Annotated in this window: 60 protein-coding genes (2 of these 60 running past the window's edge); 24 read left to right on the top strand and 36 right to left on the bottom strand. The window is 67.5% G+C overall.

The window, feature by feature from the left end; translation table 11 throughout:
• Together P9K36_RS02705 and P9K36_RS02700 are read right to left on the bottom strand one after the other, a co-directional pair.
• Positions 1-140, bottom strand: the beginning of a protein-coding gene (locus P9K36_RS02705; protein ID WP_347568047.1) for a PHB depolymerase family esterase. The gene continues 775 nt to the left of window position 1, outside the view; only the first 140 of its 915 coding nucleotides appear in the window; it begins with the start codon at positions 138-140; its stop codon lies off the left edge, out of view.
• A 45-nt stretch (positions 141-185) separates the two neighbouring features.
• Positions 186-539: a hypothetical protein gene (locus P9K36_RS02700; RefSeq protein WP_278306533.1), complete on the bottom strand. Its 354-nt coding sequence runs from the start codon at positions 537-539 to the stop codon at positions 186-188.
• Positions 540-1256: 717 nt separating this feature from the next.
• On the opposite strand from P9K36_RS02700, the gene P9K36_RS02695 reads away from it, so the two are divergent.
• A complete protein-coding gene (locus P9K36_RS02695) occupies positions 1257-1895 on the top strand; it encodes a BA14K family protein (protein WP_278306532.1) in 639 nt (212 codons plus the stop codon).
• 410 nt (positions 1896-2305) lie between these two features.
• Here the strand turns inward: P9K36_RS02695 and P9K36_RS02690 are convergent, their stop codons facing one another.
• Positions 2306-2602, bottom strand: coding sequence for a hypothetical protein (locus P9K36_RS02690; protein WP_278306531.1), 297 nt, complete (start codon positions 2600-2602; stop codon positions 2306-2308).
• Between the two features lie 335 nt (positions 2603-2937).
• Here P9K36_RS02690 and P9K36_RS02685 point away from each other — a divergent pair, with 335 nt between their 5' ends.
• Complete coding sequence (locus P9K36_RS02685; RefSeq protein ID WP_124263045.1) at positions 2938-3204, top strand: hypothetical protein; 267 nt, start codon at positions 2938-2940, stop codon at positions 3202-3204.
• 215 nt (positions 3205-3419) lie between these two features.
• Positions 3420-3776 carry a hypothetical protein gene (locus tag P9K36_RS02680; protein WP_043755333.1) on the top strand — a complete coding sequence of 119 codons (357 nt, stop codon included), beginning with the start codon at positions 3420-3422 and terminating at the stop codon, positions 3774-3776.
• Between the two features lie 349 nt (positions 3777-4125).
• Here the strand turns inward: P9K36_RS02680 and P9K36_RS02675 are convergent, their stop codons facing one another.
• The gene (locus P9K36_RS02675) at positions 4126-4872 is read right to left on the bottom strand and encodes a Crp/Fnr family transcriptional regulator (protein WP_043385463.1); all 747 of its coding nucleotides are present in this window, start codon (positions 4870-4872) and stop codon (positions 4126-4128) included.
• 317 nt (positions 4873-5189) lie between these two features.
• The gene (locus P9K36_RS02670) at positions 5190-7520 is read right to left on the bottom strand and encodes an FdhF/YdeP family oxidoreductase (protein WP_278306530.1); all 2331 of its coding nucleotides are present in this window, start codon (positions 7518-7520) and stop codon (positions 5190-5192) included.
• Between the two features lie 140 nt (positions 7521-7660).
• On the opposite strand from P9K36_RS02670, the gene P9K36_RS02665 reads away from it, so the two are divergent.
• Positions 7661-7888: a hypothetical protein gene (locus P9K36_RS02665; RefSeq protein ID WP_278306529.1), complete on the top strand. Its 228-nt coding sequence runs from the start codon at positions 7661-7663 to the stop codon at positions 7886-7888.
• Positions 7889-7941: 53 nt separating this feature from the next.
• On the opposite strand, the gene P9K36_RS02660 is transcribed toward P9K36_RS02665, so the two are convergent.
• Positions 7942-8616: an HAD family hydrolase gene (locus P9K36_RS02660; protein ID WP_274925905.1), complete on the bottom strand. Its 675-nt coding sequence runs from the start codon at positions 8614-8616 to the stop codon at positions 7942-7944.
• A 14-nt stretch (positions 8617-8630) separates the two neighbouring features.
• Positions 8631-9602, bottom strand: a complete 972-nt coding sequence (locus tag P9K36_RS02655) for an alpha/beta hydrolase (RefSeq protein ID WP_278306528.1) — start codon at positions 9600-9602, stop codon at positions 8631-8633.
• A gap of 327 nt (positions 9603-9929) precedes the next feature.
• Here P9K36_RS02655 and P9K36_RS02650 point away from each other — a divergent pair, with 327 nt between their 5' ends.
• Entirely contained in the window at positions 9930-11108 is a 1179-nt protein-coding gene (locus P9K36_RS02650; RefSeq protein WP_278306526.1) for a zinc-dependent alcohol dehydrogenase, read from the top strand.
• Between the two features lie 130 nt (positions 11109-11238).
• Here the strand turns inward: P9K36_RS02650 and P9K36_RS02645 are convergent, their stop codons facing one another.
• Entirely contained in the window at positions 11239-11421 is a 183-nt protein-coding gene (locus tag P9K36_RS02645; protein ID WP_278306525.1) for a hypothetical protein, read from the bottom strand.
• Positions 11422-11624: 203 nt separating this feature from the next.
• On the opposite strand from P9K36_RS02645, the gene P9K36_RS02640 reads away from it, so the two are divergent.
• The 5 genes from P9K36_RS02640 to P9K36_RS02620 all read left to right on the top strand — a co-directional run bounded on the left by P9K36_RS02640 (position 11625) and on the right by P9K36_RS02620 (position 14494).
• Positions 11625-11918, top strand: coding sequence for a hypothetical protein (locus P9K36_RS02640; protein WP_278306523.1), 294 nt, complete (start codon positions 11625-11627; stop codon positions 11916-11918).
• On the top strand, positions 11915-12637 hold the full coding sequence (locus tag P9K36_RS02635) for a hypothetical protein (RefSeq protein WP_278306522.1): 723 nt from the start codon (positions 11915-11917) through the stop codon (positions 12635-12637). The genes P9K36_RS02640 and P9K36_RS02635 overlap by 4 nt, the downstream gene beginning before the upstream one ends.
• A 4-nt stretch (positions 12638-12641) precedes the next feature.
• Entirely contained in the window at positions 12642-13007 is a 366-nt protein-coding gene (locus P9K36_RS02630) for a hypothetical protein (protein WP_274925908.1), read from the top strand.
• A 450-nt stretch (positions 13008-13457) separates the two neighbouring features.
• Positions 13458-14222 (top strand): Crp/Fnr family transcriptional regulator, encoded by a 765-nt coding sequence (locus P9K36_RS02625; protein ID WP_111474284.1) that lies wholly within the window; start codon positions 13458-13460, stop codon positions 14220-14222.
• 2 nt (positions 14223-14224) lie between these two features.
• The gene (locus tag P9K36_RS02620) at positions 14225-14494 is read left to right on the top strand and encodes a hypothetical protein (protein ID WP_043755316.1); all 270 of its coding nucleotides are present in this window, start codon (positions 14225-14227) and stop codon (positions 14492-14494) included.
• Positions 14495-14838: 344 nt separating this feature from the next.
• Here the strand turns inward: P9K36_RS02620 and P9K36_RS02615 are convergent, their stop codons facing one another.
• From P9K36_RS02615 to P9K36_RS02595, 5 genes are all read right to left on the bottom strand, one after another.
• Complete coding sequence (locus P9K36_RS02615; protein WP_236961616.1) at positions 14839-15327, bottom strand: hypothetical protein; 489 nt, start codon at positions 15325-15327, stop codon at positions 14839-14841.
• A 65-nt stretch (positions 15328-15392) separates the two neighbouring features.
• Complete coding sequence (locus P9K36_RS02610; RefSeq protein WP_043755314.1) at positions 15393-16379, bottom strand: hypothetical protein; 987 nt, start codon at positions 16377-16379, stop codon at positions 15393-15395.
• A gap of 52 nt (positions 16380-16431) precedes the next feature.
• On the bottom strand, positions 16432-16692 hold the full coding sequence (locus P9K36_RS02605; RefSeq protein ID WP_043351821.1) for a GlsB/YeaQ/YmgE family stress response membrane protein: 261 nt from the start codon (positions 16690-16692) through the stop codon (positions 16432-16434).
• Positions 16693-17952: 1260 nt separating this feature from the next.
• A complete protein-coding gene (locus tag P9K36_RS02600) occupies positions 17953-18705 on the bottom strand; it encodes a Crp/Fnr family transcriptional regulator (RefSeq protein ID WP_306307440.1) in 753 nt (250 codons plus the stop codon).
• A gap of 457 nt (positions 18706-19162) precedes the next feature.
• Positions 19163-19513, bottom strand: coding sequence for a hypothetical protein (locus tag P9K36_RS02595; RefSeq protein ID WP_124263046.1), 351 nt, complete (start codon positions 19511-19513; stop codon positions 19163-19165).
• Between the two features lie 207 nt (positions 19514-19720).
• Here P9K36_RS02595 and P9K36_RS02590 point away from each other — a divergent pair, with 207 nt between their 5' ends.
• A complete protein-coding gene (locus tag P9K36_RS02590) occupies positions 19721-21211 on the top strand; it encodes a TolC family protein (protein WP_100793890.1) in 1491 nt (496 codons plus the stop codon).
• Here the strand turns inward: P9K36_RS02590 and P9K36_RS02585 are convergent.
• The 4 genes from P9K36_RS02585 to P9K36_RS02570 form a co-directional block, all read right to left on the bottom strand.
• Positions 21150-23258, bottom strand: a complete 2109-nt coding sequence (locus P9K36_RS02585) for a peptidase domain-containing ABC transporter (protein WP_236961620.1) — start codon at positions 23256-23258, stop codon at positions 21150-21152. The two genes, P9K36_RS02590 and P9K36_RS02585, sit on opposite strands and share 62 nt — an antisense overlap.
• A gap of 55 nt (positions 23259-23313) precedes the next feature.
• Entirely contained in the window at positions 23314-24579 is a 1266-nt protein-coding gene (locus P9K36_RS02580; protein WP_158498432.1) for an HlyD family efflux transporter periplasmic adaptor subunit, read from the bottom strand.
• On the bottom strand, positions 24576-25493 hold the full coding sequence (locus P9K36_RS02575) for a hypothetical protein (protein ID WP_043755312.1): 918 nt from the start codon (positions 25491-25493) through the stop codon (positions 24576-24578). The genes P9K36_RS02580 and P9K36_RS02575 overlap by 4 nt, the downstream gene beginning before the upstream one ends.
• A 118-nt stretch (positions 25494-25611) precedes the next feature.
• Positions 25612-25755 (bottom strand): hypothetical protein, encoded by a 144-nt coding sequence (locus tag P9K36_RS02570; RefSeq protein ID WP_158498431.1) that lies wholly within the window; start codon positions 25753-25755, stop codon positions 25612-25614.
• 707 nt (positions 25756-26462) lie between these two features.
• On the opposite strand from P9K36_RS02570, the gene nhaA reads away from it, so the two are divergent.
• The 3 genes from nhaA to P9K36_RS02555 all read left to right on the top strand — a co-directional run bounded on the left by nhaA (position 26463) and on the right by P9K36_RS02555 (position 28701).
• Entirely contained in the window at positions 26463-27650 is a 1188-nt protein-coding gene (gene nhaA / locus P9K36_RS02565; RefSeq protein WP_043755310.1) for a Na+/H+ antiporter NhaA, read from the top strand.
• 77 nt (positions 27651-27727) lie between these two features.
• The gene (locus tag P9K36_RS02560; protein ID WP_164706322.1) at positions 27728-27904 is read left to right on the top strand and encodes a hypothetical protein; all 177 of its coding nucleotides are present in this window, start codon (positions 27728-27730) and stop codon (positions 27902-27904) included.
• 26 nt (positions 27905-27930) lie between these two features.
• Positions 27931-28701 (top strand): potassium channel family protein, encoded by a 771-nt coding sequence (locus tag P9K36_RS02555; RefSeq protein ID WP_043351828.1) that lies wholly within the window; start codon positions 27931-27933, stop codon positions 28699-28701.
• Between the two features lie 36 nt (positions 28702-28737).
• On the opposite strand, the gene P9K36_RS02550 is transcribed toward P9K36_RS02555, so the two are convergent.
• Positions 28738-29598 carry a LysR substrate-binding domain-containing protein gene (locus P9K36_RS02550; protein ID WP_278306521.1) on the bottom strand — a complete coding sequence of 287 codons (861 nt, stop codon included), beginning with the start codon at positions 29596-29598 and terminating at the stop codon, positions 28738-28740.
• Positions 29599-29969: 371 nt separating this feature from the next.
• Between P9K36_RS02550 and P9K36_RS02545 the strand changes: the two genes are divergently transcribed.
• The 3 genes from P9K36_RS02545 to P9K36_RS02535 all read left to right on the top strand — a co-directional run bounded on the left by P9K36_RS02545 (position 29970) and on the right by P9K36_RS02535 (position 33314).
• A complete protein-coding gene (locus P9K36_RS02545; RefSeq protein ID WP_043386221.1) occupies positions 29970-30251 on the top strand; it encodes a hypothetical protein in 282 nt (93 codons plus the stop codon).
• A 389-nt stretch (positions 30252-30640) separates the two neighbouring features.
• Entirely contained in the window at positions 30641-32308 is a 1668-nt protein-coding gene (locus P9K36_RS02540; protein ID WP_236962146.1) for an ABC transporter ATP-binding protein, read from the top strand.
• Entirely contained in the window at positions 32292-33314 is a 1023-nt protein-coding gene (locus P9K36_RS02535) for an HlyD family efflux transporter periplasmic adaptor subunit (protein ID WP_278306520.1), read from the top strand. The genes P9K36_RS02540 and P9K36_RS02535 overlap by 17 nt, the downstream gene beginning before the upstream one ends.
• A gap of 312 nt (positions 33315-33626) precedes the next feature.
• Here P9K36_RS02535 and P9K36_RS02530 read toward each other — a convergent pair whose 3' ends face one another.
• The 3 genes from P9K36_RS02530 to P9K36_RS02520 all read right to left on the bottom strand — a co-directional run bounded on the left by P9K36_RS02530 (position 33627) and on the right by P9K36_RS02520 (position 36423).
• Entirely contained in the window at positions 33627-34631 is a 1005-nt protein-coding gene (locus P9K36_RS02530) for a putative sulfate exporter family transporter (protein ID WP_236961622.1), read from the bottom strand.
• 89 nt (positions 34632-34720) lie between these two features.
• Entirely contained in the window at positions 34721-35071 is a 351-nt protein-coding gene (locus P9K36_RS02525) for a hypothetical protein (protein ID WP_043755301.1), read from the bottom strand.
• Between the two features lie 44 nt (positions 35072-35115).
• On the bottom strand, positions 35116-36423 hold the full coding sequence (locus P9K36_RS02520; RefSeq protein ID WP_043755299.1) for an MFS transporter: 1308 nt from the start codon (positions 36421-36423) through the stop codon (positions 35116-35118).
• A gap of 280 nt (positions 36424-36703) precedes the next feature.
• Here P9K36_RS02520 and P9K36_RS02515 point away from each other — a divergent pair, with 280 nt between their 5' ends.
• Genes P9K36_RS02515 through P9K36_RS02490 form a run of 6 tightly spaced genes read left to right on the top strand, consistent with a single transcriptional unit; the run spans position 36704 to position 42521 of the window.
• Positions 36704-37519 carry an IclR family transcriptional regulator gene (locus tag P9K36_RS02515; protein WP_043386232.1) on the top strand — a complete coding sequence of 272 codons (816 nt, stop codon included), beginning with the start codon at positions 36704-36706 and terminating at the stop codon, positions 37517-37519.
• 15 nt (positions 37520-37534) lie between these two features.
• Positions 37535-38692, top strand: coding sequence for a CoA transferase (locus P9K36_RS02510; protein WP_043755297.1), 1158 nt, complete (start codon positions 37535-37537; stop codon positions 38690-38692).
• A 10-nt stretch (positions 38693-38702) separates the two neighbouring features.
• Complete coding sequence (locus P9K36_RS02505) at positions 38703-39419, top strand: enoyl-CoA hydratase/isomerase family protein (protein WP_043755295.1); 717 nt, start codon at positions 38703-38705, stop codon at positions 39417-39419.
• 25 nt (positions 39420-39444) lie between these two features.
• Positions 39445-40272 (top strand): CoA transferase, encoded by an 828-nt coding sequence (locus P9K36_RS02500; protein WP_111473122.1) that lies wholly within the window; start codon positions 39445-39447, stop codon positions 40270-40272.
• On the top strand, positions 40265-41020 hold the full coding sequence (locus tag P9K36_RS02495) for a CoA-transferase (RefSeq protein WP_043346590.1): 756 nt from the start codon (positions 40265-40267) through the stop codon (positions 41018-41020). The genes P9K36_RS02500 and P9K36_RS02495 overlap by 8 nt, the downstream gene beginning before the upstream one ends.
• Positions 41021-41057: 37 nt before the next feature.
• Positions 41058-42521, top strand: coding sequence for a class I adenylate-forming enzyme family protein (locus tag P9K36_RS02490; RefSeq protein WP_043755291.1), 1464 nt, complete (start codon positions 41058-41060; stop codon positions 42519-42521).
• Between the two features lie 117 nt (positions 42522-42638).
• Here P9K36_RS02490 and P9K36_RS02485 read toward each other — a convergent pair whose 3' ends face one another.
• From P9K36_RS02485 to P9K36_RS02470, 4 genes are all read right to left on the bottom strand, one after another.
• The gene (locus P9K36_RS02485; RefSeq protein WP_205782315.1) at positions 42639-43832 is read right to left on the bottom strand and encodes a YbfB/YjiJ family MFS transporter; all 1194 of its coding nucleotides are present in this window, start codon (positions 43830-43832) and stop codon (positions 42639-42641) included.
• 19 nt (positions 43833-43851) lie between these two features.
• Positions 43852-45006 (bottom strand): LLM class flavin-dependent oxidoreductase, encoded by a 1155-nt coding sequence (locus P9K36_RS02480; RefSeq protein WP_043346595.1) that lies wholly within the window; start codon positions 45004-45006, stop codon positions 43852-43854.
• A gap of 29 nt (positions 45007-45035) precedes the next feature.
• Positions 45036-46424, bottom strand: coding sequence for an MFS transporter (locus P9K36_RS02475; RefSeq protein WP_100793888.1), 1389 nt, complete (start codon positions 46422-46424; stop codon positions 45036-45038).
• A gap of 139 nt (positions 46425-46563) precedes the next feature.
• A complete protein-coding gene (locus tag P9K36_RS02470; RefSeq protein WP_043346606.1) occupies positions 46564-47067 on the bottom strand; it encodes a flavin reductase family protein in 504 nt (167 codons plus the stop codon).
• Positions 47068-47406: 339 nt separating this feature from the next.
• Between P9K36_RS02470 and P9K36_RS02465 the strand changes: the two genes are divergently transcribed.
• Positions 47407-48300 carry a LysR family transcriptional regulator gene (locus P9K36_RS02465; RefSeq protein WP_278306519.1) on the top strand — a complete coding sequence of 298 codons (894 nt, stop codon included), beginning with the start codon at positions 47407-47409 and terminating at the stop codon, positions 48298-48300.
• Between the two features lie 438 nt (positions 48301-48738).
• Here the strand turns inward: P9K36_RS02465 and P9K36_RS02460 are convergent, their stop codons facing one another.
• The 11 genes from P9K36_RS02460 to P9K36_RS02410 all read right to left on the bottom strand — a co-directional run.
• Positions 48739-48894, bottom strand: coding sequence for a hypothetical protein (locus P9K36_RS02460; protein WP_164706323.1), 156 nt, complete (start codon positions 48892-48894; stop codon positions 48739-48741).
• A gap of 252 nt (positions 48895-49146) precedes the next feature.
• The gene (locus P9K36_RS02455) at positions 49147-49404 is read right to left on the bottom strand and encodes a hypothetical protein (protein ID WP_051044646.1); all 258 of its coding nucleotides are present in this window, start codon (positions 49402-49404) and stop codon (positions 49147-49149) included.
• A gap of 92 nt (positions 49405-49496) precedes the next feature.
• Entirely contained in the window at positions 49497-49733 is a 237-nt protein-coding gene (locus P9K36_RS02450) for a hypothetical protein (RefSeq protein ID WP_051044647.1), read from the bottom strand.
• Between the two features lie 576 nt (positions 49734-50309).
• Positions 50310-50507: a hypothetical protein gene (locus tag P9K36_RS02445; RefSeq protein ID WP_043346614.1), complete on the bottom strand. Its 198-nt coding sequence runs from the start codon at positions 50505-50507 to the stop codon at positions 50310-50312.
• Positions 50508-50548: 41 nt separating this feature from the next.
• Entirely contained in the window at positions 50549-50911 is a 363-nt protein-coding gene (locus P9K36_RS02440; protein WP_043755289.1) for a DUF6481 family protein, read from the bottom strand.
• 105 nt (positions 50912-51016) lie between these two features.
• Positions 51017-51226 (bottom strand): cold-shock protein, encoded by a 210-nt coding sequence (locus P9K36_RS02435; protein WP_043346616.1) that lies wholly within the window; start codon positions 51224-51226, stop codon positions 51017-51019.
• A 333-nt stretch (positions 51227-51559) separates the two neighbouring features.
• On the bottom strand, positions 51560-51928 hold the full coding sequence (locus P9K36_RS02430) for a hypothetical protein (RefSeq protein WP_278306518.1): 369 nt from the start codon (positions 51926-51928) through the stop codon (positions 51560-51562).
• 167 nt (positions 51929-52095) lie between these two features.
• Complete coding sequence (locus P9K36_RS02425; protein WP_278306517.1) at positions 52096-52338, bottom strand: hypothetical protein; 243 nt, start codon at positions 52336-52338, stop codon at positions 52096-52098.
• Between the two features lie 604 nt (positions 52339-52942).
• Complete coding sequence (locus tag P9K36_RS02420) at positions 52943-53179, bottom strand: hypothetical protein (protein WP_043346619.1); 237 nt, start codon at positions 53177-53179, stop codon at positions 52943-52945.
• Positions 53180-53325: 146 nt separating this feature from the next.
• Complete coding sequence (locus P9K36_RS02415; RefSeq protein WP_278306516.1) at positions 53326-54681, bottom strand: sigma-54 dependent transcriptional regulator; 1356 nt, start codon at positions 54679-54681, stop codon at positions 53326-53328.
• Positions 54678-55456, bottom strand: partial view of an ATP-binding protein gene (locus P9K36_RS02410; protein ID WP_278306515.1) — the end only. The gene runs 1291 nt beyond the window's last position; only the last 779 of its 2070 coding nucleotides appear in the window; its start codon lies beyond the right edge, outside the window; its stop codon occupies positions 54678-54680. The genes P9K36_RS02415 and P9K36_RS02410 overlap by 4 nt, the downstream gene beginning before the upstream one ends.

The raw sequence follows: 55456 nt of genomic DNA, 5'->3' as shown, positions 1-55456 counted from the left end.
GTCCCTGCATATCCGGACGGAACGAACAGGTCGTAGGCCCGGCTTCCGGCGGCGTTGCCGAACCGGCGCGCCAGCGCGCGCGGCCGGTCGATGGCCAGCCCCGACGGGCGTGTCAGGGCTGTCCCAAGGGACTGACTCATTGGGGTGCTCTCGTGGGTGGCTGAACCTGCGGCAATCGGGTCGGACTACGACAACGTACCGATCATGCCCTTCACGGCGCGCCTGGGGTTCTCGCAGGCCCCCCTGTCGCCGCGCCGATCTGCGTCGGCGTCGTGGACGAGGAGGCTGCTGGCGTGCCCGACGCCCTCGGCCGTCGAGACCCGGGCGGGATCGTTCGGGGCATCGCGGGTAGCCTGCATGCCCCCGGCTGATCGGGTCCGAAGGGTGAGTCCTGCTTGCAGGCCGATCGCCTGGACGGCACCGGCGCGATCGAGACGCTGTTCGATGGTACCGATTCGCTCGGCGCCGCACGATGCCAGCGCCGGCAAAGGCGCGAAGGCGGCGGTCAGGATGGTGAGGGTGGCCAGGACGAGGCGCATCGGCGAACGGACTTTCCAAGGGTCGGCAGCATCCGGGATCAGGCCGGTGAGCGCATAATCCGATGCCGTCCCTCACCGATCGATGCGAGGGTAGCATCGAGACAATCCTCGCCGCGTCGTCTTGTTGCCGTGCGGCACGAAACGCGGGACAGGCCTGCGTCTGAGGGTGTAAGCAGCCAAAAATTTAGCCTTTGGATCACGTTATTATCGGCAGTTCTGAGGAACAGATCGAAGATTGTCCAGATCATGGTCGAGTGCGCGTTCGATGAGCTTTTTTCTGCGCCGTATGACGGATTTGAATTATCGTAGTTCCATCATTTGATGGTAAGTTATGTCGATAGCAGCATCGTAATTCAGTGGTTGCTTCTGCGATCGGCCGGTTCAGGGTCGGCTTCGCCCCGGGGGCATAGCCATCACCCGCGTCCCGGCCTCGGCTCGCAAGCCTCGACACATGGAACGTCCTCTGTTGCGCGCGTTGGACGAGGTCGCGGAGACAGGGCGGGCGACCTGAGGCATTCGGACGACGCGCCCGTCACATGACATTCGCTGCAGACGGATCCGCCGTGCGGCGAGAGCCCGGCGCCGTGCCGAAAGATGGTTTCGGCTTGCCGTATTAATATTTCTCATCTGAATATGGACATAATGTAGCATGACCTATTTGCCCGACGGCGCGTTGTCGGATCGGAAGAAATATTTATCTTCGATTGGCAGGGCACGATGAAACAGACAATCCTGACGGCCGCCGTCGTCCTCGGGACGCTGGTGATACTTCCGGCGAGCGCCGATGCGCGCGGCGGCTTCGGTGGGGGCGGGTTCCACGGCGGCGGCTTCGGAGGCGGTGGGTTCCACGGGGGCGGGTTCGGCGGTGGCGGCTTCCGGGGTGGCGTAGCAGGTCGCGGCTTCGGAGGCGGGCTCGGCGGCAATCGCTTCGGTGGCGGCGCTCTCGCGGGTGGCGGCTTCGGTGGACGCGGGGGCCTCGGGGGCGGCGGGATCCGCGGAACAGGCTTCGCTGGCAACAGAGGGTTCGGCGGGCGGGGCTACGGCCGACGCGGCTATGGCGTTGGCTATGGCGGCCTGGGGCTGGGCGTCGGTCTCGGCCTCGCTGGCGCTGGATTGGGCTATGGTTACGGCGGATTCGACGACGGATATTATGGCGGGGACTACGCGCCTGCCGGTTACGGCGGTTACGGGGGTGGCTATGCCCCAGCCGGATACGGGCAGGGTTACGGTGCCGTCGAGATGGAGGTGGCACCTGCCGGCGACTCAGTCAGCTACTGCGTTCAGCGTTTCCGGTCGTACGACCGTCGGAGCGGCACGTATCTGGGCAACGATGGTCAGCGCCATTCCTGCCCGTAACGATCTGCGCGGCCTCTGACGGGACCGCGGCACGACAGGCCCCCAGCCGCACGGCTGCGGGGCCATCTGCCCCACCGGGTTCCCGCTGCGGTCAGGTGAGAGAGCGGGTCACGCGCCCTTCGTGACGAAGGTCTTGCCGACCAGCCGGACGTGTCGCCCGACTCTGCCTCTGCAAGGAACGGGCAGCGTTCACGCTCACTGTCGCAGTCCGCTGCCGATCTCCCGTTGCGGCGTCTGAACGCCCCCGCCCGAGCTCCCGCCTTCGGGCGGCGCCGATCGTATGGCGAAGCGCGGACAGGCAATGCTCAATACTGCGGGCTTCCGACCGCTGGCCAGGGCCGTCCGCGGAAGCCATCCGTGTCCCGCCGCCATCAGGGCGGCTGCTCACCCGTCGCGGTATCCCAGACGGTTCAGGCGTGCCGGAGAGCGTATGAACGATCTGCCGGGCGCTTCCGCACCGGTCGACGCTTCAGCGCATCCGGCGTGAGGTCGCTCGCGTCTCCGAGCAGTCGTCGGCCGGAGGTGATCTCCTGGAGGGTCTGGCGATCGGCGCCCGTTGTCCACGCGGCCTGTTCCAGGTGCTGCAACCGAGCGATCATATCCACATGGCCTGCGGTCGCGTGATCGAGTTGTTTTGTCACCAAGTCTGTCACCAGGCGCTGTAGGATGCTCAATTCGTTCTGATCAAGCTGAGGAATGGTGTTCACGTCGCGGCTCCTTGGGGTTCGGCGATGCAACATGGCTCACGGCCCCAGGTCGATGCTTCAACATAAATTGGATTGGATCGTCTTTTTGATCTGTCTTTTGATAGAAATCAGCAATACAGAGCCGAAATTTACCGAAAAACGAAAGCCTCCGCGGTGCGGAACCTCGCGGCATGGGAGAGCTTCATCAAGGGCGGGAAGTCGCACGGTCGGCCCGCTGCAGTCCCCGGCAAAAGAGTCCGCGGACTCGTCAACCCTGCCGCCTCTACCGGATCTGTCCGCCCGCCGTTCGGATGGGGCGGCCGCTGCCGGTGCTTCCTGAATCGATAGGATCTCCCATGAAGCGACTGCTCCTCGCGATCGCGGCCATGACCGCGGCAGGACCGGCTTTGGCGCAAGACTCGTCTTATCGCGATCCTGGGGCGACGGGATCCATCATCTCGAATCAGCCCAACAATACGGGTGGCGGGGACGATTTCACGGAATCTCCAGGTGGGACCGGCGTAGACGCGTTCAGCAGCAGTTCGGCCGCGGGCGGCAACGCCAGCCGACCCGAGGTTGGTGCGCCCAACAGCAGCGGCGGCTCCAGCGGCAGCGGCGGCTAGACGGTTCGCTGCCGAAGAGGGCCGCTGATCCAGCGCCAGTGAGCACGTCAGATCAAGACCTGGGGCTGTTCCTGCAAGCAACGCGACTAGGAGCAGCCCTGGCCTGCCGCGGTCAAAGCCTCAGTTCCGTGCACCAACATACGGTGAAGTCATCGGAACTCACGCATGGGCGTGGCCCATGAAGCAAACAGAGCTTTTCCCGAGAGGCGAGTGTCATGCTGTTTCGATCCGAGACCCCGCCGCCGCCCGGCAACCTGCGCGTGTCGGAGCCGGGCGCCTCCGACCAGCCGACCACGGCGATGCTGAAAGCCGATATCGACAGCGGCGCCACGGGGGACAAGATCGCCGTCTACGACCCGGGCCTGTCGTCGCTCGGGACCGATGACGAGGCGGCCGGCTCCGCACCGTCGCATCAGCGTATCGCGCTGGCGCGCGAGACCGAGGCGGCGTCCGCGAAGGTCAGGCGCGCCGCACGGTCGCCCAGCCTGGACGCCTGGATCGTGCTGGGGTTCAGCGGGTTCATCGGTGCGATCGGGATCGTGCTGAGTGCCGCCATCTGGCTGGGACACTGAGTCCGCGGGCGCGATCCATCGGACCAACGCGGCACGACCATCCTGAACCAGACCTTGTATGTCTTGCGCCGGCGGTGCGGAATGGCTCCCCTGAAGGATCCGGGCTTGGTCGCGCCAGGCCACGCGCGCCGACGGCTGCGCGATCCGAGATGCGGTGCCACCACGGTCGGCGAATTCAGGCCGGGCGGACCTATCCACCGGTCTCGGAGTCGCCGTCCGAAGTTCCGGCGCGGTCCGCGCGGTCTCTTGAACTGCGTGCGGGACCATGCGAGCGAAAACCGTCAGCGACGGGGTGCCGGCCTCGAGATCGTGGCTCCTCGCGGCGGCCCGCACCGGCGCGGACGGGGCCTCATCCGACCGCCCGATTCTCAAGCTGCAGGTATGTAGAGTCGAACTCGGAGACCCGCAGAAGCTCGTCCCATGCCTCGATCACCAGTGCGTTGCTGCGGAGCGTGATCAGGGTCTGACCGCGCATCTCCTTCAACACACGGTTGATGTGCACGGGTGTCAGTCCGAGTGCGTCGGCGAGATCGGTCTGGGTCATCGGAAGCGGGCAGCGGAAATTGCCTGCCAGGCCCACCGCCTGCAGCTTCAGGTACAGCTCGCAGAACAGGTGCGCGACGTGCTCGAAGGCCGAGCGGCGGCCCATGCTGACGAGCCATTCGCGGAAGATGCCCGAATCGATCAGCGTGTCGCGCCAGAAGACCGCCGCGAGCCCGGGGTGGCGCGCTGTCAGTTCCCGCAGGCTCTCGTGGGGGATGAAGGCAACGAGGGCCTTGGTCAGAGTGGCGAGGCTGTGATCCATCGTGCGGACGTGCAGGCTTTGCAGATCCGGGATGTCGCCCGGAATGTGGAACGACATGATCTGCCGCTTACCCTGACGGAGGAGCTTGTACCGGCAGGCCCATCCTTCGAGGACGAGGCAGCAATGCGTGGGCTGGTCGCCATCGCGTACGATGTCTTGCCGGGCGTTGAGATGGTGGATCCGCACCGGCAGGCCCTGGATGGCCTGACGTTCGGTGTCGGAAAGGGTGGCGATGCTCTCCAGCTTGCGGATGAGCATGCCCAGGGCATGCTGGTCGGGCGCTGATCTCATATCGTTCCACCATGGCATTGCAGGCGGAAGCGCGCGGCTCTCCCAGTCACCAGAGCCTGTACCAAATCGGCTGATGATAATCGCGAGACTAAACCAATGTCAGTCTCGTGTTCTGTCATAAGACAGATTCGCGAGTTGATTGATCATCGGTACCGCGCGGTTTCTGCCGGTCGACGCGGCTGCCGCTCGGCGACGACCCACACGGCTGGCCTCTGACCGGCTGACCGAGGAGATCGGACCTGGAGGCGGGTCATGACCGGAGCCGCCGGCCTCGAGGCTTGCGCTGAAGCGGGGCTCAGACCCGGCCCGGCGTCCGTTCAGCCTTCGGCGTATTCCAGCAGGGGAGCGATCACCCGGTCGCCGTCGGACCGGATCGTGACGGGGATGCCCTTGGCGGCCGGCGTCTTGCTGCCGATGGCATAGTGCCAGATCGGCATCAGGACGTTGCATTCCGGGTAGTAGCCGCCGATGCAGCCAATCGGGATGTCGTAGGCCACCACCAGCAGGCCCGAGAGCGCCCGGTCGACGCCGTCGTCCGCCACGGTCCGCAGCGTCACCGCCTGGCCGACCTTCAGGCCCAGGCGATCGATATCCGAGCGGTTCATCAGCACCACCTTCCGGGTGTTCTTGATGCCCCGGAAGCGGTCGTCGTAGCCGTAGACCGTGGTGTTGAACTGGTCGTTGCTGCGCAAGGTCATCAGACGCAGGGAATCGTGCCCGACCTCGGGCATGTCGGCATCCTCGTCGAGGCCGGTCGGCGTGACGAAATTGGCCCGGCCCGTCTCCGTGTGCCAGTCCCGGCGCTTGGCCGGCAGGTCCCGCTGGAAGCCGCCCGGCTCCCACATGCGCCGCTCGTAGTCCCAGAAGGACTCCGGCAGCGTCTCGCCGATCTCCTTCCGGATCTCCGCGTAGTCGGTCCTGTAATCCTCCCAGCGGACCCGCGGGTTGGGCTCGAGCACCCGCTGCGCCAGTTCGCAGATCAGCCGGATCTCGCTGATCAGGTGCGGCGAGGCCGGGCGCCGCAGGCCGCGGTTGCCGTGCACGCAGGCCGAGGTGTCTTCCATGGACAGGACCTGCTGGCCCTTCGTGGTCTCGTCGATCTCCAGGCGGCCGATCACCGGCAGGATGTAGCTGACCGCGCCCGGCAGCAGGGCGCTGCGGTTGAGCTTGGTGATCACGTTGACGGTCAGCCGCAGCCGCCGCCAGGCCGGCTCCATCTGGCCGTGGTCGGGAATGGCGCGGACGAAGTTGCCGCCCAGCATGACGAAGGCCCGAACCTCGCCCCTGAGGATCGCCTCGCAGGCCTCCACGGTGTTGTAGCCGGCCTCCCGCGGCGGCTCGAAGCCGAACTGCGCGCCGAGCCGGTCCAGGGGGAACAGCTCGGGCTTCTCGGTGATGCCCACCGTGCGCTGGCCCTGCACGTTGGAATGGCCGCGCACCGGGCAGATGCCGGAGCCGCTGCGGCCGATATTGCCGCGCATCAGCAGCAGGTTGACCAGCATCTGCACGGTCTCGACTCCGGCCTGGTGCTGGGTCAGGCCCATCCCGTAGACCGCGACGGTCGCCTTCGCCGCGCCGTAAACCTTCGCGGTCGCCTCCATGTCGGCCCGGTGCAGTCCGGAGCGGCGCTCCAGCGCGTCCCAGTCCTGGCCGCGCAACCAGTCGGCGAAGGTCTCGAAGCCGTGGGTGTGCTCCCGGATGAAGGCCTCGTCGAGTATCGCCGGGCCGCCGGCCGCCAGCGAAGCGTCGTGCGCGTCCAGCACGGATTTGCAGATTCCCGCCAAAGCCGCGAGGTCGCCACCCGCCTTGACCTGATGGTACTGCGAGCTGATCAGGGTCTCCGTGCGGCTCAGCATCTCGGCGGGCGATTGCGGGTTCAGGAACCGCTCCAGCCCGCGCTCGCGCAGCGGGTTGTAGGTGATGATCGGTACGCCGCGCTGGCTGGCCTCCTGCAGCGGGTGGAGCATGCGGGGCGAGTTGCTCCCCGGGTTCTGGCCGAAGAACAGGATGCAGTCGGACTTTGCGAAGTCGTCCAGCGAGACGGTGCCGATGCCCTGGCCGATGCTGACCGGCAGCGCCACCGAGGTCGTCTCGTGGCACATGTTGGACGAGTCCGGCAGGTTGTTGTTGCCGTAGAGCCGGGCGAAGAGCTGGTAGAGGTAACTGCCCTCGTTCGAGAGGCGGCCCGAGCTGTAGAAGACGGTGCCGGTCTTCCGGTCCTCCACGGCCAGGAGTTCGCGGGCGATCTCCTCGATGGCGTGGCCCCAGGAGACCGGCACGTACCTGTCGGTCGCCGCATCGTAGCGCAGCGGATGGGTGAGGCGGCCGGTCTGCTCGAGCTCGTACTCGTCCCAGTCCAGCAGCTCGGTGACCGTGTGCTTGGCGAAGAAGTCCGGCGTGCAGCGGTGGGCGGTGAGTTCCCAGGCCATGGCTTTCACGCCGTTCTCGCAGAACTCGAACGGCAGCGGGTTCGCGGGCTTCACCCAGGCGCAGCTGTTGCACTGGTAGCCGTCGACCTTGTTGTGGCGGGTCAGCGCGATCGGCCCGCTCGCCAGCACGCCTTCCTGCCGGAGGATGTTGCCGACCGAGCGCGCCGAGCCCCATCCGCCGGAGGGAAGGCGGTAGGGCCTGAATACGGGCTTGTCCAAGGGCAGAACTCCTGGCCTGAAAAACTTTGGGAAACACCGGCGCTCGGGACGCGTTTACATTTCAACACGCCGACGTATTAAATTGTTCGCGAAAATAGTGTTCTTTAACGGAGGTTCGTTTGACCGTCACGAGAGATTACATGCTCAACAAGTCCGAGGGGCCTTCGGAAGCGAAGCTGTTCTTTGACACCAGGGCGGTGCCGCTGGCGGCCAATCTCGCCGGCAGCCTCGAAGTCGCTCTGGAGCGCGCCTCCGTCCGCAGCGGCATCCGGCCCTCGCTGATCCTGGCGGCCTGCCTGGGCGCCGGCGTCCTGGGGGTGCTCGGTCTCGTCCGCAACGCGAGGACGGCGCAAAAACGCGTCCACTGACTCCCCTGCGCCGGGGCGCCGGATCCGCTTGCGACCCAGATGTCCGCCCCGGATCAGCGACGTCCGCCGACCTCGTCCAGATGGTCCAGCAGATCGGCCGGATCCTCGTAGACGCGTACGGCCCCGGACCGCTCAAGCTCCTCGGTGCCGTAGCCGCCCGAGAGCAGGCCGACGCCGAGACCCCGGCAGCGGCGTGCGGCCAGCATGTCCCAGATCGAATCGCCGACGATCACCGCCGTCTCGATCGGCTTGCCCAGGCGGTCGGCGGCCGCCAGAAACAGGTCTGGGTCGGGCTTGGCGTATTTGACCATGTCGCGCGTCACGACCGGGACCCGGTCGGGATCGACGCCCAGCGCATCGAGATTGACCCGGGCCGTCTCCATCCGGCCGCTCGTGGCGATCGCCCAGGGGATCCCGGCCGCCGTCAGGGTATCGAGCAATGCCTTCGCCCCGGGGAGCGGCCGGATCTGCCCCGAGAGCCGTCCGTAGGCTTCTGCATGCAGCCGGCCCAGCTTGGCGACATGCGCGTCGCTGATTTCCCGCCCCGTCTCCCGCAGGAGCTGGTTCGTGAACAGGCCGCCGCTCATGCCGATCTTCCGGTGGATGCGCCAGACCGAGAGGGAAATCCCCTCCGCGTCGAGCGCCTGATTCCACGCGAGGACGTGCTGGTAGACGCTGTCGACGAGCGTGCCGTCGAGGTCGAACAGGAAGCAGGTTTCGATCCGCATGGCTGCGTGCTCCCTCAGGCCGCCGGACGGATCCGCTCCGACGCGCGCTCTACGGCCGCGACGACACGCTCGGGTGCGAGATGATGGATCATGTGGCCCATGCCGGGCACGATCACGAGCTCGCTGCCGGGCACGTCGTGGTGGAGCCGCCGCGACTGGCGGCCGACATCGGCGATCTGGTCGTCCCCACCGGTGATGATCACGACGGGCAGGTCCAGATCCCCGTAATGCGCCTGCAGCTCGACCGTGACGGGCGTCATCATCGCGGCATCCTCCGCTGAGGCACGCAACTGCAGCGGGCGCAGCATCATGGCCGTCGGAAAGCTGCGCGCGAAGCGCTCGGGGATGGCGGCTGGGGCGAACAGCCCCTTGATCATGGCCGGCATCATGAGGCGTCCTGCGAGCGGCGAGACCGTGTGGCGCAGCAGGTCGCCGATGCCGGGGATCGCCACCGGCGAAGCCAGGATCACGTCGGCGCGCAGCGTCGGATAGTAGTAGCCCGAGGCCAGCACGAGGCTGCGCACGAGCCGCGGTGCCTGGAGCGCGAGAGCGATCGCGACCAACGTGCCCCAGGAATGGCCGAGGACGACGGCCTGCGTGACGCCGAGCTGTTGGAGCGCCTTCTGGAAGAGCGTGGCGTGGGCGCGGGGCGTCCAGAAGCCGCGCGGCCGGTCGCTGTAGCCGTAGCCGGGGCGATCGAACACGATGACCCGGTGGCGCTTGGCGAGGTCGTCGACGATGCCGCTGACCAGGAAGTCCTGGATCAGGGTGCCGTTGCCGTGGATGAGCACCAGCGGCTCGCCCTGTCCGCGCTCCAGGTAGTGGAGGCGGACACCATCGACGGTCAGGAACGAGCCGACGGGTGGCGTCTCCCGTTCCGCCCGGCGTGTCATCGTCGCCGCGTAGAGCGCGGACGCGCCCAGGGCCGCGGCCGATCCAAGCAGCGCCGGAACGAGCCATGTGCGGGAGTCGGTGCGTCGCGTCATGCTGTGAGCCTTATGGGTGAGAGGACGTGCGCCGCGATCAGCGGGATCGATCGGAAGCGGCGCGGCCCGTGTCGCGGGGCGAGTTGGTTCCGAGTGGAAGGCGCGCCGCGCGCGGGTCCTCGGCGCATGCGTCGTGATGGCGTCGGATCGCAGGGGGATGACGCACTGCAATATGCCAACACCGGAGTTCAGCGATCGATCCCGATCCTATGAATAAATAATCGGCAACGTAATTTGCCGGAATGAGGTGCGGAATTATCCGGATCATTCGACGTGAAATGGCGGTTGATTTCAGAACGCCGCTGTTTGGCGATGGAGATATTTGCGATGAAAGCACTCACCTGGCAGAGCCGCGGAACGATCACCTGCGAGACGGTGCCCGACCCGAAGATCGAGGAGGGGCGGGACGTCATCATCAAGGTGACCGCCTGCGCCATCTGCGGCTCGGACCTGCACCTCATGGGCGGGTTCATGCCGACCATGGAATGCGGCGACATCCTCGGCCACGAGACGATGGGCGAGGTCATCGAGGTCGGGCGTGACAACCGGAAGCTGAAGGTCGGCGACCGCATCGTCGTGCCGTTCACGATCTGCTGCGGCGAGTGCCGGCAGTGCAAATGGGGCAACTGGAGCTGCTGCGAGCGCACAAACCCGAACGGCAAGCTCCAGGCGCAGACCTACGGCTATCCGCTCGCCGGCCTGTTCGGCTTCTCGCACATCACCGGCGGCTTCGCGGGCGGCCAGGCCGAGTATCTCCGCGTGCCCTACGCGGATGTCGGCCCCATCGTGGTTCCCGAGGGCCTCAGCGACGAGCAGGTCCTGTTCCTCAGCGACATCTTCCCGACGGCCTACCAGGCCGCGGAACACTGCGACATCGGCCCGGAGGACACGGTCGCGATCTGGGGCTGCGGCCCGGTCGGCGTGCTCGCGGTGAAGTGCTGCTACCTGCTCGGCGCCAAGCGCATCATCGCCATCGACAGCGTGCCCGAGCGGCTGGCGCTGGCCCGTGAGGCCGGTGCCGAGACCATCGACCTCGGCCATCAGAACGTGCAGGACACGCTGATGGAGATGACCCACGGCCTGGGGCCCGATTCCGTGATTGAGGCCGTCGGGATGGAATCCCACGGGGCAGACACGACCCTCCAGAAAGTGTCCTCCGCCATCATGGAGCACACGGTGAGCCTGGAGCGGCCCTTCGCGCTCAATCAGGCGATCCTGGCGTGCCGTCCCGGCGGCAACGTCTCGATGCCGGGTGTCTTCGCCGGTCCCGTCGGACCGGTGGCGCTCGGCGTCCTGATGAACAAGGGTCTCACCCTCAAGACGGGCCAGACCCACATGGTCCGCTACATGAAGCCCCTGCTGGAGCACATCCAGAACGGGGATATCGATCCGTCCTTCATCATCAGCCACCGTTCCACCAATCTGGAGGAAGGTCCGGCGCTCTACAAAGCTTTTCGGGACAAGACCGACAACTGCACGAAGGTCGTGTTCAAGCCGCACGGCTGACATCGGGCGCGGCGGCTGCAACGCCGCGCCTGCTCCCAGAGACACGGGCGGGCGGCCCTCTTGTGCGTGTCGGGCGACCGAAGCCGGTCACGCAGACCCGGGGGCGCGGCGCGCGGCATCGGCGCGAGCGTCAACCGGTCACCATCGAGACCAACGCGGCCGATCCGCCGAGCGCCACAGCGCCGATGCCTCCGAAGAAGGCGAGATCCGAACCCGCGACCTGCTCGGAGACCGAAGCGCCGGAATCCGTCACCAGGGATAGGGCGCCCCCGGCGGCTGCCACGGCCAGGGCGACGGACATCATGAGCGACATGGTTCGATCCTCAAGTTCCGGCCATCACGACGGAGGCCTCTCCGCAGTATGAGGTCAAATGAATACCCGATAATGATCATTTGACATCTTATTTAGTAAATACTTGAAATAACAGGCTCATAACGTCACACGGCTAGAACTTCGGTCATACATCGCACGTTGTTCGCCCAGGCTCGACAGATTCGAGCCAGCGAGGTTCACGTGTGTCAGACAATATTTCCGGACAGGACAGCCGCCAGGGCAAGCGCGGTCGGCCCGCCCTCTACGTCCTGATCGTCAGTGTCGGCCTGATGCTGACGTCCCTGGCGGGGCTGATGATCTGGCAGGGGGCGACAGCACCGCCGGACTATGCCAGCCAAAGCCAAGCGGCCTCGCGCAAGCAGATCACCGGCTCCGAATCCGGCAAAGCCGACACTCCGTCATCGGACAACAGCACGGGCGTGCCGGGCGGGAATCCGGCGTACCCGCAGCCTGCCCTGCGCAGCGTCAATCCATGACCGCGGCTGAGAAGGCGAACGACGATCCGGTCGAGGCTGCGGTGCTCGAACGCGCGCAGCGTAACTTCCTCGACAACGGGCCGGGCGACCGGATGTGGTCGGATCCTGACCCTATGGCGGGATCCACGATGAGCGCCGGTTTCGCGCTGAGCGTGGACCAGCAGGCCGCGTTCATCGCCGCGGCGCGGACGGAGATCGCGTCCGAGGGCCATTCGGCCGCTCAGCCGGAGGAGCCCCTCCCCTCGCGGGAAGGTGCGACTGCGAGGCTGGGAATTTTCGCGCTCTATGAGAGCCGGAGAAAGGCACAGGCCGCGACAGCCACGCTCGTCGCGGCCGGCATCCCCGAGCAGGCGATCCGGCTCGTGGTCGATCCTCCCGATCCGGATGCCGACCATGCCGAGGCGGACGCGCCGGATACCGGCGGGGGCCAGGCCCTCCGGGATCGGCTCGAGACGTGTGGCGTGCCTCCTGAGGCGCTGGACGCCTGCTGCGCGCAGCTGAGGTTGGGCGCGGCGATGCTGAACCTCGTGGTCGCGGACGCTCAGCGTGACCGCGTCATGGGCATTCTGAAGGACCATGGCTCGGTCGATACGACGCTGCGCCTCGCGACGTGGGGGGCCGAGGGCTGGGGCGGCACGTCGCCCGTTTCGACAGAGGGGTGGGGCGGCTATTCCGCCACCGCGACCGGTGCAACCGAGATAACGACGAGACGGGAATAAGCCGATGGCCCTGTTCGCCCCGGTCCGGTCCGAGACGACTGACCTCGACGCCGTGCGGCGCTACGCGGTGCGCGTCATCGCGCAATCCGAAGCCGAGGACCTGCAGATGAAGGCGGTCACCCTGGCGCTGCTCGGCGGGATCATGTGGCGCGCCGCGCCGGGATCGACCGAGATGATGCAGGACGCGGGGGGCGCTAAAGCCATCCTGTCGACCACCCTCGGCGGCCGCCATCTGACCTTCGCCTACGATCAGAACACCGAGTCGATCGAGATGCGCGAGGGTACGACGGACGGCCCCGTCCTGCACCGCTTCTGCAACCGGACCTTGATCGGGGATTTCGAACGCACCTTCAGCGCCTTGTGGGGTTGAGGGCGCAAGGTCCGATCCCGGTCATCGACGTGAGTCGGATCATCGCTAACGCGATCCCAAGAGGTGTTATTTTTGAATTAAACCACCAATAGAGTGCGCTGAGATCGGAAAATCTCGCGCAATCCTGCTTTTTGACCGAATGGGTCTCCACGATTCCTGGCACAAGCATCTGGCTGTTGCCCGGTGACGTGAGTGCAGCGAACACCGCGAGCGTTCCTTGCTTCCTCATCGCCCGCACGGCTTCTTCCGACCCGAACCCACTCAGGCCCTGCAGCCCCCTCCGGGCCGCGGGGCTTCTTTTCGATCTGGCCGGTGCTCGCCGCTTTGGGCGCAAAGGTCCGGGGTCGAACTTCCGATCTTCGCCGGGGATCACTCAGACCGGGCAGCGCGTTCCTCCCATGGGCCGCGCCCCGACGGTCGCGCCGTCCGCTCACTTGGGAGGGCGGTCCGATGCAGCATGCGTTGACACGCAAGCTCGAGAGTTTCGAGCCCCTCTCCGATCAGGCCCGTTGGGCCCTGAACGGCTTGGTGATCAAGGTCCGGCAGGTCGGGGCTCGCCAGGATCTGATTCAGGAGGGCGACAAGCCCGAGAACGTCCTCCTCATCCTCGACGGCTTCGCGTGCCGCTACAAGGTCCTGCCGGGCGGCCAGCGCCAGATCATGGCCCTGCTCGTGCCCGGCGACTTCTGCGACCTGAACGTCTTCATCCTGGACGAGATGGACCACGCCATCGGCACGATCTCGACATGCCAGGTCGTGGACATCCCGCGCCAGGCGATCGATGAGACCGCGACGCACCACGCGAGCATCGCGCGCGCCTTCTGGTGGTGCTCGCTGGTCGACGGCGCCGTCCTGCGCGAGTGGCTCGTCAACATCGGCGGGCGCCTTCCGGCTCCGCGCATCGCGCACCTCTTCTGCGAACTTCTGATGCGCCTGGAGGCGGTGGGACGGGTCACCGACAACAGCTACGCGTTCCCGCTCACGCAGACCGAGATTGCCGAGACGATGGGCCTGTCCGACGTGCACGTGAACCGGACATTGGGCGATCTGCGCGCCCTCGGCCTGATCCATCTCAAGCAGCGGGTGCTGACCATCCTCGACGTCGAGCGGCTTAAGGCGTTCTGCGACTTCACGCCGAACTACCTGCACCTGCGCAACACGCGCTGGGGCGAGCGGCGTGACCTGAGCTGGCCCGGCCGCGCCGAAGGAGGATAGGAATGGCCAGGCGGGGCAACGTCGAGACGCTGCTCGTGCTAAAGCTTCAGCCGATCGCGGTGGACACCGGCAGCCTTGACCGCGACGGCATGCTGATAATCGCCAACGGCCTGCTGGTTGGCGTGCTGGTGCGCCTCGATGCACCCGAGCATGCGCATCCGGGTTATTGGTTCCTGGAGGCGGGGTTCGGACCGCTCCAGGGCGTGCGGGTGGATGCCTTCCCCACCCTCGAGCACGCCACGCGCTGGGTGCGTCATCATCTGAACCGGTGACGCTCACCGCCGAATGGCCATGGCGATCCCGCGGACAGGATGACGGCAGTCGCGCCGGCCACGATCCGAGCCGGCCGCTTGTCGACGGGGACCAGCCGGTCCGGTGTCGAGATTGGCCGGCGCCACGTCGGTGCAGCGGCACCGGTATCCCCAAAAACCGCTACGAGGGTGCGGACGGCGAGGCCAGAGCCGGCCCCCCTCCCCGCGCCCAGCGTCTGCGCTGGGGGTGGCGAGGGTCTCGCAGGGGCCCTGGATATGCCGAGCCCAGGAATTCACGAACCTGAGCGACGCGCGCTCCTCCGCGGGCGTCGCTCAGGCGAAAACGGGGTGCCGTGGTCCCGTCCTCAGCAATCGTCGTCGCCGGGCTTGATCACCTTGCCCTCCGGCGCCTTGGCCTGGTTCGTGGAGGGCTTCGCTTGCGCGCCCACGTTGTTCATCGCGCCGACCGTGCCCGGGGATTCGGCCTTGGCGCCCGGTGTCACATTCGCGGTCGAGCCACCATCGACGTTCGAGGAGGCATCTCCGGCTTGGTGACTCGTGCTGTTCGTGGTGGTCCCGGTCGTGCACGGGGCAGCCGCGGCGAGGCCGGCTGAGAGGAGCAGTGCGGCGATTGCGCCGGTCAGTGTGGAGACGGTCTTCACGGTGGACTCCTTGGAAGTCTGGCGGGCGGTGGATCCGCGGCGGGGGTGCCGTGGCGGACGGGTCGATGGCGTCTCGGCCCGCGCGCCGAGCGGCTTGCATGAGGCCGTCGCGAGCAGGATGGCGAGATGGAGCTCGGTCACGCCGCCGGGCGGTGCCGGAGAGGTCTGACTGAGGACGCCCAGGGCCGACACCGGTTCGGATCGGGTCCGGGACGTGAAAGGCCGGTCGAGGCGCGGTTGGCCTCGACCGTCGGTGCTCATGCGCGGCGCGGCGTCAGCGGCTGACCTGCCGCTCGGCCGTCTGTCCGATCGACGGCGGCGCTGCGGCCGGCGAAGAAGGCGGCCAGCGCTCCGAAGATCAGGGCAAGGGCCCCGAACAGCGCCCCCTGGGACACCCGGCGGGCCGCGGCGTCGGCGATCTGCTTCGATTGCTCCTTGGCCGAAGCGAGGGTTTCCTTGAACTGCTGGGTGTATTGGCCGACCTGGGTCCGGGCCTGCTCGACCGGGATGTTCTGTGCCTTGGCGAGGGCGACGGCCGCCTTCTCCTGGGCGGCGGCCTGCTGGGCGCCGTCACCCGAGACGGCGGCGCGCATCGCGGTCACCGCAGTGTCCTTCAGCGCGGCCGGATCGGAGCCGGTGTTGCTGCGGACGCCGGCTTCGATCTCCGAGAACGGATCGGTGACCCTCGTCAACGACGGGGCGGCCGCCTGCGCCAGGGTCGAGACGGATCCGCCCGCGGCGTTGCTCATCCCACCGATGGCCGTCGAAGCCGTCCCGAGGGCGCCGCCGACGAGGCCGCTCGCCGCCGACGAGAGCATGTACAGCACGACGAGGGTTGAGACCGCCCAGGCGAGAAGGCCGTGATACCCGGCGGTTGCGGCCGACGGCTTGCCCGAAAGCCGGCCGGCCAGAGCGCCACCCGCCACCGCGGCGAGGACGCCGGAGACGACGAACCAGAGACCCGCTCCGATGCCGATCGCGCTCGCCGCCGGGGTGCCGTCGCCAAGGGGATCCACCGTCGACAGGCCGATGCCGAGGCCGAGCATGTTCAGGATGACCTGGGCGATCAGCCCGACCGTGGCGCCGGCGAGGACCGCCCCCCACGAGACCGAGTGCAGCATCATCGTGCGGATGTCCTCGGACGGTGTGACGGCGCTGCCCTGAGGCGGGCCACGGTCGAGCACCGGCCGGTCCGGGATGGCGCGGCCGGTCGCCGCGAGGGTGGTATCGGTGACGGTAGCCATTGTGGTTTCTCCGGGATCTGTGATTTGCGAGGGAACGGGCGGCTGAAGCGGATCAGACGATCCGGCCGCGTCGCACGAGGGCGTGGTAGAGCCACAGCACGACCACGGCCCCGACGACCGCGACGAGCAGGCTGTAGAGGTTGAGGCCCGAAACGCCGGGTTGCCCGAACTGCTCGAACAGGAATCCGCCGACCACGGCACCGATGACGCCGAGCAAGATATCGACGAGCACACCCTGGCCGGTGTTGTTGACGATCTTGCTGCCGATGAAGCCGGCGATCAGGCCGAGGATGATCCAGGCAAGGAGGGACATGAACGTCTCCGGTTCGCGGTGCGTTTCAGGGTTCCGGCACCGGAGCGGCGCCGATGGGGGCAGGCGTTCGACGCGCTGCGATGCCAGCCGCCTCGTGCAGGACGGTGAGCCTGTCTCTGCGTCGTCTTCGTCCCGGCGCACCGCGCCTCGATCGGGGCCGCGGCTCCCGGCTGGATGTCCCCGCTGATCGTGCCGACAGTCAGCTCGATCAGGTCACGGCGTGATTTCGCGACAGAACTTTCTCACCTCGGTTGCCGGCTGGGCCGCCACCGAGATGCCAAAATCGAGCGGGGTACTCCTGTTCAATGACCGCGCCTGGCGAGATGTTCCGAAGTTCTATTTAAAAACTTCGGGATCCAGCTTGAGTGATTTGCGCTTGTTGTTTTAGTCTCAGAATTTTTACAAATCTATCAAATGAATGATTTTGTTCGATCCGGCGTCTCACGGCGTATAGAGCGACGACGCCGTTTCGTTTGACGCCGGTCACACCGTACCTGCGCGCGATGTGGCTGCGCACGGTGCCGGACCAGAACCCCAGCTACGTTCTTGCGGGCGCTACGGGGTGGGTATCCTCCGGTGCTGGCGAGCTTTAACAGCGGTTGCCCTTCGTTTCGGCGTGTCGGAGTGCTCCGTCGCCAACCCTGCGACCGAAACGTCGAAAGCCGTGATGCAGGGACGGCAGCGCCATCCTCCTACGCCGCGCCGGCATGAGCAGCATCGGCGATACGACGGGTCAGGACGCCCTTTGGTGACATCCGCGAAACATGGATGAACCGCGCCGGCGTTCCGATTCTGCGCAAGTCTTCGACGTAGAGCCGTAAATCAGTTTTTGGAATTGGTTATCAGACTCGCTAGGTCCCGGCGAGAACGGCGTGCCGATCGCTACACCGACGCAACACAGGATCGTCGATTCGACGATCTTGCTCCTGTAGATGCAGCTAAAGGTCCATATAGCGCCTCGCGATGATGTTGTGCTCTGAGGCTGTAAACCTTATGCGTATTCCACGTATAAATTCACGTATCAAACGCGCCGTGCCTTCGATAGTATAGGGTGCTGGCGCGCGTATGTCGGCTCAGAGGCCGAAATAAGCAATGAGAGGCCTATTTTATTCGCCGGGTCCTTCAGCGCGACAAGATGCGTGATAACGATCACCCGAAGCCCGCTCGCGACTGCCGGCATGCCTTCGTGATCAGAGCCCGGTGTCGGCGGAGATCCGCTGGAGCGCCCAGGATCTCGGACGTCCTCCCGGCCCGCAACCGCTACGCTCCGTGGCTGCTGCTCAGCCACGGCACCTGCCGGCGGGCGCTCCACCGCGTGTTTCTGAGGTGCAGATAATTTGGGTTGAATCCGCAATACGCCTTGAGTTGCTCAACGTCCAAGATCGTCAGGACCCGGCGCTTCAGCGTGATGAATTGAAGCCGACGCAACTCCCTCAGCGTGCGGCTCACGTGCACGTCCGACAGGCCCATCGTGTCCGCGATGTCGGTCTGTGTGAACGGGAACGCGTAACTGTTGTCGCTGACGCGCCCGACGGCTTCCAAGCGCAACAACAGCTCGCAGAACAGATGTGCGATCCGCTGATGGGCCTGCCGGCTGCCAATGTTGACCAGCCACTCGCGCAGGATCGCCTCGTCCACGAGGGCACACCACCATAACGCGCGGGTCACCTGAGGGTAGTGTGCCGTAACCTCCTCGATGGCGTTCCGGGAGATCTCGACCACTTGGCAAGGGGAGATCGTGCCGATGGCATGGTCCATCTGATCGAGGATGAAGACGTTCAGGTCACAGAAGTCGCCCGGCACCAGGTAGGCCATGATCTGGCGCTGACCGTCCGGCAAGACCTTGTAACGGCAGGCATAGCCGTCAAGGATGAGATGAATCCGCTCGGGAACATGGCCTTCCTCGATGAGGTCCGTACGTGCGGGCACTTGGCGCACGCGGGGAACGAGGGCTCTCAGCGCAGCTCGATCGCCGTCGGTGAGGTCCTCAAAGCTCTCAAGCTTGCGGATCAAGGCATCTTGCATCGGGCCACGGTGGCAAAGGGCAACATAGTACCTTAGGTCCATTATCAGACACCCGCTCCTTCATAGGACGGATATTTTTCCCCTTCCGGCGGTCGATCGCGAGGCCCGCGTCACGTCGCCGGAGCCAGCCGCGTGGCGGGACCAGTCGTCGAGAACTTGGCCCTTGAAGTGATGAAGGCGCTTCCGGATGCTCGCCGGCACCCGGCGTCTTGTCTTGTCGCGCTGGCCGTGCGGAGCCTGACGCGCTGCCTGCTGCCGGTCATCGATCCGTGTCGGGAGATCCGTCTGATGCGCTGTCCACGCCTGCGCAGGGCCTCGACGATCCAGATCAGGATCAGAAGCTCACGGGGTGACTCGCCTGCCTACGCGGCCAGAGTCCGATCGACGTGATCTCGCCAACGCGCGGCGGCGCCGCTGCCGGCAGACAGCACCGGGGTCTCTGCCCTCACCTCGTCCGGCGGCACAGGCCTCTGGCGACGAGGCGGCCGCTCCCCTCCGGCACGACGCTCAAGGAGAAGGTCGTCGCTCCGGGACGATCGACCAGAAGGTCGCGGCCGAGGAACGCATCGACCTCCCCGGCGGCGATAGCGGTGGCATGCGCCTCGATATGCGCGTTGGCCGGCCATTCGAGCTCGACCAGTACGTTCGGGGCGGCTTCCTGCCGGGGGACACGATTGGACGGGCAACCCTCCGCGCTTCGGGTGGAAGCTTCATCATGCCGGGGCATGGCACCCAAACACAGGTTGTAACCGCTTCCGGGGCCTGCGCATCGGTCCGGATTGGAAATGTCAGGCATCGGCCGCTTCGACGTCCGCTCGCTCGCCGTGTACGCTGCCGCCGAGAATCCGAGGGGGGAACCCCAGCCTGAACCTCTGCAATTTTCGCACCTTTAAGTTGTAGTTAATATTTTCTTTGCCACAACATCGGTGGCGGGCAGGCGACGCGAACGGATCTGGCCCAGGCGACTCCGCGATGCGCAGTGGCTTCGAATGTGTCGTAAGCGATGGGGACGTGGATGCCGGCTCGGAGATCCCGAGTCGCGGCTGCTGCGATGACGATCGGACTTCTCGTCATCCCTGTGACGCGACCGGCTGTCGGTGGTGAAAAGCTCGATTCAGCCGCGGCCGCGCTCGTGGAAAGCTTTACCCTCCGAGCGGAGAATGCACGGCAGGAGGGTGCCGAAGCGCGGCTCCGAGGCGCGAAGGACGCCTTCATGCCGACCGTCTCAGTGCTGGCCGACGCGCCGCTGAGCAGCCGGATCCGCTACAGCCCCGAGATCGCTCCGACGGTCGTGGGCCTCGACGTGACGCCGCGCGCAGCGCCCTACCAACTCGGACTCGTGGCCGACCTGCCGCTTTTCGACGGGTTTCGACGACTGAACACGCTCCGTGCGGTCGATGCACAGACGGATGCCGGACGCGCCCTCGTCGCGGGGAAGCGTCAGCAGGTCCTCCTCGACGCGGCGATCGCCGTCCTATCGGTCATGCGGGACACGCAGATCCTGGAATTCAGGGATGCCCAATGCGCAGCGATCGGCCGGATCCTCGACGCCACGGAGCGCCAGCTCGCGGTCGGGGACGCGACGCGCACCGATGCCGCGCTGGCCCGATCCCGGCTCCAGGCGGCGGAGGCTGAGCGCGAGCGGGCGCGCTCGGATCTCGCGGCGTCCCGGGCGACCGTGATCCGTCTCACCGGGATGGATCCAGAGCGGGTTGCCCCGCCGCGCCTGCCCGGCACGCTGCCCCGCACGCCGGAAGCCTACGAGGCGCTCGTCCGCACCAACAATCCAGGGCTGATCGCGGCGCGTCTCGGCGTTCAATCGGATGCGGCGCGGGCCGACGCCGTGACCGCCGACCTGCTGCCGAGCGTGAATCTGCAGGTCTCGCGGATCTCTCAATTCGGCTACAGCGCAGCCCTGGATCGGATCACCGACACCACGACGCGCCTGCTCGCCCGGATCCCCCTCTACGAGCCCGGCGCATTCCCGCGCGTCGCGGAGGCTTCCGCGGCGGCGCGCCAGCGGGGCTATGAGGTCCAGGATATCGAGCGCACGACGCTCAGCACGGCGCGCGTCGACTTCCTCCGGCACAAAACCGTCGCCGAGCAGGCGGCGCGGCTTTACGCCCGGGTGGTTGCCCTGCGTCAGTCCGTCAAGGGCATGGAGATCGAGCGTGTCGCCGGCTTTCGGACGATCTTCGACGCGCTGAACCTCCGGGCCGAGCTGGGTGACGCGGAGGCCGGCGCGGCGGCCGTCGCGGCGGAGCGGGACGCCCTGTCGCTCGCGCTCGCAGCCGCCGCCGGCTTGCTCGACGTCGACCATCCGGGCGCCGTCGGCAAACGGGCGCGGGTGCTTCCGCGGGCCGCGTCTCGGGTTGCGGAATCGCCGCTGGTCCGATCCGGCGTCCCTCCGCTGCGGGGAAGCCACACGGAGTTCAAGCCGGCTCCGGAACCGGTGCTGCGTCTGTCGCGGATCGATCCAGATGACGCTCCGTGACGAGGCGCCCGTCGTGGATCCGCAGCACCCGATCGACACCGGCGAGGACCTGCCGGCTGTGGGTGACATAGACCTTTGCGGCCTCCACACGCCGCAGACTGTCGATCAGCGACCGCTCGGTGTCCGGGTCGAGGTTGGCGGTCACCTCGTCGAGGAGCAGGAGGCGCGGCTGACGGCACAGGGCCCGGGCGATGAGCAGACGCCGCCGCTGGCCGGTCGACAGCAGGCCGCTCTCCTCCGCGATCAGTGTGGCGAAATCTTGGGGCAAGGCTTCGACCGCCTCGCGCAGGCCGACCTGATCGAGGGCCCGCTCCATCTGCGCCCGCGTGACGGACGGGTCGAACAGGGACAGATTGTCGGCCACGGTCCCGGCGAACACGCCATCGTCGGCGAAGACGACGCCGAGATTGGCCCGGAATTCCCGCCGGCCGAACTGCTGCAGGGCGGCTCCGTCCACACTGAGACGGCCCGCCGCCGGCTCGTGGAGGCTCGCCAGGATCTTGAGCAGGGACGATTTGCCCGAGCCGGAGGCACCCACGATCGCGATGCTCTCGCCAGCCGCGATGTCGATCGTCAGGTCGACGTCGCGCAAGAGCGGGGCATCCGCCCGGCCGAATTGCACGCGGACGTTTTCGAGCGCCACCGTCCGGCGCACTTTCCGGTGGATGCAGACATCGTCCGCGCCCGGCTCCGCCTCCTGGCCGACGAGATCGTCCAGACGCTGGAAGTGAACCCGCATCACCGAGAGATGCATCAGGTTGACCGTCAGCCGGTTCACCCGTTCGAAGAAGTCGCCGCGCAGGGCGAAGAAGGCGTAGAGCGAGCCGATCGTCAGGGTGTTCCCGATGACGCCGGTCACACCCATGTACAGCGTCGTCACGGTGCTCGTCGCGATGACGAGATGCATGAAAAGTTCGGCATCGATCGTCGCGTGGCGGGCGCGGAAATCCGTGTTGGCGAAGCGCGCGAAGCTCTCGAACCATCGCATCGCGAACAGGTCCGCGGCGTTATGGGCCTTCAGGGTGTCGACCCGGCGCAGACCGTCGAGGAGCCGACCCTGCTCTTCGGAGCGGGCCTCCAGGGAGGTCGCGGTGTACCGGTTCAGGGCCGGAAACGTCACGGCCCGGACCAGCAGAACGGCCGCGAGAGTCAGCAAGGTCAAGCCGGCCATGAGTGGCGCGTAGTAGTACATCAGGCCGACGAGCAGCACGGACGTGAGCGTGTCCGCGATGGCGGTGACGAGACCGCCGACCAGGAAGGTCTTGATGTGGTCGATGGAATCGACCCGCACGACGAAATCCCCGGGATGGCGCCGCTCGAAATAGCCGAGTGGCAGCCGGAAGGCGTGCCCCACGACGTTGCGCGTGAACTGCAACTGCATCAGCGTCGATGAGCGCAGCACGATGGCGTCCCGCAGCCAGCGGCCCACGGCCTCGAAGGCCATCATCGCCGCCAGCCCGATGGCGAGCACGCGCAGCAGATCGAGATCGACCTGCGGGATGACCACGTCGAGGGCGATCTCCAGGAGGATCGGCATGCCGAGGCCCAGCAGGGCGATGGCGAGCGAGATCAGGCAGATCTGCCAGACGGTGCCGCCGAGCCCCCGGGTCGCGCGGAACACCTCCATGAAGCCGAGGCGGCGTTCGGCCGTCAGGCGCGCAAAATCCATGCGCGGCTGGAATTCGAGGACCACCCCGGAGAAGAGGCGTTCCATATCGGCGCGGTCGTAGATCCGCAGCCCGAATTCAGGGTCTTGGATCCGGTAGCCGTCGCGCCCGATGCGCTCCAGGACGACGAAGTGGTTGCCATTCCAGTGCAGGATCGCCGGGAGCGCCACACCGGACAACTCGCCGACATTCGACAGCGCGAAGCCGTTGGCATCGAATCCCAGCCCGTCGGCCACCTCGACGATGTCGGCGAGAGACATGCCGGACTGCGACAGGGGGAAAAGCGCACGCAGGTAGCTCAGGTCGATCTGGTGCCGGTGGTAATTGGCCACCATCGCCAAGCAGGCGAGGCCACATTCCTTGGCCTCGCTCTGGGCCATCCAGCGGATCCTGCGCCGCCGCGCCAGGATACGGCTCAGCCAACCCGTCATGATGTCAGCCCCTGCCGCGCATGGCCCGGATCGGATCGAGCACCCAGTCGATCAGCCGCCGCCGCTCCACGACGATGTCGGCGCTCAGCGTCGAACCGATCCGGATCGGCTCGTCGACGCCGTAGGCGCGGATGGTGCGGGATTCCGGGAGGACCTCGATCCGATAGGTGGATTGCCGGTTCGATTCCCGCGCGTCCTGGGCAGGCGGCAGGTCGGCAGCCGGACGCAGGGGCGATTCCGAGATCGACGTGATGGTCCCGTGGCCGATGCCGAAGGTCTTGAACGGGAAGGCATCGTATTTGAGCACCACCCTCTGTCCGACCTTGGCGAGGCCGACCGCTCGCGCGGGCACGCCGAGCACGATCACCGGGTCGGCGCGGATGTCGCCGACGACGGCAAGAACCTGATCGGCCGCCACGGACGCGCCCGTCTCCACGAACAGGCCGGCAACCTGCCCATCGACCGGGGCGACGATGTCGAGTTGAGATTGCGCCGCCTGCCCGGCGATCCGAGCCACGATTCCGCTCAGCTCGTTGCGCACGGCGGCGAGCTGTCCAGTCTTCTCGGCCAAGCCGAAGCGCTGGGTGCGTTTGCGTTCGTCCGCCTGTTGCCGCAGCTCGGCGCGCCGGGCCTGCAACTCGGCCATCTGCCGTCCGTAATCGAGGAGCGTCCGGCGTTGCAGATTGAGCGCGTCTCGGGTGGCGTAACCTTGGTCGAGATAGGTCTGGACGCGCGCTACGATTGCCCCCTGCTCCCGGAGGCCCATGCGCAGGATCGTCTCCTGTTGGGCAAAGGCCGCGCTCACGGCCTCGACACTGGCGTCGATCTCCGCTGTCTCCCGCTCGGCCCGCGCGAGGAAGGTCGTCAGGCGGTCGCGTTCACGCTCCAGGACGGCCCGGCGCTCGGTCAGGCTCGTCAGATCCGCCGCGACCGTGGAGACGCCGCCCACCGTCGGCTCGCGCAGCTTCACCTGCATCAGCCGCTGGCCGCGCCGCACCGTCTCGCCCTGGCGCACGTCGATCGCAGCGACGATGCCGGGTGCGCGGGCATCCAGACGCGACATCCCGGAGACCGCCGAGACATAGCCCCGCACGGACTCGGTTCGCGCGAAACGGCCGAAGAAGAGGGCGATGATCACCAGCACGATCATCAGGCCGAAGAACCACGCCATGGCCGAGGCGCCACGATCACGATGGAGGTGAAGGGCACCCGTCCGACGCTGCAGAAAGCCGAGTTGCGTCCGTCCGGGCGCGGCGAGGGTTTCGCTCACGCAGCCCTCTCGATGGGCATCGGGGGATCCTCGGCCGCCAGGTACTCCTGGAGCGACGGCCAGAAGTGCCATTGTTCGGGACGTTCCCGGATCGTCGTCTCGATATGCCGGCGCATCAGGTCCGCGACGCGCCCGCGTTCGTGCGCATCGTTTGCCTGCACGGCGAAGGGATAGCGCGGAACCACCAACGCACCGCCCGCCTCGGCGCCGATCGCCAAGGGCACCACCGTCGCGCCGGTCAGGTGCGCCAAGCTGTCGATGCCGAAGGCGAACGCGGTCGGTAGGCCGAAGATCGGCATCGGGGCCGGCTTGCCGTAGCGCGGCGGCAGGTCGGCGAACACGACGATGACCGCGCCCCGTCGGGCATAGCGAATGGCGGGGAGATAGCCGGCCCGATCCGTGACGGTGAGGAAGCGCACCGGCATCCCGAACTCGGTGATGCGTTCCATCACCCGGGTCTCCAGCGGCCTGTCGTCCCGGCGTCTCAGGATCAGCACGGAGCGGCCGGGGAAGAAGGTGACCAGGATGCTGAGGAGCCCGATCACGTAGGGACCCATGTGCAGGGGCGCGAGAATGACCGGCTCACCGCTCGCCGCGATCCGCCTCAGGACCTCGGGCGACTGGGTCACCACATGGGCGAGGTCCCGCTGGATCGCGGCCCGGCTGCGGGTCAGGAGCGCGAGCCATTCCAGCTCGGCCAGCGCGTCATGGAAGGCCGCCTCGCGGTCGAGGCGCCGCGCCTCCCGACGCGGCAGACGGAGCACGCGTTCGAACCGGTCCGCGAGGCCGGAACGCGGGCTGCGGCCGACCGCTGCGTATACGCGGAACACGGTTCGCAAAGCCAGGCGGCGCAGGGGGAGCGGCAGTCCGGCGATGAGCGCCGCCTTCCTGGAGACACCCGAGATCGGCTCCATTGCCCGACGCCCCTGGAAGTCGCTGACTGACCGGCGCGGGAGCCGCCGCGGAACGATCGATGTTAGGCTGCCTGTGTGCCGGCGCGCGGGACGGAGCCCCGCGCGCCGGTCGCTTGGATCAGCGAGACTTGCCGGAGGACGATCCGAGCCCAAGTCCAACGCCGACGCTGAGGCCGCCAAGATTCAAGCCGACAGCCAGGCCCTGCTGGGAGCCATGACCGCCGGACACAGTCTTCAAGGTCTTCAGGTCGAGTTTCTTCATAATTCTCAGGCCTCGTTAACCAGCGACGCCGTCGTCGCCTCCGACTCACTTATAGTTGTGGTGGCTCGGAGTCGATACCACTCAGTAGTTGCATCGGATCGCTTGCGTAAGTGTTAAGGCCTGCGCCGTTCGGCGTTAGGTCCGCCTCTTCCGTGGAACCGGCTGTGGCCCGGGATCGTCGATCCGTGCCCCGCGGCCATGAATACCTGTGCGGCCCAGGACGCGGCGAAGCGCGAAGCCTCCAGAGGTGTCGGGCTCCGCATTCTGCCCGGTGCACAGACGCAGTGCAGCCACCGGACCGGTGGCGTTCGCGCTCGTCACGCCGAACAACAACTGGCCACGGCCATCACCGTCGAGGCGGTCGCACGCGAAGGGATCGCAGCGCTGCGGCAGCTTCGCGTGGCGTGAGCACCCATCTCGACCATCCTGAGGGTCCGAAGATCCACCCTGAGGCGGCCACGGGCTCGGCCCTCGCAGCCGATCGAACCGGGTGCCCGACCAACCGGCGGCTTCGGGGGGCGTTCAGATGCGATGAGCCAGCTCGCCATCGCGTGCTGGTGAACCGTGCTCCGCCGGCCCCTTGCGCAGCGACACGGAGGGTGGTTGCCGGCAACGCTCATCGGTGAGATATCCCGACCCGGGTGCATGATCCGAAGGTCGGATCGGCAGGCTTCAGCGTTGGTCGGGCCGCCAGCGGCGGAAGGCCTATGCGCGTGCCGACACTCACCTATCGTCCCCGGTCGTCCCTGCGCGGCCTGCTCACGAGCGGAGCGGGTGGCGGCCTCGTGCTCATGGCGAGCGCTGCGCTGGCCTTGGTCGTCGCCAACTCGCCGCTGGCCGACGTCTATTTCGCGGGGCTCAAGGCCCATCTCGGCCCACTCTCGGTCCTGCACTGGATCAACGACGGCCTGATGGCCGTGTTCTTCCTGCTCGTCGGCCTGGAGATCAAACGCGAGCTGCTGGACGGGCGGCTGCGTACGTGGCCGGACCGCATCCTGCCGGGTGTGGCCGCACTCGGCGGCATGATCCTCCCGGCGCTCGTCTACGCCGCCGTCAATTGGCGCACGCCCGAGACCCTGCGCGGTTGGGCGATCCCGGCCGCCACCGACATCGCTTTCGCCCTCGGCGTGCTGGCCCTGCTCGGCTCGCGGGTGCCGGTCTCGCTCAAGGTGTTCCTCACCGCGCTCGCCATCCTCGACGACCTCGGCGCGGTGATCGTCATCGCCGTGTTCTACACCGCCGACCTGTCATTGCCGATGCTCGGCGGTGCGGCCGCGACGCTCGCCGCGCTGTACGGGCTGAACAAGGCCGGCGTCAGCCGCCTGTGGCCCTACCTTGCCCTCGGCGCGGTGCTGTGGGTGTTCACGCTCCTGTCGGGCGTGCATGCGACCGTCGCGGGCGTCCTGCTGGCCCTCACGGTGCCGCTCCGGCTGAGCGTCGGCAGGCCGGACGACCCGACCTCGCCGCTGCACATCCTCGAACATGCCGTCAGCCCGTGGTCGGCATTCCTGATCCTGCCGGTGTTCGGCTTCGCCAACGCCGGCGTGTCCTTCGCCGGGGTCAGGCCGGCGATGCTGCTCGACCCGGTGACGCTGGGCGTGGCGCTGGGCCTGTTCCTCGGCAAGCAAGTCGGCGTCTTCGGCTTCGTGCTCGCGACCGTAAAGCTCGGCTGGGCGCAGCGCCCGCGCGGTGCGAGCTGGGCTCAGGTCTATGGCGTCGCCGTGCTCTGCGGGGTCGGCTTCACGATGAGCCTGTTTATCGGCCTGCTGGCCTTTGCGACGCAGCCGGATCTGGAAGCCGAGACCAAGATCGGCGTGCTGCTCGGGTCGCTCGCCTGCATGGCCGCCGGGGCTCTGGTTCTGCGGTTTGCCCCGGCCCGTCCGTCTCACCGCTGAGCCGAAGCCGCCGCCGCGCGGCGACGGGGCGCGACAGCCTCGATCCGTCGATCTCCCGCGAAACCTGGTGGAGCACCATGCGCCGTCACCTTCCAAAGCGTCGTCCCGGCACCATCGAGGGCCGGCTGTCCGATTTCGTGCTGGCGCTCACTGGGGTCATGCTCCTCGGGGCGATGATCCTCCTGCTGCTCTCCTGGCTGGGCGGCGGTGCAGAGGGAGCCGCGGTCGGGTACGCGGGGATGCAGGATTCTTGAGCTCTGACCCCGTAGCCCGACGACCGATGACGACACTGACCGCGACGCTGCGTGAACTGTACGAGGGGGACACGCGGCGCGCGCACCGCTTCCGCTACGTCCTGCTCGTGTTCGACGTGGCGACGATCGCCTTCGTCATCGTCACCTCGTTCCTGCCGCTGATACCCTGGATCATCGCCTGCGATGTGGCGCTGGGCGTGTTCGTCCTACTCGACTTCGCCGCCCGCCTCGGCATCAGCCGCACCCCGCTCCGCGAATTCCGGCATCTCAGCACCTGGACAGACCTCGTGGCCGTCGCCTCGTTCCTGGCCCCGGTGCTCGTCGAGGGCGTCGGCTTCCTGCGGATCCTGCGCACGCTCCGTCTGCTGCGCACCTATCATCTGCTGGAGCGGCTGCGGCAGGACAGCGAACTGTTTCGCCGGAACGAAGATGCGATCCTGGCCGCGACCAATTTGGTGGTGTTCGTGTTCACGATGACGGGCATCGTCTACGCCACGCAGCACAACACCAATCCGGCCATTCAGACGCCCATCGACGCTCTGTACTTCACGGTCACGTCGCTGACGACCACGGGCTACGGCGACATCACACTGCCGGGACCGACGGGCCGGCTGCTCTCGGTCTTCGTGATGATCTGCGGCGTGACGCTGTTCTTCCGCCTCGCGCAGGTGGTGTTCCGGCCGTACAAGGTGCGCTTCCCCTGCGACGCCTGCGGGCTGCAACGCCATGAGCCGGACGCGGTGCACTGCAAGGCCTGCGGCAACCTCCTGAACATCCCCGATGAGGGAGCCGACTGACGCTCTTGCGGGCGTCAGGGTCCGGTTCCAAGGCCGTCACACGGCGACGGCCTTGGACACCACGACGCGCTGCTCCAGGGCGGCGATGATTGTCGACGACAGCAGCTCGGCAGCCGGCGTGACATGGCCGGGAGCCCGGTAAAGGACGATCTCCGTATCGGGCAGCTTCGGAAGCTGAAGCCGGGCAGACACCGAGACCATGTCCGCCGGAATCATTTCCGTCGGCAGAACCGTCACGCCGAGCCCGGCTTGGACGGCGGCCTGAAGACCGGCCAAACTTGGGCTGGTGTAGACGATGCGCCAGTCGCGTCCGGCCGCGTCGAGGGCTGACAGCGCACGCTTGCGATAGACATCGGGGGCCGGTGCGAGGATGAGGGGGATCGGGCCCTCGGTTTCCGTGACGAGGCGCGGCGACGCGACCCAGTCGAGCACCTCCCGCCAGACCTTGGTCCCGCCGCTCGGCCCCTGCGGTTCGCGCTTGAACAAGATCAGGTCGTAGCGACCCTTCGCGAAATCAGCGAGGAGGTTGACGGTGAAGTCGCACTGCACCTGAAGCGCGACCTGCGGATGGGTCCTCGCGAAACACGCCAGAACCTCCGACAGGTGCGTCGTCGCAAAATCCTCGGGCGTTCCAAGCCTGACGACGCCCGATACATCCGTCTCGCGCAGGCGCGAGAGCGCCTCGGCTCCCAGCTGCAAGATTTGCCGCGCATAGGTGAGCAGGATCTCGCCCTCGGGCGTCAGCTGCAAGTCCCGGCCGTCCCGGTCGAACAAGCGGCGCGCGAGCCCGTCTTCCAGGCGCTTGATCTGCAGCGACACGGTCGACTGCGTCAGGCTCAGGCGTTGAGCGGCACGCGTGAAACTGCCGTTGTCGACGATCGCGACGAAGGTGCGCAACAAATCGAGGTCGAACGGAAGGGGTGGACCCGGCATCGTCCCGACATCAAATCTCTCCGGGCGCCCTGCAAGCACCCGGGCCGCTTTCCTGCCGCCTCACTGTCAAAATCGACGCCGCTGCGTGATGAAACGCACATGACCATAAGCTTGCACGAGTTGTCGCAGGATTAAAAATTATCCCTGCCATGCCCAATCCTGTGTCCATTTATTTTCACAATGATCATCATTGGCTCCGTAGCGTTGTTCTGCGGCCCGGTCGTTTCCAGATCATTTGCGTGGATGAGGCGAGAATGTCGGTCACGCATTGGCGGGCCGGTGCGCCTCAGCCGCGAACAGGTCGATATGACCGTGATCTTGAGTGGAGACGAACCATGAAGACTTCGCTGAAGACAGCCCGTGTGGCGCTCGTGACGGCCCTCTGTGCGATCGCGCCGATCTCTGCGGCCGTCGCCGACTACCGCGTCGGATCTCAAATGCGGCCCCTGCCCCAGACGACCTGGGACGGACTGTCGACCGGCGCGATCGACATGTCGGACGCCCCGCGGTTTTCCACTGGTGGCTGCCGGAGAAGCTCGGCGCAGGAAGGCAATGCTGATCAGCAGCACTTTCCGGTGCAGCAATACGGACAGACGGCGGGCGGCTACCGCTGCTGAACGGGGCCAGCGTCCTCGGCCCGACAGCCGGCCGTGTCTCACGTGAGGGCCGGCAACGTATCGGTCCGCCACGCCATCGTGTCATGGCGGACCGCTCTCCCGATCCTCGCCTCACAGGGCGCGTCCCGGCGGTCTCCTCCGGGAGTCCTCCCGCAAATCGTCCGCCGCGTCCTCTGCGAGACCGCAGCGCGATCGCGCCCCGACCCGGAAAGGTGCCTCTCTGGTGCCGATCCGCGGCGCAATCCGGACGCCGGGAGACAGCAATTGACCAATGACTGGCGAGCAACGCACTGCATCCGATCGAAATCGTGATGCAGAACGCACAAATCGAACCTGTTCTGGAAAGTCCTCGATCGATGGATGCGATCAGACACACCCCTTTGACTGTCGTGGAAGCCTGCAGGCTCATCGCGCGCCTCTTGAACCCGGAGGCGCGTTTTGTCTGGCTGGCGATCGTCTACGGAGGTGCCATCGCGCTCCTGGGTCTCGCGGCACCCGTTTCCGTCCAGCTCCTGATCAACTCCGTGGCGAACACGGGGCTGCCGGCGCCCTTGTTCGTCCTGTCGGGTCTCTTGCTCGGATTGCTGCTGGTCGTCGCCGCCCTGAGTGCGGCCCGCATCTACGTGATGGCCCTATTCGAACGGCGCGTCTTCGCCAGAATCGTCGCGGATATCACCGTGCGCGCCGTCCACGCCAGGGATCCGCAGTTCGACGACGCTCGGCGCAGCGCTCTGTTCAACCGCTTTTTCGATCTCGTGACGGTTCAGAAGGCGGTCCCGCATCTCCTGATCGGCGGATTTGCAATCCTTCTGCAATCCGGGATTGGTCTTGTTCTCACGAGCTTCTATCACCCCTTCTTTCTCGCCTTAAATCTCGTGGTCGCCTCTCTGCTGCTCGGGATCTGGCTCCTCTGGGTGGGACCGGCGCTCCGGTCGGCCGCGGCCCTGAGCCACGCGAAGCACGAGACGGCGTCCTGGCTCGAGAGCGTCGGCCGCTCGAACGGCTTCTACAAGGACGACCGTCGCCTCGACTTTGCCATGGGGCGTTCCGAGACGATGACCGCGGCCTATGTGCGGGCGCATCGCCGCCATTTCCGCCACACCTTCGCGCAGACCATCGGATTTCTCCTGATCTACGCTGTCGCCAGCGCCGGACTGCTTGCGTTGGGCGGATGGCTGATCCTGCAGGGCCAGCTGTCGCTCGGACAGCTCGTGGCCGCGGAACTCGTCCTGTCCGGGGCGTTCTATGGTCTCTCGCAACTGGGCTCCCACGTGGAAACCTTCTACGGGCTGGTCGCGTCACTCCACGAACTGGCGCAGTTCGACGGGATCGAGCAGGAGGACCGGGCGGGACGATCCAGTGCGGTCCCGGTCGATGGATCCCTGCGCCTGCGTGAGGTCGAGGCCGAAGGCTACCGGTTCGACGTTGCGATCCAGAGCGGTGAAATCCTGTCCGTGACGGCCGACGAAACTGTCGAGCGGACGATCGCGGCGCTGCTCAGGCAGGAGCTCCGTCCGCGGCGGGGATCGGTGATGATCGGCGGGGCCGATATCGCTGCGTTCGACCCGGACAGCCTGCGTTCCGGGCTCCTCGTCCTGGATCGGCCGACGCTCCCCGAGATGACGATCCGCGCCTACCTGTCGATGGACCCAGGCCGGAACGCCGCGACGATCCACGATAGTCTTGAGCGCGTCGGATTGTCCGAGCGCGTCCTGCACCTGCCCCAGGGGCTCAATACGCTGCTCTCGTCGTCCGGCTGGCCGCTCACGACGGTCGAGTCCATGGCTCTCAAGCTCGCCGCCGCCCTTTCGCATCCGCCGAAGCTCGTCGTCTTGTCGACGCTCTACGATCTGCTGCCCCCGGATCGGATCGCAGCGGCGTTCGCGCGGTTCCGGGAGGCGGGCACGACGGTGCTGCATGTCACGCAGCGCCCGGCCCAGCCGATCCACGATCGCCACCTCCGGCTCGGCCTGCCTGAGCAGAAGCGCACCGCCGATCACGACGGCCGCACCGATCAAGTGACGCTACGGGAGAGGTCTCATGCTGTCGCGGCCTGAACACCTGCATCACTTCCCGACCCTGACATCGATCCAGGCGCCTCGCGCAGCTGTCGCGGTCGGCTGGATGCTCGGGATCGGGACCCTTCTTGCGGTCCTGATCCTCCTGTACGTCCCCTGGGTACAGACCTCGGCCGGCACGGGCCGCGTCATGGCCCCGAATCCAGCCGACCGCGTGCAGGCCATCACCGCCCTGGTCCAGGGCCGAGTCGAGCACTGGTACGTGGAGGATGGCCAGCGGGTCCGCGCCGGAGATCCGATCGCGCGCCTCGTCGACAACGATCCGTTCCTGTTGCAGCGGCTCGCCGCCGAGCGCGAGCAGATCGAGGCCGAGATCGCGGCAGCCGAGCAGGCGGTGAAGGTTGCGGAAAGTCAGGTCAGCCAGACCCGTGAGGCCGCCGAGAAGGGCTTCGTGACGCGGCGCAACTTCGAGGCGGCACAGATCCTGGTCGCTGAGCGGCGCGCGCGCCTGGCCGAGGCCAAGGCCAAACTGAGCCGGCTCGAAGTGACCGTGAACCGCCAATCGGCGCAGCTGGTTCGCGCGCCGCGGGACGGCCGGATCCTCCACATCAACGCGGCCGCCGGCGGCACCTTGGTGAACGCAGGGGACACCCTGGCCACTCTGGCGCCGCACGCACCGGCCCGCGTGGTGGAGCTGATGGTCGACGGACGCGATGTCGCCTTGATCAGGCCCGGCCAGCCCGTGCGCCTGGCCTTCGAAGGCTGGCCAGCCGTTCAGTTCAGCGGCTGGCCCTCCGTGGCCCATGGCATGTTTGACGGGCGCGTGCGTGCGGTCGATCCCTCTGCGCAACAAACTGGCCGGTTCCGCGTGCTGGTCGAGCAGGATCCCGGCAAGCCCGCATGGCCCGACGCTGAGTTCATTCCGCTGGGTGCGAAAGTGCGCGGCTTTATCCAGATGGAGACGGTGTCGATCGGCTACGAGCTCTGGCGGATCCTGAACAACTTTCCGCTGGAATTCCGTGCGCCGAATCCGGGCACAACTTAAGAGCCTGGAATTCCGCAGTCAGACTCTGCGCGTATGGACTTGCATCGCTCGCCCAGGTGCGAAGCGGCCGCGGGCTGCATGAACGCGGCGGCTCACATGCCCCGTATCCGCCTGTCCGGGGGGCCTCATCTGACGCGGATCGGTGGCACTCGGCCAGATCCGGCCGGCCGCTACGCGCCGATATCGGCCGCGTAGCCGAAGATGTCGGCGCTCTGGACGCAGATCTTACAAAGTCGTGGCGAGGACTGTGTTGCGAGCAGATCCGTCGCAGAAATCGCGCGTGAAATTCATCGCCTTCGGTTGCCGGCCGGATCAGCCGACCCCGAGGCCGCGGATGAGCAGGACGGCGATGGCCAGGAGCACGAGGAGCGAGGCGGTAACCCCGAGCGTCACCCGGCCGCCGACCTGGGCCAGGATGCGCACATCGACGCCCAGGCCCAAGGCGGCCATCGAGACGATCGTGAGGAAACCGGCGATCCGCGAGAGCGGCTGCAGCCAGTCCTCCGGAATGAAGCCGAGCGCGCGCAGCGTGGCGAGCGCCAGGAAGCCCAGGATGAACCAGGGCACCAGCTTGAAGAAGCCGAGCCGGCCTGGAGCACCGGCCCTTGCCCCGTCCGCGGGCAGGCGCGGCGCGATCAGCGACAGGACCACCACGACGGGTCCGAGCATCAGCACCCGCACCAGCTTGACCAACGTGCCCACCTGCGTCGCGAGCGTGCCCACCGGCACGGTCGCGGCCAGCACCTGTGGGACTGCGTAGACCGTAAGCCCCGCCAGCACGCCGTACTGATGTTCACCGAATCCGGCGAGCGGTACGAACAGCGGCAAGCCGAGCACCATCAGGACGCCCAGCACTGCCGTGAACGCGATGGCGGCTGCCACGTCCCGGCTGTCGGCGCCGATGACGGGCGCCACCGCGGCGATGGCCGAGTTCCCGCAGATGGCGTTGCCGCAGGCGATCAGCAGCGCCATGCGCACCGGTAGGCCCAGAGCGCGGCAGATGGCGCAACTCGCCAGGATGGTGAGCGCCACTGCGCCGACGATGCCGGCCAAAAGCGCCGGGCCCGACGCAACGATGGCCCCGAGACTCACCGAGGCTCCGAGTAGGACGACGGCCACCTCCAGCACCTGCTTGGCCGAGAAGGCGATTCCGGCCTTGAAGCGCGCTCCCGGCACCCAGGCGGTGCGCAGGGCCGTCCCGAGCAGGATGGCGAGCACCAGGGCCTCGACATAGGGGTGGCCGGTCAGATGCTCCTCGCCGGCCTGCAGCGCCTGCGCCATGACGGTCAGGATGAGGCACAGGAAAAGCCCCGGCATCAGCCGGCCGGCTGCACCGGCCCGAAAGGATCTGCCGGCTCGGACCGCGGGCACACTGTCTGGTGCGACCCGGGTGGCCATCCTGGCGGTCATGGCATCACCTCCTTGTCCGGCTCTCTGATGGTTGCGCCGAGACATGCGGCGCTGGCCTTGGCCTGCCGCCCCTCAATCATCGCCTGGTCGACCACCTGCTTGAGCGGCATGCCGATCCACCGGGCGCAGCCCGTCGCGCCCGCGTCGGATCCGGCGAACGGCGTCTCCCGTTGCGGCAGGCGCAGGGGCATCTGCCGGAGCGGGCGCTTGCCCGGATACGCCACCAGCGGACGCTGCCCGGTGCCGAAGGTCGGCGACGCGGCGTCGGCCGCCCCGCTGCGAAGCGGCGCGACGACCCGGCCGCCCGCGCCGAGGGCCGACGTCGTCAGACGACTTCGCCTGCCCATCACGGATCGCAGCCCTCCCGGGGGCGCACCGTTCCGATCCGCGCTCAGGCCGGCGTGACGGCCGCCGTCCCGCGTCGCGCGATGTCGGCGTTGCGATAGAGCGTCAGCGCGCCCACGATCGAGAACAGCGCCGCGCAGGCGAGCCAGAGGCCCGGCATGGCACGGTTCCCCGTTTCGTGGATCAGATAGGTGCAGACCGCCGGTGTGAATCCGCCGAAGATCGCCTGCGCGAGACTGTAGGCCAGCGAGAAGCCGGTGGCGCGTACCTCGGCCGGCATGATCTCGGTCAACGTGACGACCATCACGCCCTGATAGCCACCGTAGAGGAATGACATCCACATCAGGGCGGCCAGAAGCCGGCCGAAGGACGGGTCCGACACGAGCCACGCCATAACCGGGTAGGCCGTGAGGCCGATCAGCACCGAGAAGGTCAGCAGCACCGGCAGGCGTCCCACGCGGTCCGACACCGCCCCCATGACGGGAACCCAGATGAAATTCGCGATGCCGACGCAGACGGTGACGACGAAGCTGTCATGGGCGCTCAGGCCGAGCACCTGACGCGCATAGGTCGGTGTGTACGCCGTGATCATGTAGAAGAAGACGCTCGTCAGCGTGACGAGCAGCACGGCCCTGAGAACGATGGCCCAGTTCTGGAGGAGTGACCGGTAGATCTCGCCGAGTGTCGCGCGGCGATGCTTGGCCCGCTGCGCGAAATCGGCGCTCTCCTGCATCGAGCGCCGGATCCAGAACAGGACCGGAATGATCAGGCAGCCGATCAGGAACGGGATGCGCCAGCCCCATGCGAGCATCTGCTCCTCGGAGAGGAAACCGCGCAGGGACACGCCGATGATGGCGGCGAAGACGACGGCGACCTGCTGGCTGGCCGATTGCCAGCTCACGTAGAAGCCACGGTTGCCCGGCGTGGCGATCTCGGACAGGTAGACCGACACGCCGCCCGATTCCGCGCCAGCGGAGAACCCCTGCAGCAGGCGGCCGATCAGGACGAGAATGGGCGCGGCGATGCCGATCGAGGCGTAGGTCGGCGTGAAGGCGATCAGGGCGACGCCGATCGACATGATGGCGAGGCTCATGACCAAGCCGGCCCGTCGGCCGTGCCGGTCGATATAGGCGCCCAGCACGATGGCGCCGAGCGGGCGCATCAGGAAACCGATTCCGAAGGTGGCCAGCGACAGCATCAACGAGACGTACTCGTTGTCGTTGGGAAAGACCGCTTTCGCCACGGCAGCCGCATAGAAGCCGTAGACCATGAAATCGTACATCTCGAGGAAATTGCCGCTGACGACGCGGAAGACATCCTTCTTGGAAGGTGGGCGTTGGGCCGAGGCGTCCATGGTTTCTCTCCCGTCAGCGGAGCGGTCACTTCCGCAGAAGTCTACCGCTGGTTCGAGAAGCGACGCAGGTTGTTCTATTATTTAGAACGTCGTCTCATGATTTGTTAGGCTATGAAGGTCGTTGGCCGCCGTCAATGTCGAATCTGTTGCTTGCGCGATCATCGAACCAACTGGTCGGGGGCAAGCACTTGCATTCCGCAGCAATCCGGAAGCACGCCCTTGACGGGTCCGGATGCGAGGCGATAGCGTTTAGCAGAACGCTGTATCGGATATTAGAACGATGGACAGCACACTCCTCAAAGGACTGACGCTTCTGGAGCACCTCGCCGGAAGCGACGCGCCCCGTGGCGTCAGCGAACTGGCGCGCGCCCTGAACCTCACGAAGAGCAATGTGCACCGCACGCTGCAGACCCTGGTGGCCGCCGGCTACGTGCACGCCAACCCGGGCGGCACCTACGCCTGCACGCTGAAGCTCTTCGAACTCGCCAGCCCGGTGGTGGCGCGGATCGACGTCCGGCAGGTCGCGGAGCCCTTCATGCGGGTCCTGGCCGAGCAGACGCAGGAGACGATCCACCTGTCGCTGCTCGACAGGGCTGACGTCATCTACCTGCACAAGATCGAGAGCCCGCAGCCGGTCCGCGCCTACTCGTCGATCGGTGGCCGCGCCCCGGCCTACTGCGTGGCCTCCGGCAAGGCGCTGCTGGCTTACCAGGAAGAGGCGCTGGCCCATCTGCCGGAGACGCTCCCGCTTCACACGCCGCGCACGATCCCGACGCTGGACCTGCTGCGGCGGGAGCTGGAGCAGGTCCGGATCCAGGGCTTTGCGGTCAATCGCGGGGAGTGGCGCGAAGGCGTCTGCGGGCTCGCCGCCATCGTTCACGATGCCATGGGCCGTCCCGTGGCCGCGATCGGCATCTCCGGTCCGGCCGACCGCCTGAACCCGACGGCTCTGCGCCGCTTCAGCGACGTCGTTGTCGACGCTGCGCGCAGCCTGTCGCGTGCCCTCGGCTACAACCCCATCACCGTCTCATCCCATCCGGCGCCACGCCACGCCCGAGGCCTCGCGCCCGAGCCTGCGTCGGCGACGGTTGTCTGATCGAGGAGTAGGCCCGTGCGACCGCTGTCCGGTATCCGCGTGATCGAGTTCTGCAGTGTTGCGGCCGGGCCGTTCTGCGCCATGCTGCTCGCCGACATGGGGGCCGACGTCGTCAAGGTCGAGAACCCGGACGGCGGCGACACGATGCGGGCTTGGCCACCCCTCAACGAGGGCTTCAGCGAGAACTTCGCCTCGCTGAACCGCAACAAGCGCTCCGTGACGCTGGACCTCAAGGATCCGGCCGACAAGGCGCGGGCCCTTGAGCTCATTTCCTCCGCCGACGTGGTGCTGGAGAATAACCGCCCCGGCGTGATGAAGCGGCTCGGCCTCGATTACACCAGCGTCAGCGCCGGGCGGCCGAGCCTCGTCTACTGCTCGATCTCGGCTTTCGGCCAGGAGGGACCGCGCTCGTCCGAGGCCGGGTTCGACCTGACGCTCCAGGCGATGAGCGGCGTGATGAGCGTCACGGGCGAGCCCGGTGCGCCGCCAGTGAAGTGCGGCGTGCCGATCTCGGATTTCGGCACCGGGCTCTACGCGGCCTACGCCATCGCGGCGGCGCTGCTCCAGGTGCGGGCGGGCGGCACCGGCGTGCACATCGACGCCTCGATGTTCGGGGCCTCCCTGGCGATGGCAGCCCTCCAGACCAGCGAGTATTTCGGCAGCGGCCGCGACCCGAAGCGGCTGGGCTCGGCCCACCCGCGCAACGCGCCCTATCAGGCCTTCCGCGCCAAAGACGGCTACTTCGCCATGGCGGCGGGCAACAACGCCCTCTACCGCGCCGCCTGCGCGGCGATCGGGCGGAGCGATCTCGCCGAGGACCCGCGCTTCGCCACCACCGCCCTGCGGGCGCAGAACCAGAAGGACCTCCTCGGGATCCTGGAGCGCGACTTCGCCGACCGCACCTGCGCCGACCTGCTCGCCCGGTTCCGCGCCGCGGGCGTGCCCTGCGCGCCGATCAACGGCTACGCCGACGCGCTCGCCGATCCGCAGGTCGAGCACATGGGCTGGGTCCAGCCACTCACCCTGCCGTCCGGGTCCGAGACACGCACCTTCGTTTCGCCGCTGAAATTCTCCGGCGAGGGCTTCCCGATCTACCGGGAGCCGCCGGCGCTCGGCCAGCACAACGCCGAGCTGTTCGGCGACGGCGCTCCGGCCCGCGCCCGCATGGCTTGAGGGCAGCGTTATGGACGAACTCCTGAAGGCGCGCAGTGGCGAGACGCTGACCCTGACACTCAACCGCCCCGACAAGATGAACGCCCTGTCGGCCGCCCTGGTCGATGCGCTCCTCGACGCCGTGGGAGAGGCGGCCGGCGACGGGACCCGGCTCCTCGTGCTCAAGGGAGCGGGCCGGAACTTCAGCGCCGGATTCGATTTCGGCGGCTACGAGGATCAGTCGGAGGGCGACCTGCTGCTCCGCTTCGTGCGGATCGAGCAGCTTCTCCAGGCGCTCGCCCACGCGCCCTTCGACACCCTGGCGCTGGCGCACGGGCGAAATTTCGGTGCCGGGGTCGATGTGGTCTGCGCCTGCGGCCGGCGGGTCGGCGATCCGGCCGCCACCTTCCGCATGCCGGGTCTGTCTTTCGGGCTGGTTCTCGGCACGCGGCGCTACGCCGATCGCGTCGGGGGCTCCAAGGCCCGGCTCGTCCTGCAGGAGGGCCGGGTGTTCGATGCCCCGGAGGCCCTGTCCGACGGTTTTCTCACCGCCATCGCGGCGACCGAGTCCTGGTCCGACACCGTCGCGGCCGCGTCGGAGGCGGCGACGCGGCTGTCCCCCTGGGCCGGCGCTGCCCTCAACCGCGCTGCCGCCCGCGACACCCGCGCGGACGACCTCGCCGATCTCGTCGCCTCGGCCGCGCGCCCGGGTCTCAAGGACCGCATCCGCGCCTACCGCGCGGCCTGACACGTTTCCGACCGGAGGACGCCCCGTGAGCGCCGGACCTCAGAAAATCATCCCCCTCGCGGATCTCGCCGCCCGGGTGCCGGACGGAAGCTCCCTCGCGCTGGGCGGCAGTTTCCTGCATCGCGGCCCCTTCGCGTTCGTGCGCGAGCTGATCCGTCAGGGACGTCGCGACCTCGAAGTCGTCAAGCAATCGCCGGGCTACGACATCGACATCCTGTGCCGCGCCGGCGCCCTGTCCCGGGCCAGGGCCGGCATCGTCGCCATGGAGGGCAATTTCGGCCTCGCCCCCTGGTACCGCCGCGCAATCGAATCCGGCGCCGTCAGCCTGGAGGAGCATGCCTGCGCCAGCCTGACCGCGGGCCTGCGGGCGGCGGCCTTCGGCGTGCCGTTCATGCCCTGCGGCGGCATCCACGGCTCGGACTTGGCCGCCCTGAACGGCTGGAAGACGATCGAGGACCCCTACGGCAGCGGCGAGGCGGTCTACGCCATCCCGCGGATCCAGCCGGACTTCGCGGTGATCCAGGCCAACGAGGTCAGCGAGTCGGGAGACGTGCGCGTCTTCGGGACCTCGCACTGGGACCGGATCATGAGCCGCTCGGCCAAGCGCGTGCTCGTGGTGGCTGAGCGGATCGCGCCGGACGCCTCCTTCCGCGACCAGCCCGAACTGACGCTGGTGCCCCACTTCCTCGTCGAGGCGGTGAGCATCGTGCCGAACGGGGCGTGGCCCGGCTCGCTCTGGCCGGATTACGCGATCGATTACCCGGCCGTGGAGGCCTACATGACCGACGCCCCGGGCGTGCTCGCCGACCACCTCGCGGCCGGCCCCGAAGCGCGGGAGGCCGCCCATGTCTGAGGCGGCGTCCAACGTGACCGGGACTTGGTCGGGCTTCTCCTACATCGTCACGAACCTCGCCCGGTTCGTGCGGCCGAACGAGATCACCTTCAGCGGCGTGAACTCGGCCCTGCCGATGCTGGCCTGTCTCCTGGCCAAGCAGGCCTATCCCTTCGCGTTCACCTACATCAACGTCGCCGGCGGGGTCGATCCGAACCCGTCGGAGGTGCCGATCTCCTCCTCCGACCCCGTGCTCGCCGAGGGCTCGCGGGCGATCTTCGCCAACGAGGATTTCTACGATCTCTGCACCCGCGGCCTGATGGACCTGTGCTTCCTGGGCGCCGCCCAGGTCGATGGCCTTGGCCGCACGAACGTCTCCTGCATCGGCGACTGGCACGCCCCGCGGGTGCGGTTGCCGGGCGGCGGTGGGGGGGCCGTGATGCTGCCCACCGCCCGCCGGGCGGTCACATGGCGCACGGAGCATTCCCGGCGCACCCTGGTGGAGACCCTCGACTTCGTCACAGCGGCCGGCGGCATGCATGGCGTGGTCACGCCGATCGCCGTCTTCACGAAGCGCGAGGGCCGGCTCGCGCTGGCCTCCTGGCATCCGGAGGCGAGCCTCGACGAGGTCCGCGACCGTACCGGCTTCGCCTTCTCGGCGGAGGATGCCGGGCCGACGCCGCCGCCGACCCCGGAGGAGCGGGCGGCGCTGGCTTCCCTCGACCCGGCGGGCCGTTTCGCGGTCGATGCGGGCATCCGCCTGCGCTGAAGCGCGGGACAGACCAAGGGAAGAGGAGATCGCCGCCATGCCGGACTCGCTCAGCGCGCGGCTGCGCGCGGCCATCGCGCATCACGCCGAGGCGGGCCGCACGGCCCTCGCGGCCCCGGACCCCATCACCTACGCCGATCTCGGCGCACGCATCGACGCCGCCGCGGGGGCGGTCCGGGACTGGGGCGTCGAGAAAGGCGACCGGGTCGGGCTGATCGCACCCAAGAGCGCGGCGGCCATAGCGACCTATTTCGGGGCCCTGCAGGCCGGCGCCTGCGTCTGCTTCTTCGAGCCCGGACTCGCGCCGGAGGTCGTGGCCGAGCAGGCGGCTCTTGTCGGCATGCGGCACCTCATCGTCGCCGAGGCCTACGCGGCGCAGGTGACCGGGCGCGCCCTGGCCGGCCTGGACGTCCGGGCGCTTGACGGTTTCAGCAGCGGGACGGCCTTCGCGGCAGAGATCGGCCCGCGGGACGAGGCCATGCTGCTCTTCACCTCGGGGAGCACCGGCCGGCCGAAGGGCGTGCTGCTGCGCCACGAAGGGCTCATCTGCAACGCCACAGGCGTGCTCCGCCACACCGGCACGGGGCCCGAAGACCGGCTTCTCCACGTCATGCCGCTCCACCACACGAACGGCGTCAACAATCAGCTGATCGTGCCTCTGCTGGCCGGGGCCGAGATCGTGCTGATGGAGCGCTTCCAGGCCGAGGCCGCCCTCGACCATCTGCGCACCGGCGGCATCACCTACATGACCGGGGTGCCGACGATCTACGCGCGGATGCTGCCCCTGCTGCGCCAGGGCGAGCGCTTCCCGGGCCTGCGCTTCCTGCGCTGCGGCTCGGCGCCGATCACGCCGACCCTGCATCATCAGATCGAGAACACCTTCGGCGTGCCGCTCCTCGTCTCCTACGGCCTGTCGGAGGCAACCTGCACCTCGACCATGAATCCGCCGGGCCGGCGCCGCATCGGCACGATCGGAACCGTGCTGGAGGGGCAGAATGTCGGCCTGTTCGATCCCGTTACGGGTCGCCCGGTCGAGACCGGTCGGGAGGGGGAGATCCGCATCTCCGGCCCCGCCCTGATGGCCGGCTATCTCGGCAGCACGGATCAGCCGATCGTGGATGGCTGGCTGCGCACGGGCGATCTCGGCCGCTTCGATTCCGACGGCTTCCTATCCATCACCGGGCGCATCAAGGACGTGATCATTCGCGGCGGCGAGAACATCTCGCCCGCGCTGATCGAGCGACAGCTCGCCGCCCATCCCGCCATCCGCGATTGCTGCGTGGTCGGCGCTCCCGACGCGGATCTCGGCGAGGTGCCGGTGGCCTTCGTGGTGCTGCGGGAGGGCCAGGGCCTCGACGAGCCGGGCCTCAAGGATTTCGTGCGCGGCTCCCTCGCGCGGATCTATGTGCCGGCGCAGATCCACAAGCTCGATGTGCTGCCGGTCAATGGCGTCGGGAAGACCGATCGCAAGGCGCTGCGCAGCCTGCTGGTCGTTCCTTGATCCGCGCACGCAGGTGACGGTCCCCTCTCCTGGGCATCACGACGCCCCGGACGCGCGACGGCTCTCTCAGAACCCCGCGGGAGACCGCCCCCGCCGCCGGGTGGGCACTGCCGGCCTTCAGGCCGCCGCGTCGGCGCCCGGCAACGACAGGACCAGGGCCGCGGCGATCAGGAGCGCGGCCGCCGCGGCGAGGGACGGCACGGTGAAGCTTCCGGTCGCATCGGCCAGAACGCCCGCCGCCACGGGACCGATGACCTGCCCGGTCCCGAATGCCGCCATCATCACCGCGACGATCCGCTGACGATTTCCGGCATGCAGCCGCCGCGCCCCGTCGATGCCGAGCGATGTCAGGGCCACGAACGTCCCGCCGAGGGCGACGGCCGCGTAGAGGATGGCCGGCACATGGGCCGCCAGGACGCTGGCCATCACCCCCGACGCCTCGACGAGGCACGCGAGGGCGAAGCTGGTCCGAAAGCCCAAGCGCCGCTCGACCCAGCCCCAGATCGCGACGGACGGCGCCGCGGCGAGACCGACGCACAGCCAGACATAGGCCTCGGCCGTCGCGAGTTGCGGCAACGTCCGGACAATCGCGACCAGGAAGGTGGCGGTGATCACGTAACCGAAGCCGAACAGACCGTAGGCGATCACGAGCCGGGCGATCGAGGCGGAGGTCGCGGTCCCCGCCTGCGCCCGGGAGGCGGCCGGGGCGGATCCCTGGAGCAGCCAGAGGATCGGTCCCGCGAGCCCCAGGGCCAGCACGCCGCTGATTATCCAGAGACCACGCCACTCGCATCCGGCTTCCCGCGCGATGGACACGACCGCCGCGGATAGCGCGATCCCGCTCCCGACACCGGCGTAATGGAGCGCGGCCAGATCGGAGCGCCCGGTCCGCGTCAGCCGGTCCATGACCAGGGCCGTGGCGAGGACGAAGCCGAGGGCGCTCGCCGCGCCGCCGACGAAGCGCAGGGCGACGAAGGCGGCGAGCGTCGAACACGCGCTCATGGCGACGAGCGTGGCGACGCAGGTCCCCAGGGCGCCGGCGAGCCAGAGCCGGCGTCCCCGGAGCAGAAGCGGGTGCGCCGAGGCCAGGGCGCCGGCGAGGTAGCCGGCGAAGTTGGCGGAGCCGATCAGGCCCGTTTCTGCCCGGATGAGGCCGAGCCCGTCCGCCATGGCGGGCAGGATCGGCGTGTAGACGAAGCGACCGATGCCGATCGCGACGGCGAGCGCGAGGAAGCCGGCGGCAAGGGCCGGGAACGGCAGCCGGCCTCCTGCCTCCCCCGCGGCCGGGACAGGCGCAGCGGCGCCGCTCACCGGCACCGACCGCCGCTGTTCATGTCCGTAGACCCGCCTGCTTCATCATCGGGATGACCGCCTCGCCGAAATAGGCGAGGTCCGGCAGGTAGTCGAAGAAGTTGACCTGGACGCCGTCGCAGCCGGCCGCCTGCAGCTTCACGAAGCCTTCGACGATCTGCTCGGGCGTGCCGACAAGGTGGACGTTTCCGCCGATCACCCACTGGGCGCGGCTGTGACCGCGCCAGGACTTGGTGTCCCCACCCACGAAGGTCTGGACGAAGTTGTCGGCCGCCACGGGATCCTCGTGCTCCAGGATGCGGCGGTAGGCCTCCTGCGCCTCCTTCTCGGTGGGGCGGCAGATCACGTGGGGGTTGATGATCGTCTTGACCTGCCGACCCAAGGAGGCGGCGAGGTCCTTGATCCGGGCGTTGACCGGCGGCAGGGTCTCGTAGGCCTTGGCGGGCTCGGCGCCGCCGGGGCTCGTGATGAAGATCAGGTCCGAGTGCTTGGCCGCGTAGGCCAGCCCGGCGCCGGACGAGGCCGCGTTGACCAGGAAGGGCCGGCGGGGCCCCGGACGCGGCGCCAGGAAGGCGTTCTCGGTCTTCCACCAGCGCCCCGCGAAGGTCAGGTTCTCGTCCTCGGCCCAGAGGCGCTCCAGAAGCGTCGTGAACTCATCGGCCATGTCGTAGCGCAGGTCGTGCTCGATCATGTCGAGGCCGAACATCCGGTACTCGCTCGGCTTGTAGCCCGTGACGACGTTCACGCCCCAGCGGCCGCCGCTGATGTGATCGAGGGCGGCCCCGAACTTGGCGAGATGCAGGGGGTGCCACGCGTAGAGGATGTGCACCGTGTTGATGAGGACGATCCGCTTCGTCATCGCCGCCAGCGCGGTGTTGACGATGATCGGATCGAGCTCGTGCTCGCGGAAATGCATCTCGCCGCCGTAGCCGCCCTTGCCCATCCACTGGGCGAGGCCGAAGGCGAGGTCGAAGCCGAGATCCTCGGCCTGCCGCGTACACTGGGCGAGGTAGTCGAAGGTCCAGGAAGTCGAGCGCGGGGCCCGCGACGGGCTCCAGGCGCCCTCCTGCATCGGCAGGAACAGCCCGAGGATGAGCTTGTTCGGCGCGAGGCGCTCCAGGGGCGAGACCGGCGCGTCGTGGGCGTGCGGCGTGAGGGGGTTCTGGGTGAGCATGCTCGTCACCTTCACGGGTCAGGCGGTGGTCAGGAGAGCGTGGGCTTGGCGCTGGACGCGACGAGGGGTTGGCCAGCGTCCGGATCGGGCGCGCGCGGCGCGACCGAGATGTAGTCCTCCTGCGAGCGGTCCTTGAGGAGCGCCGCCGAGATCAGGCTGATCGCCGCGATGATCGCGAGGTAGCAGCTGATCGCCGTGGAGGTGCCGTAGGTGTGCATCAGCCACGTCGCGATGATCGGCGCCGGGCCGCCCGAGGTGAGGGAGGCGAGCTGGTAGCCGATCGAGGCACCGCTGTAGCGCACGTTCGGCGGGAAGCTCTCGGCGATGAAGGCGGCCTGCGGCCCGTACTGCATGTCGTGGACCACCAGGGAGGCGACCACCGTCAGGGCGATCACGGCCGGGATCGCACTGTTGATCAACCAGTAATAGGGGAAGGCGAAGACCAGCATCGTGAAGGCGCCGATCAGGTACATCCGCTTCCGGCCGATGCGGTCCGACAGGTAGCCGAACAGCGGCGTCGTGATCAGCGAGGTTGCGGCGGCCGCCAGCACGCAGTTGAACAGGAACGACCGTTCGAGCTTCAGCACGCCGGTGCCGTAGGAAAGCAGGTAGGTGGTGAAGAGGACGAACGGCGCCTGCTGTCCGGTGCGGATCAGGCAGGTGAGCAGGATGTCCTTCCAGTACAGCCGCACGGCGTCGAGGACCGGTGCCTTGGCGACCTGCTTCTTGGCCTTCATCTCCTCGAAGACCGGGGTCTCCAGCACGCCCAGGCGGATGTAGAGGCCGACGGCGATCAGGACGGCGCTCAGCAGGAAGGGGATGCGCCAGCCGATCGTCTCGAACCACTCGGGCGAGCCGGCATGGGTGACGACGGTGAGGACGAGGACGGCCAGCAGCATGCCCAGCGGCGAGCCAAATTGCGGCCAGCTCCCGGCCAGGCCGCGCCGCTTGTTGAACTGACCCCACTCGGTCGCGACCGCGATGGCCCCGCCCCACTCGCCGCCGACCCCGACGCCCTGCAGGATCCGCAGGGTGGTCAGGGCGACGGCCCCCCAGATGCCGATCGTGTCGTAGGTCGGGATCAGGCCGATGAGGACGGTGCTCACCCCCATCAGCATCAGCGTGACCACGAGCGTGGCCTTGCGGCCGATCCGGTCGCCGAAATGTCCGAAGATCGCCGCCCCGAAGGGACGGGCCACGAAGCCGAGAAAGAAGGTCGAGAAGGAGAGGAGCGTCGCGGCGAACGGGTCATGCGACGGGAAGTAGAGCTTCCCGAAGACGAGCGCGGCGACGAGACCGTAGAGGTAGAAGTCGTACCACTCGATCATCGTGCCGATCGTGGCGGCGATCACGGCGCGACGCGCGTGCTTCGCCTGACCCGGATCCAATCCGGGCCGGCTGTCTTCTGCAGAGGCCATCGTTTCCACCCTCGTGTTGGCGTCTTGAGCGATTGCGCTCTCTTCTTCTTGGTGCAGATCCTTTTGGGGCCACACTGCTCTCCGGCCGGTTCCGGTTGGCGTCACGGGCCGGCTGCGTCGGGAGAGGATCGGCTCGCCGTCAGGCGTAGTGCAGGGCCATGTCCTCCAGACGGCAGAAGCGACCCTCGTGGTAGAGGAGCGGAGACTTGCTCGCGACCGCACAGGTCACGATGCGCCCGATGAAGATCGTATGCGTGCCGAAATCCGTCTCCTGCACGACGGCGCATTCGAGCGTCGCGTCGGCGTCGCGGATCAGGGGACAGCCGGTCTGGCCGATCCGATGGTCGATGTCGGCGAACGGATCCGGCTTCTTGGCGGCGAAGTGCCCGGCCAGCTCCTCCTGATCGCTCGACAGCACGTTGACGGCGAAGGTGCCGGATCGACTGATCACCGGATGCGAGCGATTGGACTTGTTGACGATGACGAGCAGGCTCGGCGGATCGGCCGAGACGCTGCAGACGGCGGTAGCGGTCATGCCGTTCATCACAGCCCCGTCGGCAGAGGTGATGACGTTCACGGAGGCCGCGAACCGCCGCATCACCGACTTGAACTGATCTCCCGATATGCTCTGGGACGGGATCATCACAACACATCCTTCCTGCGGTCACGGCGCGCGCAGCATTCGGCCGGTGCCGCAATCCACGCGACAGGCCGGGCAAGCGGTGGAGCGGTTGCTCTGACCGGCGATCATCTCGACGAACGATACGATAGCGCTGGCAGGACCCGAAAAAAGCGAATTATTCCGCAGGCAAACGTTCGAAAATGTCGAACCATCGTGTCATCGTTGACGCCCGATCGATATTTTGCAGGACTGGCACCAGGTTGCTAGGCCTGATCCGGCTCGTCCCGCGCGCCTCCAGATTGGCGGGCTCTCTCCACGTAGATCCCGAAGAGGCTACACGGTCATCAAGGCTGCTCGGTCGTGAACATCAAACAGCTCGAGACCTTCCTCGAGATCGCGCGGTGCGGAAGCTTTACGGCCGCCGCGGACCGTCTGAACGCGACGCCGTCGACGATCTCGGCCCGGATCCAGGACCTGGAGCTGGATCTTGGCGTCTCCCTCTTCGACCGCTCGCAGCGGCGGGTCCGGCTGACCGCCAAAGGCCGGGAACTGCAGGTCTATGCCGAGCGCGCCATCGCAGCCTGCGCTGAAATTCGGACGCGGGTCGGCAGCGGCGACGCCCTGTCCGGCCTCGTCCGGCTCGGCGTCGCCGAACTGGTCGCGGTGACGTGGCTCCCGCATTTCGTGGACCTCATCCATCGATCCTATCCGCGCCTGACCCTGGAATTGCAGGTCGCCCTGACGGCCGATCTCCAGACCCTGATGGCGAATGGCGAGATCGACATGGCGGTGATGCCGGGCACGCGCTTCGACCCGCACCTCGCCACGCGCTCCCTCGGACAGGTGCGCTTCGCCTGGATGGCGGGCCGCGGCCTCGATCTTCCGAACCGCAGAATCGAGCCTGCGGACTTCCGGGCGATCCGCATCCTGTCGCTCGGCAAGAACAGCTTCCATCATCGAACCGTGGAGCATTGGCTCAACGAACGGGGCGACGCGCCGCGCGTCGTCGATCTCTGCAACAGCATGGGCGCCGTCGCCTCCCTGACGCAGGCCGGCGTGGGCGTCAGCCTCCTCCCGATCCAATGCTACCGGGCGGAGATCGCATCCGGTGCCCTGCGGGTTTTGGAGACCTGCCCGGAGGGGCCGCTGGTGGAATTCTTCGCCGTCTACGCGGCGGACGCGACCACGACCATTCCGCGCCTGCTCACCGACCTTGCGGCGGCGTCGAGCACGTTCGAGGACGCTCTTGGCTAAATGCGTAGCTTCAAGAGATTGTCCGTCCGGCCTGACCCGAGGAGGCTGAAGCTGCGAGGCCTCAGCGGTTCGATGAGCCCGGATGAAAAGCCCTCGGAATGCGCGTCGGGGCCGTCGGTCGGTCGCCTGGAGGGGCGCGGCGCTGAACGTGTCCGCGCCGAGCGGACGACCCGGCGCGGACCCATCGCATGCGGGACGAGGCGCAGGTGGACGTCTTCGATGATATCGGGCCCGTCTACGACGCAACGCGGCGTCGTAGACGCTCGGCGAGCCTGGCCCGGTCGAGCTGGAGAACCGAGCTCGCGTCGATCAGACTTGCCTGCACCAGTCCAGCAGCAGGACAATTACCGATTTCGTCGGCGTCATGCCCAGATCAGGATCCCCGACGCGCCGCAAGTTAATAGCGGCCCGTCTGCAATTATCCTGGGGCGCTCGGTCTCAGCTCTTTGTGAACGGATTGTTCGACTTGTAGTTTTTGCCCTTCGGCTCGGCCTTTCGCGGGTCGGGCTTGTCGGCGAAAAGACGCTTGACGCGCTCGTTGAAGTCCTCGGGCGTAACAGCCTGCGCTTTGCCGGTCGTAAATTCGCGTGCCATCTCGGCCTCCGCTTCGTCGCCCAGGGCACGGGATTGCGCGGAGGGATGCCGAAGCTATGCGCCGTCCGAAGCCAAAACGCCACTCCCAACGCAGGGTGTCGACGGTGGGACGACTATCGGAGGGCGGCTGAGCGCGGGTTTCGCCAGTTCGGAGATCCGCGGCGGCTGCGTTGCACATCCGGAACGCGCATCAAAAGGGCCCGGTGTCCGATTTTCGCGCGGACGGTCATCGCCGCTCTGCGATGAGGGGCGTCAGGCTCCCGGGACGACCGGCCTGCCCGTAAAGGCGCGCGAAGGCGCCGGACTCCTCACCCGCCGCCAAGCCGCGATCGCGCTGCGTCTGTCTTCGAAGGTCGACCGCAGGCGTGTTCCAGGCGCGCCCCGACGGTCCTCCCCGAAGCCGTGGAGCAGCACCGCGTCGGGACCGAAGACCCGATGCATCTCGGCACGCCAGAGACGGTCGGTGACCGCAAGCACGCGCTCGGTTTCTGCCAAGCGGTCGATATCCATGGCGGAGGTTCCCCGTTCACTGCCTGTCGCCGCACCGCCGGGCTGGCGACACGAGATCCCGCTCGAGGACCGGGGCAGCCCTGGAAGACGCGTCAGAGTGCTCTTGCGAGACCCGCCTCCAGGTTGAGGGCGCTGGCTGTCTGTTGAGCGAGGCGGACGCCCGTCGGCTCGACCACCGCATCCGCTTTCACGGCCTGGCGCACGACCGCAAGCGCCTCGTCTTCGGAGGTCGTGATCACGGCGTAGAACATCACCAAGGAACCGGATAGTTCCGCCTCGTCGGGGCGCGTCACCTTGAGGATATAGGCGGTCTGATTGGGCTCGATCATGGCCGCCTCGGGGGAATGGGCGCCGGCCGGGGGCATGAAACATCCTCACGTCTGAACATGTCGGGTTCGCAGCAGCGATCGATGATGGTTTGGCTCCGGGACCCGGTTCCCGCGCGGGAACACTCGCCGTGAGCCGACGGGCAGCCGAAGGCCGAGCGAGAGGATGCGCGCCTGTGCATCGCAAACTCCATCGCTCGTGCCGTCGCGACGGATGATCGGTACGGGCATGGCAGAGCATCCGAGATGCCCTGCTCGAAACAATCGTCGCAGCTTTGCCGATCGTTTAAAGAAACAAGACCGGACGCCTAAGCTCTGCTCGCAGCAGTTCGCGCGGCGCACCGATGATGGCACCGTGTGGCCGCCAATCTCCCGCGGCTTTCGACGCGGCAGGCGAGCCCGGGACGGATGATCGTCCCTGTCGGTCCTGAGAGTGGCGCTCGGCTCGCCGCGTCGATCGCGGCCGCAGCCGCGGCGGCTTCAGCAGCGTTCCCTCAGGGCGTTCTTCTCTGGCCCGATCGCCCCCCGCAGCGTTGCCGGACGCAACGGCCGTGCGGAAGCCCGGTCGGGCCGGATGGATCAAGAAGCCGGAACGAGTTCGCCTTCCCGTGCCGCGCGCTCACCGCCGTCGGACCGTATCCGGTAGGTGGGTTCGCCGGAGCGGTCATCCGGCGTCAGCCGGACCACTTCGAACAGGCCGTCGACGATGCCCTTGTTGCCCGTATAGCTGGTCCCCAGCTGCCGCACGTGCTGGCCGATCTTAAACTTGTGAGACATGTTTCGTCCTCCAAAGAAGCGCTGAGCGGGGAGCGACCGGCTTACCGGCGGGCTCTGGCTTTGCGAGCGGCGAAGCGCGCGTCGCGGGCGGCCTTCTGCTCAGCGGCGCGGGCCGTCTGCAAAGCCGCTGCCTCGGCCACCAACCGAATCCGGTCGGCTTCGGCCTGCGCGCTGGCAGCGAGACTCTCAGCCTCGCGTGCGGCTTCGTCGGCGAGGCGGGCGACCACACGCTCGGTGTTGCGTGCAGTCCGCGCCGCGACCACAGCCTGGCGGGCTGCCTGCCGGGCGCGAAGGGCCGGATCGTCGGCTGACGGGCGGGCCCGGAACCGGGCCAGGGTGTCCTGTCGCGACTTGGCGATCGCCGCCAGATGGTCAACAAGCTGACTTGCTTTGTATGGTCCCACGAATATTCCTTGTGCGCGCCAGAGCTAAGCTTTGGCTGCGAAATACAGATGAAGCCGCCCCCGGGGGAACGGCTTCGAGACGCGTCTTGGAAGACGGAGTGTGGCTCAGACGGCCTGGAGGCTGCCGGCGGACTGCTTGCCGCTGCGGCGATCGGTTTCCATTTCGTAGGAGACCTTCTGGCCTTCGGTCAGACCCTGCATGCCGGCACGCTCGACGGCGGAGATGTGCACGAACACGTCCTTGCCGCCGTCATCCGGCTGGATGAAGCCGAAGCCCTTGGTGTCGTTGAACCACTTAACGGTGCCGATGCTCATAGGTATTCCATATCGTTATAGGTAGTTAAATAGGTCGAGCGCACGCCATGCACGCGCTCGGTCGCGAATTTTCGAAAATGGGAGAGATGCAGAGCGCTCGCCCTGTTGAGGCGATGCGGCCGAATATCTGGCCAAAAGTCGATTTATCATCTGTACGGCATCGGAGAGATAATCACAAGCACTAAGTCAAAATGCAGGATGTTTGACATGCGGCGCAGAAGATTTTGGCGGTGCAAATCAGCGGCGCGAAGCTAGGCGGCGGTTTCCATACCGACCGCGCCATGGATTCCCAATCCGGGTCCCCGGTTACCCGAACGAAGCTGCACGCTGCCTTCAGATCCTCACACTCGCCGCCCCAGCGGCCGCGGCTTGTTCCACGGAAGCACCGCCGCGCAGGGCCATGGCGATGGCCGTCGATATGGTGTCGATCGCCAAAGCGCGATCCTGACCATAATCGTAAGAGCTGTTTCTGTCGGAACTCAGCCTGGCATAGTAGCTGTCCGGAAAGCGCTCATCGATCCGCAGCTTGAGCATTCGCGTTGCTGCGTTGTAATCGCTTTCAAACTGTCGGGATTTTGTGGAATACCCGCCTTCGAAGGTGCCGGCTTCGCGCTCTTTGGACATCGTATTCGCCCTGCGACTCTGAGTTTCGCCAAGGAAAAGACCGATGATTTTGCTGGTCAACCAGCGCATGAGGTGCATTCTGTCCTCCTGACTTAAGGGCTGTTGAGCGATGCTCGGTGCTGTCGCGCCGTCTCGCGGATCCGGGTATCCGGCTCGGTATCCGCCCTCCCCGGTTCGACGGGCGCTTGAAGAGCAGTCCTGAATGGCCGCGCATGCGACCGTCTGCGGATAGATCAGTGCCTGTTCTAGGCCGAAGCCATCGGTAAAAGGCTCTCGATGCGAAGCTTCAGCCGCGTCGCCCGGATCGCGTCCAGGGTGCGCCGATGCGCATCTGCGGCAATACCTTCGGCTTCGAGGTCCGTGAGCTGATCGATCAGCCACCCACGCTCCTGAAGACCAGGCAGCTGCGATGAACGTGCAACCATCCTGATCAATCTTTGCATCACCGGGCAAGGCGGTGCTGAGTCCGGCTCGACCACGATTGTCATCTCCCGATTTCCGCCATCGTGTCAGCCACGACCGCGGGGCTCGGCGAGGCCCACAATCGACTGAGCCGCCCTGTTGACGGCCACCCGCGGCTCTTCCGCTTTCTTTGACTCGCTGGGCCCGCGGCTCGATTCGGTTGCCATGATCGCGCTCCGCGTCACGTTCGGAGGCAAAATAGGACCGGCTCCGGGATCTGTCGGACGGCCGGATGGCAAGCGGTCGAATCTCCGTTGGGCCGTCATGCGTGCCGTACCCGGTATAGGAACGAAGCGTCAGCACCCCACGTTCGGATGCAGGCCGATGCAGCCGATAGGCTTGGCGGACCTGATGAGAGCGGAACCGTCCTGAAACTGACGGGATGTTTGCCAAGCACGCCTGTCCATTGCAGGCGGGGGCGCAGGCCCTCAGTCACCGGCGCCTGGATCAGTCGATCCGATGATAGTCTCACTCTGCGCCTTCGAGCGCGATAAAGATAGTCCTCTGGCGTCGGGGCATCCGCTGCCCATGCAGCGGCCCTGCAGTCGCCTCTCCCTCGGCCCGGTCCGAATTACCGGTATTGCGTCGGAGCGCTTCTGACCGCGTACGCCCGCAGTGGCTGCTGCGGCGTCAGCCGACGGGGTCCGCATCGAGCGATACGCGCAGGCGCATCCGCACCACCCCCATCTCGTCGCGGACAGCCGCCATGTAGTCCTGCCGGCCGGGCGCGTCGGAGAATCCCTGCGCGATACGTGTCATGATCTTCACGGCCTGAGACCGGGCGGCCTCAAGGCTCGGCAGATCGTAGCCGTCTCTGTCGCGGACGATGTCGGTTCCGTCGTGCAGATCGATGAAATAACGCGGCATAGGCGGCTCGGCGAGGCTGATCCGTCCGCCACGCTAAGCCGTTTCCGCACTTGTCCCCTTACCCCTTTTCGGTAGCTTGCCCGGACCGCGGCGCCACACGCGTCGGTCGCGCCCTTCGGTCCGGGCAACAGGTCGAACGGGCGCCCCTAGCGAAAGTCGCCCGGCGTCAGGCCGTGACGCGCCATCTTGTCGTAAAGCGTCTTGCGGGGCAGTCCGAGCGCCTCGGCGGCTGCCCGGACATCGCCGCCGGCCATGATCAACTCGTCGCGGATCAACTGCCGCTCGAAACGATCCACCTGATCGGTGAGGCTGCCGGCCGCCGCCTCAGTGGCGGATTGCGGCACGGCTCCGAGCCCGAGGGCGCAACGCTCGGCGAAATGGCCGAGTTCGCGGACATTGCCCGGCCAGGGGTGACGGCGCAGATGATCGCGGATGGACGGCGTGACCGGCGGCACCGCGCGTCCGAACCGCTCGGCGGCGCGGCGCAGGAAGTGCTGGAAGAGCAGCATCACGTCCTCGCCCCGGTCGCGCAGGGGCGGGATCGCGATCGTGATGACGTTGAGGCGGTGATAGAGGTCGTCCCGGAAGGTGCCCTGAGCGGCCGCCTGCCCGAGATCCACCTTCGTGGCAGCGACGACCCGCATGTCGACCGGCCGCACCTCGTTCGTGCCCAGCGGTTCCACGGTGCGCTCCTGAAGCACCCGAAGCAGCTTGACCTGCAGCGGCAGCGGCATGCTCTCGATCTCGTCGAGGAAGAGCGTTCCACCCTGTGCGTGCTCGATCCGACCGATCCGGCGCTTCAGCGCCCCGGTGAAGGCCCCGGCCTCGTGGCCGAACAATTCGCTCTCGACGACGCTGTCCGGCAGCGCCCCGCAATTCATCGCCACGAGATTCCGCCCGGAGCGCCGGCTCCAGCGGTGCAGGGCGCTCGCCACCACCTCCTTGCCGGATCCCGTCTCACCGAAGACGAGCACATCGACATCGGCCTGCGCCACCTCGCGCACGAGGGCGCGCAGGCTAGTGATCTCGGGAGAGATCCCGAGGAACGCCGGATCCTCCTCGACCGCCGCGTCGAGCCGCGCCCGCAGCGCCCGGTTCTCCATCACGAGCCGCCGCCGCTCCAGCGCCCGGCGCACGGAGGCGACGAGCGCTTCCGCGGGATAAGGCTTGGCCAGGAAGTCGTAGGCGCCGCCCTGCATGGCGGCCACAGCCATGCGGATGTCGCCGTGGCCGGAGATCAGGATGACAGGCAGGTCCGGATCCACCCGGCGCAGGCGCGCCAGCAGGCCGACGCCGTCGAGTCCGGGCAGCCGCACGTCGGTGACCACCACGCCGGGAGGCGCGGCCAGGATCGCCGCCAGAGCCGCCTCTGCCGCGGCGAAGGCCTCGACGGCAAATCCCTCCAGTTCCAGGCTTTGGCAATTGGCCCGGCGAACCTCCGCCTCGTCGTCGATGAAGACGACGCGCTCGGTCGCCGCCTCCGCGTCCGCCGATCCGCTCACGGTGTTGCTCCCAAGGGCTTGTCCACGCCCGGACTCTTCTCCGTCGCCCGGAGCAGCTCCATCCGGAAGACCGTGCCGGCGTCCGCGCCGCCCGCCAGGATCAGGTTGCCGCCGCAATCCTCCACGATCCCACGGGCGATGGCGAGACCCAGACCGAGGCCATCCGCCTTGGTCGTGAAGAACGCGTCGAAGACCTGGCAGCGTAGGGCGTCGGGAATGCCGGGCCCGGTATCGGCCACTTCGATCGCGATGCGCTCGCCACCGTCGGAGCGAAGGTGCAGGCCGACGCGGGCGTCCGGTCGGCCCGCCACCGCGTCGAGGGCGTTCTGGAGCAGATTGACCAGAACCTGCTCCAGCCGCGGACCGTCTCCGAGCACGCGCAGATCCGGGTCGGGCAGGTCTGCCGCGAGCGGGACGTCGAGGGCCGCCGCGCGCGCAGTCACGAGTTCCAAGGCGTTTGCCACCACGTCGCGCAGCGCCACCGGCTCGCGTCGCGGCGAGGCGCGGCGGGCGAAGCCCTTGAGCTGCCGGGTGAGGCCCGCGATGCGGTCGGTGAGCCGGCCGATGGCGGCCGCATTCTCGGCCGCGTCGTCGGATCGCCCGCGGCGGATGAGGATCGCGGTGTTGTCGGCGTAGGAGCGGATCGCCGCCAACGGCTGGTTGATCTCGTGCGCCATGCTGGCCGCGAACTGGCCCAGGGCCGCCAGTCGGCCGGCCTGCGCCAATTCGCGGCCGAGGCGCTCGCGCTCGGCCTCGCCGCGCTGCCGCTCCGCGA

The sequence above is a fragment of the Methylobacterium sp. 391_Methyba4 genome (assembly GCF_029691625.1).
GTDB lineage: Bacteria > Pseudomonadota > Alphaproteobacteria > Rhizobiales > Beijerinckiaceae > Methylobacterium > Methylobacterium fujisawaense.
The sequence above is the reverse complement of the archived record's forward strand: the minus strand, read 5'-3'. Positions and strand labels throughout refer to the sequence as shown.

Bases quoted from the DNA above. Each gene is read 5' to 3' on its own strand.
- P9K36_RS02700 (WP_278306533.1), bottom strand. From the start codon at position 539: ATGCGCCTCGTCCTGGCCACCCTCACCATCCTGACCGCCGCCTTCGCG.
- P9K36_RS02695 (WP_278306532.1), top strand. From the start codon at position 1,257: ATGAAACAGACAATCCTGACGGCCGCCGTCGTCCTCGGGACGCTGGTG.
- P9K36_RS02685 (WP_124263045.1), top strand. From the start codon at position 2,938: ATGAAGCGACTGCTCCTCGCGATCGCGGCCATGACCGCGGCAGGACCG.
- P9K36_RS02680 (WP_043755333.1), top strand. From the start codon at position 3,420: ATGCTGTTTCGATCCGAGACCCCGCCGCCGCCCGGCAACCTGCGCGTG.
- P9K36_RS02675 (WP_043385463.1), bottom strand. From the start codon at position 4,872: ATGAGATCAGCGCCCGACCAGCATGCCCTGGGCATGCTCATCCGCAAG.
- P9K36_RS02665 (WP_278306529.1), top strand. From the start codon at position 7,661: ATGCTCAACAAGTCCGAGGGGCCTTCGGAAGCGAAGCTGTTCTTTGAC.
- P9K36_RS02660 (WP_274925905.1), bottom strand. From the start codon at position 8,616: ATGCGGATCGAAACCTGCTTCCTGTTCGACCTCGACGGCACGCTCGTC.
- P9K36_RS02655 (WP_278306528.1), bottom strand. From the start codon at position 9,602: ATGACGCGACGCACCGACTCCCGCACATGGCTCGTTCCGGCGCTGCTT.
- P9K36_RS02650 (WP_278306526.1), top strand. From the start codon at position 9,930: ATGAAAGCACTCACCTGGCAGAGCCGCGGAACGATCACCTGCGAGACG.
- P9K36_RS02645 (WP_278306525.1), bottom strand. From the start codon at position 11,421: ATGTCGCTCATGATGTCCGTCGCCCTGGCCGTGGCAGCCGCCGGGGGC.
- P9K36_RS02635 (WP_278306522.1), top strand. From the start codon at position 11,915: ATGACCGCGGCTGAGAAGGCGAACGACGATCCGGTCGAGGCTGCGGTG.
- P9K36_RS02630 (WP_274925908.1), top strand. From the start codon at position 12,642: ATGGCCCTGTTCGCCCCGGTCCGGTCCGAGACGACTGACCTCGACGCC.
- P9K36_RS02625 (WP_111474284.1), top strand. From the start codon at position 13,458: ATGCAGCATGCGTTGACACGCAAGCTCGAGAGTTTCGAGCCCCTCTCC.
- P9K36_RS02620 (WP_043755316.1), top strand. From the start codon at position 14,225: ATGGCCAGGCGGGGCAACGTCGAGACGCTGCTCGTGCTAAAGCTTCAG.
- P9K36_RS02610 (WP_043755314.1), bottom strand. From the start codon at position 16,379: ATGGCTACCGTCACCGATACCACCCTCGCGGCGACCGGCCGCGCCATC.
- P9K36_RS02605 (WP_043351821.1), bottom strand. From the start codon at position 16,692: ATGTCCCTCCTTGCCTGGATCATCCTCGGCCTGATCGCCGGCTTCATC.
- P9K36_RS02595 (WP_124263046.1), bottom strand. From the start codon at position 19,513: ATGCCTGACATTTCCAATCCGGACCGATGCGCAGGCCCCGGAAGCGGT.
- P9K36_RS02590 (WP_100793890.1), top strand. From the start codon at position 19,721: ATGGGGACGTGGATGCCGGCTCGGAGATCCCGAGTCGCGGCTGCTGCG.
- P9K36_RS02585 (WP_236961620.1), bottom strand. From the start codon at position 23,258: ATGGCCCAGAGCGAGGCCAAGGAATGTGGCCTCGCCTGCTTGGCGATG.
- P9K36_RS02575 (WP_043755312.1), bottom strand. From the start codon at position 25,493: ATGGAGCCGATCTCGGGTGTCTCCAGGAAGGCGGCGCTCATCGCCGGA.
- P9K36_RS02570 (WP_158498431.1), bottom strand. From the start codon at position 25,755: ATGAAGAAACTCGACCTGAAGACCTTGAAGACTGTGTCCGGCGGTCAT.
- nhaA (WP_043755310.1), top strand. From the start codon at position 26,463: ATGCGCGTGCCGACACTCACCTATCGTCCCCGGTCGTCCCTGCGCGGC.
- P9K36_RS02560 (WP_164706322.1), top strand. From the start codon at position 27,728: ATGCGCCGTCACCTTCCAAAGCGTCGTCCCGGCACCATCGAGGGCCGG.
- P9K36_RS02555 (WP_043351828.1), top strand. From the start codon at position 27,931: ATGACGACACTGACCGCGACGCTGCGTGAACTGTACGAGGGGGACACG.
- P9K36_RS02545 (WP_043386221.1), top strand. From the start codon at position 29,970: ATGAAGACTTCGCTGAAGACAGCCCGTGTGGCGCTCGTGACGGCCCTC.
- P9K36_RS02535 (WP_278306520.1), top strand. From the start codon at position 32,292: ATGCTGTCGCGGCCTGAACACCTGCATCACTTCCCGACCCTGACATCG.
- P9K36_RS02530 (WP_236961622.1), bottom strand. From the start codon at position 34,631: ATGCCGGGGCTTTTCCTGTGCCTCATCCTGACCGTCATGGCGCAGGCG.
- P9K36_RS02525 (WP_043755301.1), bottom strand. From the start codon at position 35,071: ATGGGCAGGCGAAGTCGTCTGACGACGTCGGCCCTCGGCGCGGGCGGC.
- P9K36_RS02520 (WP_043755299.1), bottom strand. From the start codon at position 36,423: ATGGACGCCTCGGCCCAACGCCCACCTTCCAAGAAGGATGTCTTCCGC.
- P9K36_RS02515 (WP_043386232.1), top strand. From the start codon at position 36,704: ATGGACAGCACACTCCTCAAAGGACTGACGCTTCTGGAGCACCTCGCC.
- P9K36_RS02505 (WP_043755295.1), top strand. From the start codon at position 38,703: ATGGACGAACTCCTGAAGGCGCGCAGTGGCGAGACGCTGACCCTGACA.
- P9K36_RS02495 (WP_043346590.1), top strand. From the start codon at position 40,265: ATGTCTGAGGCGGCGTCCAACGTGACCGGGACTTGGTCGGGCTTCTCC.
- P9K36_RS02490 (WP_043755291.1), top strand. From the start codon at position 41,058: ATGCCGGACTCGCTCAGCGCGCGGCTGCGCGCGGCCATCGCGCATCAC.
- P9K36_RS02480 (WP_043346595.1), bottom strand. From the start codon at position 45,006: ATGCTCACCCAGAACCCCCTCACGCCGCACGCCCACGACGCGCCGGTC.
- P9K36_RS02475 (WP_100793888.1), bottom strand. From the start codon at position 46,424: ATGGCCTCTGCAGAAGACAGCCGGCCCGGATTGGATCCGGGTCAGGCG.
- P9K36_RS02470 (WP_043346606.1), bottom strand. From the start codon at position 47,067: ATGATCCCGTCCCAGAGCATATCGGGAGATCAGTTCAAGTCGGTGATG.
- P9K36_RS02460 (WP_164706323.1), bottom strand. From the start codon at position 48,894: ATGGCACGCGAATTTACGACCGGCAAAGCGCAGGCTGTTACGCCCGAG.
- P9K36_RS02455 (WP_051044646.1), bottom strand. From the start codon at position 49,404: ATGGATATCGACCGCTTGGCAGAAACCGAGCGCGTGCTTGCGGTCACC.
- P9K36_RS02450 (WP_051044647.1), bottom strand. From the start codon at position 49,733: ATGATCGAGCCCAATCAGACCGCCTATATCCTCAAGGTGACGCGCCCC.
- P9K36_RS02445 (WP_043346614.1), bottom strand. From the start codon at position 50,507: ATGTCTCACAAGTTTAAGATCGGCCAGCACGTGCGGCAGCTGGGGACC.
- P9K36_RS02435 (WP_043346616.1), bottom strand. From the start codon at position 51,226: ATGAGCATCGGCACCGTTAAGTGGTTCAACGACACCAAGGGCTTCGGC.
- P9K36_RS02430 (WP_278306518.1), bottom strand. From the start codon at position 51,928: ATGCACCTCATGCGCTGGTTGACCAGCAAAATCATCGGTCTTTTCCTT.
- P9K36_RS02425 (WP_278306517.1), bottom strand. From the start codon at position 52,338: ATGACAATCGTGGTCGAGCCGGACTCAGCACCGCCTTGCCCGGTGATG.
- P9K36_RS02420 (WP_043346619.1), bottom strand. From the start codon at position 53,179: ATGCCGCGTTATTTCATCGATCTGCACGACGGAACCGACATCGTCCGC.